Raw genomic sequence first — 57,671 nt, 5'->3', positions numbered from 1 at the left:
AGCTCCTGTGGTGTAGTCCGGCTAAGCATACTGCCCTCTCAAGGCAGTGATCCCGGGTTCAAATCCCGGCGGGAGCATTAGTTATTTTATCTTCAGAATTAATTTTGTAATTGTTTATTAAAAGAAACCACATCTTAGTTGGAGTATTGGGATTAAGAGACATTCCATTAAAGGAAGAATACAGATCAGATAGGGATGACATCATTAAGGAATTTTTCATTCCATGCCTAAGTAATTGCATAGAATATGATAGATGTATAGAGTATGTATCACTAAAGGGACTCACCACATTATCAATGGGTTTTGATAATTTTGCAAAGAATAAAGCAAAATTAAGAATTGTTTCTGGACATAGGTTTAATGTTTCAGACCTTGCCATAATTAAAAAAATTTTTTCTGAACCAGCATCTGGTTTGAATCTTCAAACAGAAGATCCTAAATTTCGTCAAGTAAGAGAAATGGTAAAGAATCATCAGGTAGCAGTAAAAATTGCCATACCAAATTCGGATGACGTAGTTGGCTCATTTAGCGAAAGAATTGGATTATTTATTGACGATAAGGACGACGTAGTGGCATTTAGTGGAACATCAAACAGATCATTTAGTCTTGACAATAGAAATTTTGAATCAGTGGATGTATTTACTTCCTGGAATGATAAAAGCCGAGTAGACACAAAGATTAAAGATTTTGAAAATTTGTGGGAAAACAAAACAAAATATGTTGAAGTCTATGATTTTAGTTACGCAGAAAAAAATAATTTATTAAAATTTTCATCAGATTGGGTAATTGAGAGAGATTAGGAAAAATTCATACTAACTCGTTCTTTGTTTTCAAGGAAGTTTATTTTAGAAATTTTATAGTAGATTACTTCACCTCTTTTTTCCACTACCGCAATGATAGGCTCTTTTCCCATTTGCGTAATCTCTTCTACTTTTTGTTGAAGTTTACCAATCTTTTCTTGCCTCCCTTCGTTTAAACCAAATACCAAATACTTTGCTCCCTTTGCGCCAAAATGTCCCCTATCATAAACTCGAAAATCAAAACCAAATCCAAATCCATCTTTTACAGTATAGCCTCGAGTCTTCAAATCTCGATAAATTAGAAATTTAGTAAGAATGTCCTCATCAAATTTTATACAAATTTGCATCAAGGTATCAAAGTCTACAAGTTTACTTCCTTTGTGAAGTTTTAGTTTATTAGAATACAACAGATAAAGTGCCTCAAAGGGTTTGAGAAAAAATTTTTTCTCAGTTAAATCTCCATACCCTTTTAGCTCTAAATCATGTTGCATTGTAGAGTCAGAAATGAAAGTTTGATCGTCAATTAACATACCCTCTACATTTGGCTCCGAGTCATTATCCATAATGTTTGAAATTAGCATTACAATATATGAATCCCATGAGAATCAAAATTTACGAATAATCGTGGCTAACCGTTAAAATATGGGCATCTAACTCACTTGGTCATAAGTGAGAATATGCACGGTGCAAACTACAGAAAAAGTAATGGACAACCCTACGCTAGAAAAAAGTACATCAAGGGTAAACCTCAGATAAAAATTGCAAAATTTCAAACTGGCAAGATGGGAGATTATGATTTTTGTGTCCAGTTACTAGTAAATGAAAAGATACAGATCAGACATATGGCAATAGAATCAACAAGGCTTGCAGCAAACAAGACCATAGAACAAGTAACAGGTGAAACAGGATATTATTCAAGATTAAGAGTATACCCACACGTATTACTACGAGAAAATAAGATGATTGCAACAGCAGGTGCAGATAGACTTCAAGAAGGAATGAGAAGAGCATTTGGTAAAGCAGTTAGTTTGGCAGCTAGAGTCAAACAAGGTCAAGTAATCTATGAAGCACATGTCAAAAAAGAGCATTTGGAACACACAAAAAAGGCACTCAAGAGTGCATGTGTAAAATTACCAGGCACTCCAACAATCAAAGTCATTCCATTAAAATAATCACATCAGGGAAAAACCAATTTCAGAAATTCTTTCTCTCTTGATTTTAACATCTCAATGAATTCGGAAAATTCCTCTTCTGTAGGATTACGTTTTAAAATTCTCCTACACTGATAATAAAATGAATTGTACAATCTTCCTATGAAAATTCCATATGCAAATGAATCACGATTAGACGATAATTTATCAAGCAAATTTACAATGGATGATATTTCAGATGAATTTGAAAAAACTTCATTAATTTTTTCATTCATCTTATTTTCTAAGATTTTATCCACACAATACTTTACTCATTTAGAATAAAAATAATCGCAATAATCAGTACCCTTTAATAGAGAAACTCGAAAACATCGATTGAGCAGTTGTAGTACAGTTTGGTTAATATTCGAGCTTGCCAAGTTCGTGACCCGGGTTCGAATCCCGGCAACTGCATCTAATTTGAATTAGATGATTCTATACCGCGTTTTATTATCTCTAATGCGTTTGTGGCTTTTTCAGGCCTTGGCAACTGAATCATAAAGACATTGTCTTTACCAATCTCAGAATGTGGTGAAGATATGGCAAGCATTGATGTCTTTGCCAGTAATTCAAAAAACTCCAAAGAAGTATTTGCATTAAGCAGTATCTTTTCGTTGATTCCGCCATCTGAAAATGTAAGTAAGACCTCAACAAAGACATGTCCTAATCCATCTTGTAAAATATTCAAATTAGTATCAACAGATATTGGTTTTCCAGCAACTTTTTGCATGATTTCATCAAATCTTTTTTCTGAAAGTATTATGCATGGTATTTTTGTGCCATTGTAATCAAATGTGGTAATTCCTTCATGTACTTGCTCGAGTAATTTTTTCATTTCATCTTGTGTCATTTCTAATCTTCCTTGAGTTTTGGAACTATCTTGTCACTGGCCTTTATTAAAAATGGCGAAATGAACGCCGTAATAATTGAAATTAAACCAATTAGAGGAAACACAAAGCTGCTAACTGCACCTATGTCAACCCCAGTTTTGACAATTACAATTGAGAATTCTCCTCTTGGTGCAGCAAGTGTGAAAGCAGTTCGTAGTGATTTTCTTCTTTTCTGTCTGAAAATGAAATTCCCTAGTAAATTTCCTCCAAATTTCATAAAAGTTGCTACCAAAATTAGAACCAGAGCCAAAATAATGTAATCTCCGACTTGACTAACATCCATTAATGCACCTACAGAAATGAAGAAAATTGCTACAAACATGTCTTTAATTGGACTGGATATTATCTTTGAGACTTCAGCAGACTTTGACTCTGCTACCAAAACCCCTGCTAAAAAGGCCCCTATTGCAACAGACAGACCGACAACATTTGCAAGTAACGAGTATCCAAAGCAGAGTCCCAATACACTCAAAAGTAGAATTTCTCGATGTTCTGCAGCTGCTACTCTGTCAATAAGTTGAGGAATAATTCTTGTACCAATTGTAAATGTGCCGACTATCAATCCAGTTGCTACTAAGACCACAACCACGATTCCTTCTATTGAAACACTTCCGACTAGTGCAATAGATTGTAATGTAGAAATCAAAATTACGGCCACGACGTCTTCGATAATCAATATACCCAAAACCAGAATTGATGATTCTCTCTTAATTTTGCCCATGTCAGTCAGAATCTTTACAATTACTGCAGTACTGCTAATCGATAGCGCAGCACCCAAAAACAAAGAATCCATAAAATTCATACCAAATGAATTTGCAGTTAAAAATACCACTCCTAGTGTTGAAAACAATCCAATGGTTCCGACCCCTACTGCCACTTTACCAATAGATTTGATCTTTGCATATGGAAATTCTATCCCTATAACAAATAGTAACAAGATTACGCCAATCTCAGCAAAAAGATTCAACGCGGAAATATCTGCAAGTATGCCGATTCCCTCCAAATGACTAGAAGGTTCTACTTCAGGAAGTAGCCAAGCCCACAATGGAGAAAGTGGCCCAATAAGCATTCCTGCAAAGAGATAACCAATGATTAGTGGTTGCCTAATTTTGAAGAATGCTAAAGTAACTACTGCACCTATTATCATGATAATAGCCAAGTCAGTAACAAAGTTCGTGTGACTTAGGTCCGGAGTAATTTGATCAATAATATTTGAAAAGCTTTGACTGATAGAATCCTGAATTTCATCGGCACCAGTTTGTAAAAAATAATCTCTCAATGATGTGATGTATTTTATTGACTTTAAAAAGACTAACAGAAGAGCGAACTATCTTATGAAGAGCTAAATGTTTAACGTCTTTATTCTTGCATTGTAAAAAACATCTGTAGAATGATGATTAGGTGATCTGAATCATGATGAAAGACACCTGGGGTATCTGACTACTCTTTGGTAAGAACACAATCACCATCTTATTAATAGTACGGTACATTACCGTAATTTATGATAAGATGTGAATACTGCCCAAAAAACTTTGTAGAGAGCATGAACGGTCTAGCTGAAAAGACATTTCACGAGTTGTTGCACGAACCAGAAGTAGTAAACAATTAGCTCTCATCTCTTTTCTTTTTATCCTAACTTTTTTATCTATTCTTTAATCTCTGAAGTGAGTGGCTGGAAAGACAACGAAAGCAACAAAAAAGACTACAAAAAAGGAACCCACACAAGCTGCACTATTAAAAAAAGTTGCAACCGTATCAGATACAACAAAGACATTATCAAAAGAAATTAAATCAATGACAAAGATTTTTGCCGATAATCAAAAGGTGCTTATCTCAATGAAAGGAATGATCGATACATTAACAACAGCTATTGAACATATGCAAAAACAATCAAAGCAAATTAACATTTTAGAAGAAGATACTCAAAAGTTATTTTCTGGATTAAGTGAGGTAAGAAATCACTCCAACATAATTTCAAAAATTAATGATCAGACAAACAGATTACAAGAAGAGCTTAAAAAAATTGAAGATGTTCAGAAATCATCTCCAGAGTCTGCTAAACTATCTCAACAGGTTTCAGAGAGCATGGATTCGATTAAGAATAATTCTCAAATGATAATCAAAATTGCGCAAAGAGTGGACGAAGTTCGAGATGATTTAAGAAAAGTTTCAGCAAAGACAGAGAATGCATCTTCAATAAATTCAGAATTAAATAAACTAAAAGAGACATTAAAGACAATTACAGAGCAAACAAGTAAGATTCAGAGCACTGACATTTCAAATCTAAAATCAGAATTGCAAAAAATGTCAGAAAAAATGGATTCTACATCACAGATTAAATCTGAGATCACAAGCATACAAAAACAGATTGAGTCAATAGCTACCCGCGCAGAGAAGATAGATTCTTTGGGAACGGTAATTGATGGCCTAAAAAATCAATTTCAGGCAATATCATCCAAGGCAGAATCACTCCTAAATCTCAGCGGCAAAATTCAGAATTTAGAGGGCGAAATCAACTCCCTGGTAAAGAGATCTGAGGCAACTGCATTTATGGGTGAAAATCTAAAATCTGTTCAGAGTGATTTCTCTGATTTCAAGGATAATGTGTATAACAAAACCAACACGATAGAGCAGAAGATATCTACATTGTCAGATTTGGTCAAGAGATCAGAAGATGCCAGTTCTGAGTTTCACAGAAAGACTGACAAGGTCTTCCAGGAATTACAAGGAATTAAGAATGTAACAAACAAGGCATCTAGTGATTCATCAAAAGAGATGATGGCTTTGCTAAAACTATCAGAGTACCAATCAACAATTAGGATGACTTCTGAATCAAAATATGGAGAGATTAAAGACCTTGAGAGTATGGCATCTCAAACTGCAGAGATAGTGAATTTGTTTGATAAGATTTCCATTGAATCACAAGAAAAGATGCCAGTTCCTCATGAGGTAAGACAGTGGGCAGTTAGCAAGATTCTTGATTGTGCAGACAGATGGGAGATTAGATTTTCAGATGTTTTTAACATACTATCAAACAATCTGGGTAGAGACCTTCTAAAAGAATCAATCAGACTGCAGCAGGTCAGAGATATTTTTGGAATTAGAGGAGTAGACGAGTTAAGAAAAGAGCTTGGAATTACCTAGACATCATTAGCAAGATCGTATGCCTTGAGTTGTTGGTTCTTTCTTTTCAATACGGCAAATATTCCTAAAATTGCTGCAATCCACATTGTACTAAAGATAATATTTTGAACACTAACGTACATGTAAGGAGTTGCATTCATGATATTTTCACGTAATTCAATTGCACTGTGTTTGATGTTTGTCATACCAGTGTGATATGCAGAACTATCTCTAGGAGATGAAGAAATTTTTTCTGCAGTTGCAAACATGCTGTCCAAGGAGGATTGCATTCGTCCAAAGTCAGTTTCTGCAGTTGCAAATATCCAGACGGGGTTTCCTTCTTTTGGAAGTTGATCTTTTATTTCAAGTACATTTACCATGACTGCTTGGGGTTCAGTAGCTCGGCTTATCTCACTAAGATAACCTCTTGAAAGATCCAATGGATATACGTCCTTTCCGTATCCATCAAAAGCCATAAAGGCACCAAACACGATTATTCCAACAATTCCTATCATTGCAAGTTTGTATCCGTAATTTGCCATCTTCTCTGCCTTTGTTACTACACGATTGGAACTTGATTTAATTCTTTTAAATCTTGAGTGAGAGAGGCTCAGATAAGCAATATAGAAGAATCCCAATGTTTGGATTCCTATTATTGGAGCAAAAACAGGATTATTAGAAAAAACCGAGATTAAGATTCCTAATAGGCCGTATATGCCAAAGAAGATTTCAAGCAGAGTGGTTTTGGTAAATGGTAGATTGTATGCTTTATCACGCCAATCATCAGTGTTTTTTATGATACCATATTTTGGAGTTCGTAAGAATTCGTTCTTCTTACCCAATACTGCATCAAATACCGCAACTGTATTATTCACAGACATTCCGGCGCTGTAAAGAAGTAAAGAAGGTAGAACCTTTGCTTTTGATTTCCAAGATTCATGATAGAGTTTCTGAATTACAATAAGATATGCGCCAGGACCCATTGCAAAGTATGCTGCAATTGTTAATGCAGGAAGAAAGCTGACAACATACAGATTCATGTTTGCTGCAAGCAATACAGGCAAGGATAGAAACTGTACAAGCATTAGTGGAAAAACAATATGGCGAGTTAATTGAATAAAGGCTTGGATTTTTGCTTCAATTGCAATCTTTCTTTTTAATGCAATTTCTCCAAGTAATTTTATTGCACATTGAATTGAACCTTTTGCCCATCTAAACTGTTGCCTCTTTGCAGCATTCATCTGGACTGGAAGCTCTGCATCAACGACAATATCAGGTAAGAAGAGGCATTTCCATCCTTTCATTTGAGCTCTATAGCTCAAGTCAAGATCTTCAACAAGTGTGGCAGTATGCCACCCACCAGCATCCTCAATACATTCTCTTCTCCAGATTCCAGCCGTTCCATTAAAATTCATAAAAAGATGAGAGTTACTCTTTGCCTTTTGTTCTATTAAAAAGTGAAAGTCCAAACTAAGTGCTTGAGCTTGAGTGATGGCAGAATAATTTTCATTTACATGTCCCCAACGGCATTGAATTAATCCTATGTTTGAAGTTACAAAGTGAGGTATTGCTTTTTTGAGGAACCATCTTGGAGGAATAAAATCGGCATCAAATATTGCTACTAGTTCAGTATCAGTAGATTTCATCGCGTGTTTTAGAGCACCTGCTTTGTAGCCACTCCTAGTTCCTCGTCTGACGTGTTCTATTTGAAATCCTTCTTTTTTTCGCTCTTCAACTAAATTTCCTAAGAGTTCAACGGTATCGTCATCAGAATCATCAAGGACCATAATTCGCATTTTTTCTTTTGGATAATCCATTGCACATACTGCATTAACTAAACGAGCGGCAACATACTTTTCATTATAGATTGGAAGTTGAACTGTAATTGTGGGCTCATCAGATACCATTACACCAAGCGCATCTTTTCGCTTTGATGAGAGAAATGCAAGATAATAGAAATTGGCTGTGTAAGCAGTAATTAGAATGGCGGCAATGATGAAGAGATCAAAAACTAACTGAGTGAAAGGATTAGCGCCCATCCCTAAATGGGCAATGCCCACATCCGTATTTATATTTGCAAGAAAGAGTATGTGAGAAATTGAAGATTAGCCTTTGTTTTCAAAGATCTTGATTGCTTTTGGAGGGCAAACACCTTCACATGCAAGACAAAAGATACAATCAGGTTCTTTTGACATTAATGGTTTTTTCTCAGATGCGGGATTTCCAGGAAAATCAAACCATTCATAGACTTGAACAGGACATGCATCAATGCATGCTCCATCTGCAATGCAAATATCATAATCAACTGAGACAAATTCTCCCCAAACACCCATGATGCCATTGTCAGTTCCTTTTCTTCCCCAAGTTTTGATCGTATGACCTGTTGCTTCTACCTTGAATGGTGCTGAAGCTGGCATGTGTGATTTGTATTCAACATCAATTGGTCCTGGTTTTGCACCATCTGGAATTTCAACTACTTCCTCTTCTGCAGATGCAGCTTGTGGTTGTCCTTCTGGTGCAGCAACCTTTGGTTTTGGTTTTCCGTTTGGAACGATTTTTGCAAGAGGAGTCATCTCTTCTAGTTTTTCCATCGCAGCTGCAAGTGAAATTTTTTCAGACTTTGACATTGATTCAATCATTTTGTCAGCAAGAATTGTATTTCTAAGAATAGTGTCAATCATCATCTTTGCAAAATGATCTGCCTTCTTTCTGTAATCTTTAACCCATTGTGGGTCTCCGAATTTTTCAATTGGGAATATTTGATAAATAATATCTACGACTTCTCCTGTCACAACTTCGACTGTAACACTTAGCTCGACTTCTTCGTATCCTGCTGCATCTGGATCCTCCATGTTTTGTTCTTTCCATTTGTATGTAGCATAGATTCTGTCAGCATAGGTATCCATCTCAAAGGTCTTTTTCATGCCATCATGAACAGACTTTATTTCGGCAGGATCTTCGAGTTTAATTGGTAATCTATACAAACCTAATTTGTAACCATGTAAAGGATATACACCACGTTTTGCAGTGGGTGACTCCATTGTGTAAACGCGATCCTTAAGCAATAATGACATTTGATTTCTCTAACTACGAATTGTTTAAAAACCTTATCTAGTCCCCGTCATCCGGACATGTTAATTCGCGTAATTCTGTGTATTTTTTTTCCATTGTTTCTGCATGAACCAAAACAGCAGATAGATCAAATGAGTTCTTTGGGAAAAACCATCGGATAACAACCCAATGGCCTATTCCATCCATATCATGGATCATTCCTTTGTCAGCTTCTACGTTTAGTTTTTCATCAATAGAGTGCTCTTTGATGGTAAGGCCTCTTTTTGTTCTGTCCTCTAAGACCAGATCAAGTTCGCTTTCTTTAATGTAATAGAAACTACCTTTTTTTAAAATAGGTAAGTCCAGCCCAGAATTATTTTTCGACTGGGTTTCCAATCATGTTACCCCATTCAGTCCATGAACCATCATAGTTTCTAACTCTAGGATAACCTAGCAGATACTTTAAGACAAACCAAGAATGTGAGGAACGCTCACCAATTCTACAATAACAAATTACGTCTTTATCTGAAGTAACACCTTTTGGTTCATAGTTTTGTTTTAGCTCTGCTACAGATTTGAATGTCCCATCTGCATCATTAACTGCAGTTGCCCATGGTATGTTATTTGCTCTAGGAATATGTCCACCACGCTGTGCATGCTCCATTGGATATTCTGGAGGAGCAGTAATCTCACCTGTAAACTCTTTTGGAGAACGAACATCAACCATTACAGTGTCGTGTCTGTCTAGTGCACGTCGAACATCATATAGGTATGCACGCAAGCCTTCATCAGGGGGACTAGCAGTGTATTTTGTGTTAGTAATTTGTGGTTCTTCAGTGGTGTATTGTTTATTTTCTAATTCCCATTTTTTGCGTCCGCCATTCATAATTTTGATATTCTCATGTCCATAATACTTGAATACCCAAAACACAAAAGCTGCAAACCAATTATTAAAATCACCATAAAGAATGACTTCAGAGTCTGGAGTGATTCCATTTTTTGACATTAATTCTTCAAATTTTTTCTTATCGATAATATCTCTAGTAAGAGGATCATTGATGTCTCTCTTCCACCAAATTAAACTTGCACCTTTAATGTGACCTTTTCTATATCCATTTTCAGGATCATAATCAACTTCTACTAAACGTCTTTTTTCATTTGGAGGATTATTTGATACCCATTCTGTATCAACTAAAACTTCAGGATGTGCGTAACTCATATCAAGTTTAATTGAAAATCTGCTTAATTAATTGTTTTTCCCAATTTACAATCCCAAAACTATCATTTTTAAGTAAATGCAAATGATACACACTTGGTTGAAATTAAACAAAGTTGCAGTTGTTAGTAAATTCGGCTCAAAGGAGTCTGAAGATGCTGCAACCAGGGTATCAAAAAAATTCCTTTCAAAAAAATCAACAGTGTTTACTATTGCGCCAGTAAAACTAGAAGGCACAAAACAAGTGGACACCATAGAGGAGTTAAAAAAAGAGAAACTTGACCTTGTTGTAACATTAGGCGGAGACGGAACTACGTTGAGGGCCTTTAGACAACTACGAAACGAAGTTCCTGTTTTGACCATTAATGTAGGTGGGAATAGGGGCATTCTATCAGAGATTACGATTGATGAATTAGACACTGCAATAAACCAGATGCTTGCAGGAAAGATAATTCTAGAAAAAAGAACCAGAGTAGTTGCTTCCTGTGCTGGAAAGGAATTTCCACCGGCTCTAAATGAGATTTACATCAATAGAACAAACTTGACCAAGACTGCAGAATTTGAGATAAAATTCCAAAACGACACCGTAAAACAGAAGATGGATGGAGTAATAATTGCAACACCCAGTGGTTCAACTGGACATTCGTTTTCACTTGGAGGACCAATTCTACATGAAAGCCTTGATGTACTAATCATCACACCTGTTGCCCCAGTGTACAGACTAGAATCAATTGTAGTTCCAGATGAAAAGGTAGAGATCATTTGTTCTCATGATTGCAATGTTGTAATGGATGCACAAGTTGTAAAATCTGCAGGTTTTGGTGAACCAATAACCATTAAAAAGTATAATAAACACGCAGTCTTTGTTAGACTAAAAAAGCGTGGATTAAGGCAAATGAGTAAACTTGGATTTTAAAATTGTAGACGCCAGCGCGTTTTACGCCGGCATTCCATTTGGCACGCTAGATGCATGTCATACCACTACATTGGTGTATGATGAAATTAAACACATAAAACAAAATCAAGATGCTTTAGGAACTCTGTTAGAGACAGGTAGATTACAGATTAGAGATCCTGAAAAAAATACATTAGACTTTATTCTAAAAAAAGCAAAAGAGACAGGAGATCTTCAGCAGTTATCTAAACAAGACATCTCTGTTCTAGCATTATGTTATGAATTGAAAGGAGAGTTAATCACAGATGATTATGCAATTTCAAATGTTTCTGAAAATCTTGGTGTGAAGGTTTCCCCAATTATGACTTCGGGAATAAAAGATGTGGGAAAATGGATTCATTATTGTTCAGGATGTGAAAAGAGTTTTCAGAAGGGAGTAGAGTGTCCACAGTGTGGTAATCCATTGAAGAGAAAGCTAATCAAGGGCAAGTCGCCTTCCATTCCAGTCAACGAATGAGCCATCATATACTTTGACTTTATCATAACCGGCAATTCTTAATTGATAAAATAGGCTCGATGCCCTATGTCCATGCATGCAATAACAAACGATTTCATTATCATTTGGAATTTGTCTTTCTTGGAATAGTTTTTCGAGAGTTGCTTTATCAGAGAACATCTTACCGTTTGTTCCTATCCCATCAGTAAATGGAATCAATATGGCATTTGGTAAATGTCCACCCATGAATTCTTGAGTGGATCTAGCATCCAACAATACAATCTTTTCCAAATTTTTCAAGATGTTATCGGCATCAATTTGTAAATGATGGTTTACCTTTGAAGAAAATTTTGAAGGAGTTACATTGTATAACTTTCTTGTAAGCTCAATACCAAATTGTGTAAGAGTGTTAATTCCATGATCCAAAATTTTGGTTTTTTCATGACCAAAGTATAGAAATGTCCAAGCTATTCTTGCAACAGAAGGATCCATGTATTCTCCACACAGTACAACTGTTTTTGATTCATCAATTCCTAATGAGCTAAAAATTTCTACAATGTTTTTTTCATCTGCAACAAGGTGTGAACCATTTTGATCAAATCTGATTACCTGCTCGATTGTCAGTGACTGTGAGTTGGGTATATGACCATACGTGAAAGAGACTTTTGGTCGGGTATCAAGAATAATTAGTTCAGAATCATCAATGTGATCTTTTAGCCATTCTGGTGAAACTAGCACATGGTAAAAAAATTTGATAATTATTTAATACTATGTTAAGAGTCGTGTAAGGTTTTTTGATTTGAAGATTTGATATGATTACTTTGAGTTTCTAACATTTTTTTAATCTTCTTTGCTCTTGAATCACCCAATCCTTCAACCTTTGAGAGATCTGCTGTTGTTGCATTAAAGACTCTAAGCGGAGTTCCAAATTTTTCAAGCATTCTTATTGCAAGTTTCTCTCCAACACCAGGTAAGCTGCACAAAGCAGAAAGTTGTTGTCTCTGGGTATCATTTGATTTTTTTATTTTTTTAAGAAATGGTCCCTTTGTTGCATCTTTTCGAGAACACATTGAGATAAGTAATTTCACCGTATGAGTTGCACTAGGAGTAGGGATAATTGGAATTTTAAAATCTAGTGCGACACTAGATACTGCACCATAAAATATCAGTGGATTATCAGTTATTTCATCAATCTCATCAAGATTTCCCTCCATGAGAATCACTGGAAACTGGAAATGCTCTTTTAGTCGGCTGCATTGATCAAATAATCTACCATCAAAGACAGATGATAGTAAATCATGAAGGCTTTTTCTCTCTACAACTGTTTCTGGTGCAACGATATAATCACCAATGGGTAAGGTTTTGATTTCAGTGTTGATTCCCACTTGTTTTAACAGATCAGGAATACCACTTTTGCGTTCTCGCTCATCAACTACAATGCGTAAATTGGATAGATTCACAAAATTGGTTTTGGTTAATTTGTTAATATCTTATTTGGAGTCTTGAGGTTTACTTGAAGGTTGAGGCTTTGTACCGGATTGACCGCCCTTCATCATTTCAGTAATCTTTGCTTCCTGTTCTTTTAGACTTTCTTCAATTCTAGTTCTTTGTTTAGCTAGTACAGTAGTCCTAGTGTTTGCAAGCTCTTTTTTCTCTTCTAGCTCTGCAATCAAATCCTTTTTGACTGATTTTATAAGAATTGAGCCTGCATGTTTGTAAACAGTGTCATCATCACTTACTTTTTTTAATTCTTCTAGGGCCTTGTCTGTTTCAGCAATTTCCATGTCTAATTGTTGTTTTTGTGCCATGATTGATTGCAAATTTTGTTGAGATTGTTGCATCTTCATTAATTGTTCTTGTAACCATGGAGGCATTTGTTGACCTGAAGACATCTTAACATCTACATTCCATGTTTTCTTATATCTTTACCGATTCAATAGTGTTGTAGCTTGCCTGAATCAATCTAAGTGTGGAGTTAAGATTTGCACGCAAATGTGGAAGGTGGTCTGATTCTATAAGAATTGAAATTTCTTTATTTAACTTCATTTCTGTTTTTGTAGGATTTTCAGGATAAAACTTGTTATCGATATCTATTGCATCAAAGATTGCTTTTGTTTTTTCTTTGGCATTAACAGTAATTTTTGCATTAAAGTTTGACATCGTATGCTGTTCCAGCAATTTTAAAACCACATTTCTGGCATTTCCAGATTCCAACGGCTTCTCTGCCAAGCTTTTTTGAACCACAGTCAGGACATGTTCTTTTTTCTTTAAGCATCAAGTGAACTTGGGTGTATTGTTTTCTTGGCTTGATTCCATATCGAGCACCTAACCCTTTCATTGATTTCTTTTTGGCCATTTTATTGACTGCCTTGTTTTGCTTGTTTAAGAGTTTCCCTTATTTTTTTACCGATTGAGACAGATAATTCTCCACATTTTATGAGCTCCTCATGCCTAAATCCATCATGACCTCCCTTTTGGAGTGCACAGATATTTCCATCAGAATCAGTAGTAATTGTGATTCTAGCATCCATGCAATCCCATTCATCAGCGTTTGGGTCAACTACGATATAATCACCAATTTTAGCCATAGTAACTGAAACTGGAATAGTAGTTATCGGTACATCAGATTCAGCCCCTTCTACAAGTTTTGGGGAATCATTTTGCATCTCCCATTTTGGGGTCTTACTAGATAATAATGCAGCAGTTGTTGCATAAGAGCATGCATCAAAGAGATTGCCGGCATAATCGATTACACTGTTATCGGCAAATACGCCAACTACGGATTTATCTTTCTCAATAACTAGTTGAGACAAATCAATCATGTGGCTTTCTCTAATTCCTCTATCTACAACTCTTGCAAGTTCAATTACATCTTCATTTGGTGGACCTGTTTCAACAGATGGGTGTGCCACTGGTAAAACTTCAGCAGTACAAATGAAAATTCCTTTGTCTCCCATATCAGGAAAAGGTCTATCGGGTTGAATCTTTACACCAGAAATAACTTCGGTATCACCTAATCTTACTCTTGCAGAACCGTTTGCTTTTGGAATCGCTCCTATTTCGATATCTAGTGGTCGAACTTCTTCAAGTGAACGTCCATCAATTCTTTTTCCTTGTTCAAGTAATTCCAAAATAGATTTCTTTTTTAGATCATCAATGATAGAAGTATGTCCCATTATTCATTTCCCCCAGCAAAATATTTGTCAGTTAAAGCTTTTTTCTGAATTTCGTAAACTAGTTTGCAACCATCGATTCCAGTTTGAACACATTTTTTGTATTCTTCTGGAGTTAATACACCATCAAGTTGTAAAAGAGTAATTTTTTCTAGATTTGGCATATAGCCTACTGGCATATCTGCTTGACCTGCTTGATCCTCTTCATTATTTACATCTAAAACTATAGTATCAGCAACCTTTCCAGCTGCACACGCTGAAACCATATCTCGCATTGGAATTCCTGCATCTGCTAATGCAACAGATGCTGCATCTAATGCTGCACAGCGTGAACCTCCATCAGCTTGTAATACTTCAATGAATACATCAACTGCAGTTCTTGGGAATTTATCCAACATTACTGCAGGCTCTAGTGCCTCTTTGATGACTTTGGAAATTTCAATTTCTCTTCTAGAAGGTGCAGGGTTTTTTCTCTCAGTGACAGAGAATGGCTGCATGTGATATCTGCATCTTAAAATTCCTGTATCAGTATTTGACATGTGTTTTGGATGTACATCTCTTGGTCCATAAACGCCAGCCAAAATTTTGTTGTCTCCAAATTCAATGTAGGCAGAACCATTGGCATTTTTTAAAACACCGGCCTTTATCATAATTCTTCTTGGCTCGTTAATCTTTCTTCCATCACAACGAATGCCATTTTCATCTAATAGTACTACTTCAGTATCTCTTCCACCCATAATTATTCACCTTTTGATTCTAGCATTGATTTCACTTTATCAGTGAGATTTGCAATATGTGCTTGTTCGTCCACCATTCGAATTGCTTTTTTGGCCTTTAATAACCCATTGGGATCATCACAGGTTACTACAACCCAACCATTTTGTCCAATTGTAATAGTAGCACCAGTAGCCATCTCTATTGTTTGAATCATGGTACCTCTTTTTCCAATTAATCTTGGGACTTTGCTTGCAGAGATTGCAATCAGTTCTCCTGATTCAATTTTTCCAAGTTCTCTGTCTGCAATTGTAATTAATGGATCACGTGTTCTATCAAAATTTGCAATTCTAGCAGCAACAAGATCACCCTTGTCAAGTCTAGAAGTTAATTCATCTGCATGTGCAGAAAAGTCTCTGCCAAAAACATCCTGGGCTGGCAAAAATCCCACATAACAGGAGTTGATATCAAGCTCCCATGATAATGATGTATGAGAAATTACTTTGCCAATTACCAGATCATTGATCTTTGGAAGATACATTCCGGTAAGTGGTATGACTCTAACAGTGTCATCATAGATTTCAGAAATTCCTATTGTTGTTGCTACAATATTTTTTCCCTCTAGTGTGACATTTTGATCTGGTCGATATGGTCCTGAAGTGATTACATCGCCAGGAATAACATATTTTCGCTTTGTATTTTCCATTATAATTGAACCTCTACTGTAGCAGTACCCTTTGTAATTGAGCCTAATCTATCTATCACGTTGGGCCTTGCTGCCGCCGGTATTTCAAGTATTGCTTTGAGTGAACCATTTGCAAGCCAATCTTCTTTTTTCAAACTACCAACTGACTTTAAGACAGAATATGATTGAGCTGCATATTGGGCAGGGACAATAATTTCTAATTTCAAATTTTCAGATTTTAATGGAATGACACTACGTAATTTTTCTACAATATCTTTGATCTGCTCATCAGAATTTTTTTGAGGATCTATAGAGATTCTGGCATCCTTCATTGCTTGTTCAATTCTAAGTGGAGGATGAGGAAGATGCGAGCGAGGATCAACGTATGTTTTTGCAATATGCTCAACAATTTGTTTGCGTTTTTCTTCAATCATCTTTCTGCGCTGATCAGTGGTAAGATTTAGTTCTCCTTTTGTGAGGATTTTTTCTGCTATTATGGCAGTATCTTCAGTTTTGAAAGCTTTGAGCAATTTTTCAGTGGATGGTTTTGTACCTTTTCCAGAATCAGTGTAAATTTCATCAGATACTAATACCGATGAGATATCCTTCTTTTTTCCAAGCTTAAAATCTAGTGCAGGATCCGGCTTTACCAGAATTTCAAACTTTTCGCCCTCAAATGAGTACCTTACAACAGTTACGTCTACCATCGTGTATCTGAATATGCATAGTCGGTATTTATCTATACATAAAACTAGCTAGATTTTTATTTGGACTTTGAAGTTTTTGAGTAAGATTTGCCTTCTTTAGAAGTTATTAGTAAAGATAAAGAAAAGATATCAATCAAGCTTACAGATGTTCCTCTTCAATATGCAAATGCATTAAGACGTATTTGCCTAAATGGAGTTCCAGTTTTTGCCATAGATACAGTTGACATTGTTGAAAACACCTCAGTTCTTGCTGATGAGGGTCTTGCTCACAGACTAGGACTAATTCCATTAAAAACTGACTTGAACGAATTTAAAAACTTGGCAGAGCTTGACCTAAATGATTCTACCAATAGGGTAATGTTGGTTTTAGATTCAGGAGATTCTACTGAGACTAGAACGGTACTCTCTGGCGAAATGTCATCTGAAGATAATTTTGTAAAACCAATCTCAGATAAGATCCCAATCGTAGAGTTGGCTCCTGGTCAAAAGATAAAGGTTGAGGCTTATGCTAGACTTGGAAGAGGAATTGAACATGCAAAGTGGAACTCTTCAAATGTATCAGTTTTAACTGAGACAAACAAGGAAAATGAGAGAATCCTAACAGTAGAGTCTACTGGCGCCTTGGCACCTGAACAAATAGTACTTGCTGGTGTTGAGGAGTTATCTCACAGATTATCAGAGTTCAAAGGCATAGTTGAACAGCTCAAAGCATAGTAAAACAAGCATATCTATTATATTTGGGCAGAAAAACGCATTATCACATGTCAAACATAGTTGTACGTCAAATGGCTAAAGAGCTCAAAAAGGCTTCAGTAGAACACGAGGCCCCAATCTGGAAGAAATTAGCTGAATTGGCACTAAAACCAACTGTTGCAAGAAGAAACATCAATGTCAATAAGATCGATAAATTAACCAAAGACAATGATGTTGTAGTAGTTCCAGGAAAGGTTCTAGGAACTGGAAACATGTCTCATAAAATCACACTTTGCTCATTTTCAATATCAAATGCTGCAGCAACAAAGATTCTAGAATCAGGCGGAAAGATTCTGAATTTTGAAAACATGATAAAGCAATATCCAACTGGAAAAGGAGTGACCATGCTTGGCTGATCAAGTAGTAAAGACAGACAGACCAATTGTGGTTGATGCAACAAATCACATTGCTGGAAGATTAGCATCAAATGTTGCAAAGCTTCTACTGCAGGGAAACAGGGTATCAATTGTAAATTGTGAAAATATCATGATTAGTGGTAGCAGGAGCAACATCATCAAAGAGTATAGAGACTTTCTAAAGATTGCAAGTATTTTACATCCAAAACATGGTCCATTCCATCCAAGACGTCCAGACACCATAATTACAAGAATGATTAGAGGAATGCTTCCAAGAAAAAAAACATCAGGATTAGAGGCTCACAAGAGATTACGTACATACATTGGAACTCCTAAAGAGTTAGGCTCATTTGAGAAGATAAAATTTGAAAAAGCAATGATTACTAGAGCATCGGCAAACTATACAACCATGGCAAATCTCGGAAGAACTATTGGGTGGACTGAATGACCGTACCAAAAACTGAAATTTATTTTGCAACTAGAAAGACATCCAGTGCTCATGTTCATATCACAAAAGGTGTAGGACGAGTTAGAGTCAACAACATTCCAGTTGAAATGATCCCACAAGAGACAGCAAGAGAAGCTATTCTTGCACCACTAGAGATTGCAGGAGATTTGAGAAAAAAGGTTGACATTTCAGTTAGAGTTAGAGGCGGAGGATACATGGGACAAGCAAGTGCAACTGCAACAGGAATTTCAAGAGCATTAACCGGATGGACAAAATCAAAGAAAGAACCAAAAGATCATCCACTTCCAAAATCAACTCGTGAAGATCTTAGAAAACGAATTGCAGATTTTGACAAGTATCTAATTAGTGGAGATGCCAGAATGAAGGAACCAAAGAAATTCGGTGGACCTGGCGCTAGAAGAAGAAAACAGAAATCTTATCGTTAGAAGTGAAAGCAATAATCTTAGCTGGTGGCAAAGGTACAAGGGGAAAACCCTATACAGATTATTTCCCAAAGGCAATGACACCAATTAATGCAAAACCCCTGATTGAATATATTGTGAAATATCTTGATTCACACAAATTCATCAGCGAGATAATCATAGTTTCAGATTATAACGGATTAGGCGGACAGATTCAAAATTATTTGGGAGAGCTAAAGACTCACTCAAAATTATCGTTTGTTCAGGACTCCCAATCAGGAACTGGGGGAGACTTGCTGCATGTGTCATCAAAGATAAAGGAATCAGAATTCATTTTGTGGTTTGTAGACAATCTTTGTGCAATAAATCTCAAAGATATGTGGGAGCGGTTTAAGAGAAAAAAGAGTCTTGCCTGCATCGCTACAAGAAGCAGTAGAAAAGAAGAGACAGGATTTGCCAAAGTAGAAGATGGGATTATTCAGGAATTTGTGGAAAAGCCGATGATGAATCTTCAGATGCCAGAGTGTCTTGGAGTCTATATTATCTCAAAATCAATTCTAAGGAAGATCAAGGAAAAATCAAAGAAAAAGGATGTTAATCTTTCATTTGATATTTTACAAGAATTATCTAGAGAGGGAAAGGTTAGCTCTTTTGATATTGGAAAAAGTTTGTGGGTAGATGTTGAATCACCAGTATTTGTTGAAAGAAATCAAAAGATGATTAACAATATCATAAAACAGATGAAAGTCTAGAGTTCTTCTCATATTCAGATATTTTATCCTCGTATTGAAGGGTCAATGCAATATCATCTAATCCTTCTAAGAGTATCTTTTTCTTGTAGGAATCAATATCAAATGATATCTTTTGAGAATTTGTAGTAATTAGTTGATTTTGAAGATCAACTTGAATCGGTGATGTCTCATTCATTAATTTTTCAACAATTTTTTGCTCCAATTGAATTGGTAAAATACCATTTTTGAAACAGTTGCTATAAAAGATATCAGCAAATGAAGGGGCAATAATTACAGAAAAACCAAAATCCTGCAAAGCCCATACTGCGTGTTCCCTGCTTGAACCACAGCCAAAGTTATCCCCAGTAACCAAAATTTTTGAGCCTTGGTATTTTTTCTCATTTAACACAAATGTATCAATTGGTTTTTCATCCTGTGAGAACCTCCAGTTGTAAAAGACATATTTTCCAAAACCAGATTTTTGAACCAACTTGAGAAATTGTTTTGGAATAATTTGATCAGTATCGACATTTACTTTGTCAAGAGGAGTTACAATGCTTGAAATCTTTTCAAATGGTTTCATTTCAGAGCTAGCTCCCTAACATCTACAAAGTGACCAGAAATTGCTGCAGCTGCTGCCATAACAGGACTCACAAGATGAGTTCTTCCCCCAACACCTTGCCTACCTTCAAAGTTTCGATTTGAAGTACTAGCGCATCTTTCACCCGGTGATAAGATATCAGGATTCATTCCAAGACACATGCTACATCCTGACTCTCGCCATTCAAAATTTGCATCAATGAATATCTTATCTAATCCCATCTTTTCTGCTTGGATTTTGACCATTTGGGAACCGGGGACAACCATTGCCCTTACATTTGGGGATACCTTTTGCCCCTTTACTACTTTTGATGCCTCAATCAGATCCTCGAGTCTGGCATTTGTACATGAACCGATAAAGACCCTATCAATTTTGATATCAGTTATTGGAGTTCCAGCTTCCAAATCCATGTATTCAAGTGCTTTTTGTGCACCCTTTTCTTGATTGGAATCTCCTTTTGCAAACTCTTCTGGATATGGAACGTTCTCAGTTACATCACATGTCATTCCCGGATTTGTTCCCCAGCTTACTTGAGGTGCAATATCATCAATGTTTAGTGTGAAACTTTTTGCAAATTTTGCATTAGTATCAGTCTTTAGGTTTTCTCTCCAATCATCAACTAGATCTTCATAATTTTTTGGAGTATATTTTCTTCCCCTCAAATAATCAAATGTCTTCTCATCTGGTGCAATTAATCCCGCACGGGCACCTGCCTCAATTGACATATTACAAACAGTCATTCTTTGCTCCATTGACAAGTCTTTGATTCCTTCTCCCCTATACTCTATCACAGTTCCAGTGCCACCACCAGTTCCAATATTTTTAATGATTGAAAGAATGATGTCTTTTGCAGTTACAGCAAATGGATTTTTTCTTTTTCCCCTTACTGTGATCTCAAATGGTTTTGGCTTTTCTAGCCATAGAGTTTGGGAGGCAAATACATGCTCCACTTCGCTGGTACCTATTCCAAAAGCTAGTGCGCCAAATGCACCTTGTGTGGATGTATGACTATCGCCACAAACAATCGTAGTACCAGGTAGTGTGATTCCCAACTGAGGTCCAATTACATGTACAATCCCTTGTTCTGGACTGTTAATATCAAAAAGATGAATTCCAAAGTCTTTGCAGTTTTTTTCCAAAGTTTTAATCTGAATTGATGATGTCTGATCAACTATTGGAAGAGAGCGGTTGTTTGTTGGAACATTATGATCCATCGTAGCTATGGTAAGATCAGGTCTTCGAACCTTTCGATTATTCATTCGTAAACCATCAAAGGCTTGAGGTGATGTCACCTCATGAATCATGTGTCTGTCTATGTAGATTAGAGTGGGACCAGAATCTTTTTCCACAACAATGTGAGAATCCCAGATTTTTTCAAATAATGTCTGTGCCATGATATTCAGATTATGGAGTATACTTGAAGAGGCCACCTGCCTCAATTATCTTCCCAATTAGTTCTGAGAAAGGTTTCATTTGATACACTTTGTTTTTTGTGATATTTTTAATCTCGTTCTTTGCAGTGTTAATTTCAAGCTCATCCCCGTCTGAGATATCCTTGTAGGTTTCCTCAGAAATTTCAATTGGGAGTAAAAATGCGCCATCAACTGCATTCCTATAAAAAATTCTGGCAAAGGTTGGAGCCAATACTGCCTTTATTCCAGAGTGAGATAATGCTATGGGGGCGTGTTCTCTGCTAGAGCCGCAACCAAAATTCTTTCCGGCAACAATGAAATCACCTTCCTTAACCTTTGAGTGAAAATCAGGATCTATTCCCTCCATTGCGTGTGTTGCAAGCTCTGCATAATCATGAATCTTAAGATAAGTACCTGGAATTATTACATCGGTGTCTATGTTGTCTCGTTCATATTTTATTGCGTTGCCTTTCATTTCAAATCCCTCGGATCAGTAATCTTTCCAGTAACTGCAGATGCTGCTGCAACCATAGGAGATGATAGATACGTTTGAGAATCCACATGCCCCATTCTTCCAGGAAAGTTTCGATTTGTAGTGCTAATGCAGATTTCATCTTTTGCTAATACTCCCATATGTGCTCCACAGCATGCTCCGCATGTTGGTGGTCCAACAGTTGCGCCGGCATCAAGAAATATTTTGATTAATCCTTTTTCCATTGCACGCTTGTAAATCGATATTGCAGCTGGTAAAATTTCTGTTCTAATTTTTACTGTTCTTCCTTTGAGTATTTTTGCTGCAGCTTCCAAATCCTCCATCTTTGCACCAGTACATGAACCGATGTATGCTTTGTCAAGATCAACTGAAGGTGCTTCCCTTACAACACAGATGTTTTCTGGTGAGAAAGGTTTTGCTACGATTGGCTCCATCTCAGAACCCTCATACTCGTATGTTTCTGCATACTCTGCGTCATCATCACCCATTACAGGTGAGTAATTTGTTGCACCACGTTGTGCTAGATAATCATAGACTTTTTGATCTGGTTCGATAATTCCGTTTTTAGCACCACCCTCTGTTGTCATATTTGTTAGAGTTAATCGCTCTTCAACTGACATCTCTGAGATTCCGGTACCACCAAACTGCATGGTACGATATGCTCCACCATCTGTTCCTATATCGCCAATTATTTTGAGAATTAGATCTTTTGCCATCACATGATCAGGTAGCTTTCCGTTTAGCTTAAAGTAAACAGTCTCTGGAACCTTAAACCATATTTTTCCATGTAACAGGACATAAGCTACATCAGTGTGTCCCAGTCCGCATGCAAATGCACCTAATGCTCCAGTGGTGTTTGTATGAGAGTCACCTCCAACATATACCTCGCCTGGTAAAACCATTGCTTCTTCATGGGATAAAGTGTGGCAAATTCCATACTGACCCATACCGTATTTGAAATGGCGTTCAATTCCATAATTTTTTGTAAAGTTTGATAATTTGACAATATTTTCTGCAGAGACCTTTTCAGCAGAAGGAACAAAATGATCTTCCGCAACCCAGACATTTTTTGGATTCCATAGCTTGTCTACATTAATCCCTTGTTTCTTTAATTTATCAAATACCTTGATCACCCCAGGACCAGATACGTCATGTACCATTACTTTATCCACATTAGCAAAGACTACATCGTCTGGTGCCAATCTTTCCTTTCCAGATGCCCTAGCTAGAATTTTTTCTGTAATATTCACGTTCAAAAAAGCTTAATCTACAGATTAAAAGCTTTTCAGAATCTATTAGAGCGTAACATATGAAATCGCTCATATGTGACGCATCTACGCAAAATCATCCCAAAATTTTTGGAGGCATTGGCTTTTTTCTTGGAAAGGAGTACGTCTAAACTTTACATTGTTTTTTCCACATTGGTACTGCTGATCCCAGAAAAGTTCCCCCAGCCATAATAGGTGATTTTACCAAGATATCATATTGGCTTGGGCAAGAGACATGCAGGTGTACAAAGATGTCGTATCCTCTCTTCTTGAAAAGTCAATTCTCGATATTGATATCAAGTCCCTATCAAAGATAGAGCGGGCATTAAAGGATAGTAACCTCTCATTTGATGACTCACTTGATAACCCAGATGCAGTAAATGCAATACTAAAGCAGGTCTTGGGTGAGAAATACCAAAGACTGGTTCAAGCAGTAAACAGTGAGCTAAGCCTTGTGCCAAAAATGGAGTTATTTGATAGATTCATCACTATTTTAAACAAGTAATTGGGGCGTGCAAAAGGCACCCACCCAAAATGAAAACTTTGGCTATTTGCCCAAGTATGCTAGTATACTAGTATGAGGGTATTATCTAGCTGTGTTTTCAGATTAGACATATGGTACTCTAGTCGTTAGCACCATGATTAAAATTACATCTCCAAAAGAAAAATATCGATAACCTTTGTTTCCAATTCCAGAAAATTATCCAGAAGGCATAGGCAAGATAGCAATAGCATTGGTTGGTGGTTTACTTTTAGTGGGTGTACTAATTGGATTCTTTACAAAATAACTGTCTAACATAAGCACGTATCAGATTCAAATCATAGAATAACTTATGAACAAGGATTATCTCAGAAAATCTGAGGAATCTTTACGAAGTATCTTGTTTTTTTAATTGTATCTGGAATTCTCTTCTCTTCATTTTCTTTATCTCAAAATGCCTTTGGTGGAGGATGGTGGCCATGCTGTATCGACGTGGCATTTGAAAAGACAGAGTACAGCCCCGGTGAAACAATCAAAATTCCAATAAATGCAACAGAGGACTTGGAAAACTATTCCCAGCCAATTACCGTAAAAATATCTGATGTGACAGACGGGCCCGATTATGCCAAAGTTCTCTTTGAGGAGCAAAAGACATTACAAGATGGCAAGACACTCTTTGAATACACCCTTCCAAAAAATCCTGACAGGTACAGGTATCTTGTCTTAATTGATACTCCCTCTCAAGATATCTCAAAGTTTATCTTTACAAAAAAAGATGCAAGCAAGATTGTGATTTCTGATATCAAAGTGCTAAACACAACGCTAAAGCAGGGAGAGCCAGTACAATTTGAAGCAAAGGTAGTCGACGGTGTTGGAAGGCCTGCTCACTATCTAAGAATTATGGCAACAAGTTACATACCTCATCAGCTCTGCGATACTCAAACCGCAGGTGATGCGGGAGCTTCCCTTGATGTATCTCCGTTATACTCCTTGCAGCCAGACTATTGGTCTGCAGGAATAGTCAAAGGAAACATGCCAATCCAAAATACTGCACGGCCCGGTACATATGATGTTTCATTGCATGCTGGCGGAGAATTTGAAGGATATCAGAATGAGCAAAAATCATTTCAAATAACAATAGAGCAATCCCCCATGCCAAAGAAGACTCCATACTCTGTTCTAACACCCTTTAAAGTCAAATTCAAGCCTGAATTATTTATGACAGAGCAGCCAATTGACTTTGCAGGTCACACTGCATACAATGGATGCGGCAATATCATTCCAAATGTTCCAATCAAAGCTGAAATCAAAAGATATGATCTTAAACACGGCCAATGGATGGAGACACTAGACACAAAAGAAACAGTATCAAATGAGAACGGAGAGTATAGTTTTCATTTTGAGCCAATCGGTCTAAGAGCTGGATACTATACAATACACGTTACGCCAAGCTATAATGGTTTGGAACAAACGGTAGGTACGGAAGCACCTTACAACATCAAAAATTTTACAATAACTGAACAAGGAAAAGAGTTTACCGTTACAGTTGATGGGGCTTACTTTATCCCACAAAATGTAACTTTTGATAAGCAAAAAAAGACTCTGTCAATAGAGCTTGATACTTCTGAACCATATAGGCGAGTAGACTTTGGCATACCCAATGAGCTACTAGATGGAGACTTTACTGTTCTTGTAAACGGAGTGGAGCGAGACGGCAACATACGAAAGACAGAAGGATACACTCATTTTTCTCCATGGCCTGGTGAGGATGATCATACAAAAATTGAAGTGATTGGCACCAGTGCAATACCTGAATTTGAGGGAATCGCACTGTTGCTTTTGGGTGCTGCAATTATACCAATAGTGATTCTTGCCAGAAAATCCGGACCTTTAGGGACAAGAGCTTAGAATAACTTATGAAGCTCCCACTTGGAGCTTTAATGGATGAAGTATTTTGTAATGGTTTTGTTATTGATTGGATTTATTCTTCCCATATTTGCCCAAGATAATGCTCCGCCACCTGCCGAATGCAAAAGTGGTCCAAAACCAGACGGTGAGGGATGGGTCTTTGTCGATTGCAAATGGAAACAATATGCAGATGTTCCAGTGGAAAATTGCATGAAAGGAAAAGCCCCTGCAAACAACTATGCATGGAATGCCCAAGATTGCGTGTGGGAATGGAGTCCACTAAGAAACGAAAATGCAAGTGGCCCCATAGAAGAGATTCCAACTGATTCAGAGCAGCGTGAACCACTTGCCAAAGGAGAGACATTGGGGGACTCGCTTGGATGGTGGACGCTTGCAGGCTCTATAGTAATTGTCGGATTGTTTGTAATTATTCTAGCTAGGAGGAAGAAATGAAGTTACAGTACATAGCAATCATTGCAGGATTAGCATTCTTGTTGCCGATTCATGATGCCTATGCAGACTCTGCAAAGGAAATTTGCGAGAAAAAATTTGGAAATTGGGTTGCATCGACTCTGGAATGTGAGGAACCAAGCTATGAGAATGAAGAGGAATTCCAGAATTACTGCAAGCAGTTCAATGGCGTATACCTAGAATGTAGTAGCTGCAGAGGAATGTCAGATGGCAATGCAGACAGGGTGTGCACTTCACAGTGCTATCAGGTCTGTGACTTTTCCCAAGGAAAAACACACAAAATGGCAGTCTCTGCAGGGTATGCCCAAGATGCACCAGAAGAGGGACAACTAATCATCAGGGCATATGATGAGCTGACAAACCAGACTGCAACTGATGTCATTTTACGCTTACAGATTAGCAAAGACGGAGACCTCTTGGCAAGAAACATTTACGATGTGCCAGACGGAACACTAGAGATTATCATACAGCCAATATTTGGATGTCCAGAGGATGAGCTATGGAAATGTACCACGTACTATGGTACAACTGCATCAATTGCTGCTGGAATTATTCTGCCAGAATATGACACTCCAAAAATAAAAGGCCCAGTCTTTCTTTCAGGAAAGCATGAGCTGATAGTTACCATAGAGGAGGCAAGAATTGATGCAAGTCTGGTGGAGCAAGTCAGCTTTACAATTCCAATACTGGCAGAGTCTTCTCATCCGTGCTTTAATGCAGAAATACAGAGCATAGTTCCATGCAACCCAGACCAGACAGATCTCTTCTACAAGTACAAGGGGGAAACATGGATGGAGCAAAAAAAGCAAGAGATGATAGATTCGCTAAACCAAAACAGGTTCCATGAGTGGGTTGATGAGACAAAAGATCATTCGCACTTTGATGTCTATTTGTATTATTCACAAAAAGAAGACATTACAAAATTGCATGGATCTCTTCCCCCATTAAAGCAGATAAAAAACGGCGCTGCACTCTCTGAGATACAGTGCCGTGATGGATATCATGCAGTGCCAAGACTAGACAGAATGATGATAGCATGCGTCTATCCTGATACTGTGATTGAGCTAATCAACAGGGGATGGGCAGCATTGCGCCTTGGTGGACCTGCAACTGATAATCTTCCAAGGGATTTGTGTGGAATATACGATGGCAAGTGGATATCAGAATCAAAAGAGTGTATCAATCTTGAGGATCCACTGCAGTGCTCCCTGATGGGTGGTGCATACAATGAGTGTGCATCTGCATGCAGAAACGATCCTGCATATCCAGATGTTGCATGCGATGATGTATGCGTTGAGGTCTGTCACATTACTCAATCTACGCTTGAAGATATCATGAATAATCCCGTAGTTGATGCATTCTATGCCCAATATGGTGAAATGAATTCTTCTGTAAGCGGCGATCGTGTGTCATATCATGCAGGAGACGATGATGGGTTTTCTGCAAGGTTGAGTCTTTACTTTGATAAAAGATACAATCTGCAACACATCGAGTTTCACTGCTATGAGGACAAACAGCATCGATACGAGATAGCTCAAGAGGACATCCTGAATCATTTGCAGAATTACCATTGTGAGACTTTTGGAAAGAAATGAAACTACAGTACAAATTAGCAATCATTGGAACCGCAATTTTGTTTGCATGGTTTGTCATTCCGTTTCCATGGTCATTACTTGCAAATATGACTGAAAATAGCTGCGCATCAGTTCATGTCAGTAAACTATCAGAGTATGATATCAGCAGAATGCAGGAGGTACCAATTCTTATCAGCTCAGAGCAGCTTACACAATCCAGAATAATTCACGACTTGGTGGTGCAGGCAGAAAAAACTACTCCTCCAAAAAATGACAGGGGATATGCTGAGCTTTCACTGGACGAGGTAGTATCCATTCACAAACTATTCAGAGACGAGATTGCAAATCAAAAGGGAAACCCAGACGACTATGTAGAGCCTACCCCACCAGTCTATCAAAAGAAAATGGAGCAGCAAAACATGACTGACTATATTTATTCTGTAAAAATAATGCCAAAGTTATCCTATGAGGACAACACATATGTCATAAACGGAATCTTTTCGTTTCCACCAGAGACAATACAGTACGTAAATGTGCAGCTTGACAACTATGAATATTCCAATACCATGTTAATTGAGATGGATGATGATGCACTAAGTCATTATCCAAAGATTCGTGATGCATTAAACCAGATAGGAACCAGAGATGACAGCGTTAACATATCAAAAGGAGCAGATGAGAATGCTTGGAATGATGCAAGAAAATGGTATGACGAACAAATTATTCAGAATGGGACTCGCAGTTCCTATTTTGAGTACAATGATAACACCTACACCGTAGGATTTGCCATTTGTTGATAAATATGAAGACTAGATACAAAATTCTAGCAGTAATTGCATCGTTTGTTGCATTCTACTTTTCACTAATCCCCGGCTATGAGATGTGCAGGGATGCAGGTTCAGACTGTTCTGTTTTCCAATTTCTGATTAATCTCACGCGTCCAGTTATTTGGTCTGGATATCTTGGCATTGAGGGAATTTCAGAATGGAGTGGAACCGCACAGGGAATCACCCAGGAACCAGATATTTCCATGCTTTTGCAAGACAATGTTTCATTTTTGCTTAGCATGATAGTGCTGCCAGCTGGAATTATTTCTGCAATTGTGGCATGGGATAAAAGATGAAGACTAGTATAATAGCAATCATTCTTGGAGGAATCATTGCAGGGGCAGTAATTTTTGCACTGATAATGCCAACACAGAACCACCACTATACACTTGAAATCAAGGGAATGAAGGACCAGTACTACATCGGTGAAGAATATTTTTTCTTTTACACCATTTCGGGATTTGGGGACATTTGCGGCTCTTGGGTTGCGACATTTCCTGATCAAAACGGCACTACAATGTACAGGGGCGAAGCAGTGGACTGTACTGAAAAGGTAGCAGACAAAATCTCATATGATTCAAGAAAGGATGGCAGGGGGCTGGGTTCGCTTGTTCCAACGATTCCGGGAACATACAATGTCACAGTTACAGTTGAGGAGATCAAGGAACCTGTAGTTCATTTCTTTGAGGTGATTCTAAGGGAGGAGCAAGTGCAAAGCATTGAAAAGGATTCTGTAAAGATTACAGAGAGTCTTGACATTGTTCCAGAAAAGACAGATACATTGCAAAAAGAATCTGGATTTGCACTCAAGGTCACAGGTACACAGCAGGTAAGAGGCGGCACAACACATGAGATTAACGTACTAGTGACAAGGGATGGCAGTCCTGTGAATAACGCACAGATAAGAATTACAATTGAGGATTATGGAGAGGACATATTACGAGAATTCAAGGGAAGAACAGACCCCAATGGAAGGTTTGTCTTCTCATGGGAGGTCCCAAGATTTGATGACATAAAGACTCTTCTCGCATACATTGATGCAACTGATGATGTCTCAGCAAAGACAATTCTCTTCAAGTTCTCAGTGTATTGCTTACCCGGGGAATCAGGATGTAAGATTGATGGAAATTAACGGTAAGAAAATCCAGTAAAAGGATTTGCAGAAAAATCATTTCCATTTTTGGCAGACGAAAAATAAATCCAATGGATGATTTTTCATCTCATGTCATCACACATATGCAAAAACTGTGGAAAGGAGATCATCGCATGTACTGGAAAGGAAGAATGCGTAAGTGATTTTTGCTCATGGGAGTGTGATGAAACGTTCAGATTCTCAAAGAAATCTAGCTAGAATTGTGATAGTCAATCATTGCCTGGCAGTGCTCTGTCATGAACGTATCCAGTCCTTCTAGCTTTTCCTGCCACTGTGATACGGTCTTTGCAACACATGACTCTACGGGGGATTCGTCTCCAAGTGAATCAGCTGCATTATTCATCACATCTAGTGTGAATTCCTTGTTTGTCTTTATGTGATCTTTAGTTGCAAGAATTCCAGTATGTCCCGAAACCAGAACATCAAAGTCATAATCTTGCAGCTTGTCATGCATTGAAACATACAGGTCAATGTCTGGTGTTACGCCAAATGCACGATACGGCGCAGCAGCTGGTCGCAGCAGATCAACTATCATTGCAACGTTTTGCTCAGGCAGAATAATCAGAATGTCACCATCAGAATGAAAATTTCCCAAGTGATGCAGCTCAATTGTCTTGTCTCCAATGTTTAGAGTTTCTAGCTCACCTGAAAACGTAACAGTTGGTACTGGTCTGTTTGGATCATTTGCTACCTTGAGTACATCGGCGGTTCCTTTGTGTGAGATGTAGGTTATGTCTGGAGGAAATATCTGCCCTGCAGCACCGGTATGATCCTGATGATGATGCGAGTAAATCATGTGAGTGATGGGTTCTGTAGTAACTTCAGATACAGCATCAAGGTATTTTTCACCAATTGGCTGCGGGGCATCAACTACTATTACTCCCTCGCCAGTTACTACAAACATTGTCTGGTAACCACTAGATACCAACCAGTAGACGCCATCAGCAATCTCATCAACAAAGTATCCCTTCTCAGGATCAACTCCAGGGGCTTGCCACGTGTATCGTAGGGCATCAAATGTTACACCTTTTTTGTCAAGATGCTCATTGATTGTTTTCCACATGTTATTCACTGATGCATCAAGCTTTGGCACCTCGGCCTCAACTTGGGAATAAAGCTCTTCTGATATCATTTCTTTTTTTGCATCAAGGTCATCATATAGCTCAAAGACTTTTTGCTGAGATTCATAGATGCTCTTTCGCATGGATTCTGCAAACATCACACCTACATACGTTCCATTCTCAAAGCTGGACTCGTAGTTTTTGATTACATTGCTAATTGCGTTGAACTTTACAGAAAATGACTTTTCAGCCTGCGCCAGAATGTCTTCTGGTGATTGCTCTGGAGAGGGATTTGCAATCTGGTTTTTAATCATGTTAATTTGTGAATCAATGCTTGATAATCCCATCTTGCCTAGAGTGGAAAACCGCATTGCAATCTGCATGTCAGTCTTTAATTCATCATCAAGTGAGGAATACTGTTGGTATAGTGCGGCTAGTAGTGCCCTGCCATCCTGTAAAATTTTTAGAGCCTGATCCAGTGGAAGATTACCATTGTATCGTCCATTGTAGAGTTCTTTGCTAACCTTTGATATCTTGTTTTGAGCTTCCTGATACTTTGTGTCAAGCTCAAACTCTGTTAGTGTTGCATCAAGGCACTCACCTGTGTGTTTTACTGCAATGTGCTTTGCATTAATCATGCACATATTACCATATGTTAGGCCATCAACACCACAAACCGGAGCATATTCCAGTGTGCATGCACGGTTTGGCATCATCTCTTGGAATCCTCTCTCCTTTAGAGAATCAACAGAGGAATCTCTGACACAAGATGGTGAGCCATTTGAAGACTTGAATAAAAGAGTCAGACCTTCTGCGCATATTACATCACTAGCTGCAATTCCGGCATGCCCCTGCTGTAGGGGCCTAAGATATGGCTGAATCTCTCCATCCATGATGCAGACCTTTCCAGGATAGGCACCAGGACCACACCTGTCATTTAAAACGCAAATCTCACCTAATGAAGTAAAACCTGGTGCGCATACTCCATTGTATGGTATGTGTCTGTTTGGTTTTTTATCCTCAATTATTTCTAAAAGGGAATATTTCTTTGAGGATGCATCAGCGGGTGGATTTTTGATATCTGTAATCAATATGCGAAGCTCATATTGATTTCCAGGCTCAAAAGTGAATCCTTCAATTTTATCATAGAACATCTTCCACTCTGAATCATCCGAATATCTAACCTGCATGCATTTTTGCTTTGCAACACCGACACAGTCTACCTGCTCGGGGGCTACATGAATGGTGATTATTTCCTCTGCATAAGATAAAGAAAGAAAAGATATGCTAAAAATTCCAATTATGGCAAATGCCAGAGGGTAAAGCATTCTAGCTTGTTGGTTTTTGATACTTTTACAGTTTTCTGAATAAAAAAAGGAGTTCATGATTGCAGGCTTATGGTCCGGCAATCAAGAATGCACCAATTCCCATTCCGATGACGACGCCAATTCCCATACATATGAGATCAAAGGCTACGACCTTCTTGAACGGGGCATGCACCATTTTGTTCCAGGTGCTTTCTTTTGTGTTTGTTTCCATGGAGTACCTATCAATGAGTGATACATAGGAATGCGTAAGCTGAGAAGCTTACTTTTCCAGATTCTATAATGTGTTATCCTACAGATTTTGAGATTCAGTGCAGTAAAGGTGCCAAAGTTACTGTTTCAGTAACATTTTGTGCTTAGAATGGAGAAATCAATAATTGCAGAAGGATAAAAAGTACATCTGTTTTTTAATATTCATGACTCTAACCGTACTCACAGTAAAGACCGAAAGGAGAGATTCTGTCTTTGATCTGTATCAAGTAGTTATAGAATCTATAAAGAAAAAGGATTTGACGCTTCAAGATGGTGATGTACTAGTAATTTCAAGTAAATTTGTTTCAAATGCCCAAGGCAGAATCATTGATATCAACAAGGTAAAACCTTCAAAACATGGAGTTGAGGTTTCAGAAAAATTTCAGATCCAACCAAAAGTTTCAGAGATAATTCTTAGAGAATCTGACTATATCTTTGGTGGAATTGCAGGATTTGTAATAACCTCTGCAGATAACATCATGGCACCAAATGCTGGAATAGATAAATCAAATGCAAAGAAAGGTAAAATAATTCTCTATCCAAACAGCCCCTACAAAATTGCAGAAGAGTTACGGCGCAAGATATTTTTGAATTTGTTGATTCATGTTGGAGTGATACTAGTAGATAGTAGATTAATGCCAGCCCGTGTCGGGACAACCGGAGTTGCCATTGCATGTGCAGGAATTGAGCCAGTAACGGACATGAGGGCTCAAAAAGATCTGGATGGAAATCCTCTAAAGGTTACATTTCAAGCAGTGGTTGACAATCTAGCATCAATTGCAAATCATCAGATGGGAGAGGGCGGAGAGTCAAGGCCTATTGCCATTGTTAGAAATTCTAATGCAAAGCTTACGGATAGACGCATAGACCCAAACGAAGTTGCCATTTCACATGACCAATGCGTGTATGTCAGAGGTCTTCGAAACTCTAATTGACTGGAAATTTGGGATTCAAAGTCAAACTGTTTTAAATATGGGATTTTTTACGGAAAATTAATGGAATATCTTACAAAATATCCCAAAACTGTATCATTTCTAGATGGAATAAAAGAGAGCATACAGGTAGACAAAGAGGGAGTAGAACAGCTCCACATTGTAGTAAAAAAGAGCTTTAATGATTTGATGAAAATTTTTACTGCAGAAGGATTTACCAAAGTAAAATTTGAACACAAACAACCATCACAGATAGGAAATGGTTTGAATCTAAAGCTCAAAAAGCCATGGGAAATGCATGTAAGATTTGTAGAGCTAAAGAAAGGATTGATTGCAATTCATGCAGAAGTAGAAGTTTCCAGAGATTACCTGCAACATTTGTTTTCTCAGAGAACGCCAGTAATTTACGAAGTTGAAGAGATGCTAAAGCGTCATAATGTTGATTATAAAATTTGGAATGCAAGAATCAGAAAGTATGTCTCAACTGTTTTTGAGAACTATAAAGTAAAACTAGCAACTCCAAGCATTCCAGTATTTGCATGGAAGCCAATGTTGTTTATGATTGGCACAGTAGGAATATTCTATCTTTGGAAGTACCTAAATACAATTTAGAATATTAGGTATAAAATTTCCATCTTTCATATACCAATTTTGTCAAGATTTTTAATTGAGATGCATGCTCATATCATAATGTCACTTGATCATCAATGCTACTATTGTGAGCAGATTTTTGAATCAAAAGAAGCATTATATGATCATCTAGAAGTTCATGCAGAAACTGAGAGTGAACAAATAGAAAAAAAGAAAAAAACAAAGTAGAACCTTTAATTAGAAATTTTTAGCTTTAGAAATTATGTCTGATGAATTTTTATATGCACATTTACGATATTATGGAATATCACCTTGGGAGGTAGAAGTAGTATTCGGATATCTTAATTCAAGATTTAATGTAACACAAGAAGAGATAGAACAGGACGATGAAAATTTTGTCAGCATGTTTGAGATAAACATTCCATTGGCTTTTTCTGAGGAGTTTTTTAATTGGTTTGATTTTAGAAGATGGGAGAAAGTAAAAGCATTATTCAAAGAGATGAAGCGACGGAGAGGAAGTGGAAATGCATTAAAAATTATCATAAACTTTGCAGGAAGGCCAGATATTCAGTTTATTTTGGATGCAAACGATAGAGAATGGTACAACAATGCAGTAGAAAAGATTGATTTTGTAATTGAGTTACTTCCATATCACTTAGATCCCGAAAAATTACCTCAAAATGTAAATAAAATTTCATATTCATTTGATGAAGCAGCAAAGCGTTGGAGACTAAATCAAGCAATTGTTAAAGACAAAAAATTTGTTTTCCAGAATAATGGCTGGAAGATGGTTACTTGATGTCTTTTTCTAAAGGCTTTAGCATGGAATGAAGTTCTTTGTACTTTGTTTCTAAAAATTCCAAAGACTCTACAAGCTTTTTTGATTTTCCGTACTTGAATCTGATCAATTCACGATGATGCCAAAAGTTTTTGCCATCCTCAATTGCTATAGTTGTAAAATAGTCAGTTCCTTTCAGTGAATCAGGTAATTTCATATCATGAGGAAATAGGTAATCAACAATAAACCATTCATCTCCATCAGGATAATCAGAACCGGTTTCCACATCAAAGAAGATGTGTAGTATTTCAAATTGCATCAGACCGTCATCAGGTATTTCAGGATGCTTGATGTTAGATTTTTTAAAATCAAGATTAACCAGTTGGGGTTCAAAAAAACCCTTGATTATTGATTTTCGAAATATCTTATTTGCATCAGTAATGTTCAATGATAACTCTGTCTTTTGGGAAACTTGCTAATAATTCATTGGGTAAATGAGACCCTATACCTCTAGGGAATCAAGCAGGTTGGTAACATCAGTAGTTGGCTTGCCATTGCGTGAGATAATCTGATCTGATGGCGGATTTTCAACATAATTTGGAATCTTATCTTCGATTCTACCACTATATGGGGTGATTAACTCGTTTTTGTAAAAAATCCCTATAGGAATTTTATTTCCCCATTCAAGGGATTTTATCAAAGCCTGACTAAGCTTTTCATTTAATTCTGCTTCTGAGGAATAATGAACGACTGGTTCGTATCCAGTATCTTCAAGCTTGTAAATTCTAGAGTGTCGCTCCTGTGCTTCTTTGATGTCTGCTCCAGAATACCAATCCCTTGTATTGATATCATTGTACGTCGGACAGGGTTGAAGAACATCTAAAAATGCTAATCCTTTGTGTTTCACTGCTGCAATGATTAGGTCCTTGAGATGCCTTACATCGTATGAATATCCTCTTGCAACAAAGGTAAAACCACTAGCAACTGCCAGCCCAATTGGATTAACATTGTAATTTGTATTAGGTGTTGGTAATGATTTTGTCTTCTCACCTAGTTTTAGAGTAGGAGATGCTTGTCCTTTTGTTAATCCATAGACACCATTATCAAATATTATGTATGTCATGTCGATGTTTCTTCGTCCAGCTGCAACAAAATGTCCTGCACCAATACCTAGTCCGTCACCGTCACCACCTGCAGCAAGAACAGTCATTCCAGGATTTGCAAGCTTTGCGCCTTGTGCAAATGTAAGTACACGACCATGCAAAGTATGAATCCCGTAAACATTGACAAAGTGCGATGTCTTTCCTGAGCAACCGATTCCAGAAAATAGTGCTGCTTTGTGTCGTGGTATTCCCATCTCGGCAAGTGCCATTTGAATTGCATTTACAATTCCAAAGTCACCACAGCCTGGACACCAGTCATTGTGGACATCTGTCTTGTAATCAGCGAGTTTAAGCGCCATGCATTAAGATCTCCCTTTTTTCTGCAGTTCCATTGATGATTTTTTTAAGTGAATCATATACTTCTGTGCTAGTCATTGCTCTGCCAGTATACTTTAGGATGTAATTATCAGGATCTCTGTGCAAATGTTGAGCAAACAATTTTCCTAGTTGTGCAGTATGGTTTGCCTCAACATCAATAATCTTTTTTGCCTTTTCTAATAGAAAATCAACATAATCAGTTGGGAAAGGATTTAGCAATTTAATCTGGACAAATCCTACATTGATGTTTTCTTGTTTTAGCATGTCAATTGCATCAAGAATAGGTCCTTTAGCTGAGCCCCAGCTTATCACAGTATGCTCATGAACACCAAAGGATACTGCTTGTTCCTCATCAGGTATCTCTTTGAGAATTTTTTCATACTTGTTTAGACGCTTATCCATCATTTTTCTTCTCATAATTGGATCTTCTGTGATGTGGCCATACTCATCGCTCTCATCACCTGTGTTCCAAAAGACACCACCCTCAAGACCAAGTTTTGATCTTGGAGATATTCCATCTGGTGTTAGCTCAAACCTTTTGTAATCATCAGTCTTTATTTCGTTTAGTAACTTTCCGCGATTTATCTCAATTTTTTCTGAATCAAATCGAGGACATGTAATAACAGAACTTGCCAAAAACTTGTCCATCAGATGAATTACAGGAAGCTGGTAAATGTCTGCATAGTTGAAGCATCTTGCAGTATCATAAAAGCTCTCTTCAATATCACCAGATGCATAAACAATTTTGGGAAATTCTCCATGTCCTGCATTAATCGTAAACAAGAGATCATCTTGGCCATGTCTTGTAGGAAGACCTGTGGATGGTCCACTTCTCTGATACGAAGTCACTACTATTGGTACCTCGTTAATTCCAGACCATCCCATCATTTCTGCCATCAGTGAGAATCCAGGACCCGATGTACATGTTGCAGAACGAGTACCAGTCACTGCACCACCTAACGTCATTCCAATTGCACAAATTTCATCTTCACTTTGCACAACAAGAGTAGAGCCTGGTCTGTCACCAGATACTTCAAGCAATTCATTTGATTCTAAATATACACTCTCATCAGATGCCGGTGTAATCGGATAGTATGGTTGGAATCTGCATCCACACACCATCTTTCCAATTGCTGTTCCTTGATAACCTTGAACAAGCATTGTATGTGGTTGTTTAGGGACTTTTGGTAAGGAATAATCAAATCCAGTAAATGTAGTACCTTGATTGTATGCATAGTTTGCAGCCTGAACATTTATCTCTGCAACCTTTGGTTTTTTTGCAAAGATTGATTCAATTGATTCAATAAGATATTGAGTCTCCATCTTGAGGAGCCCCAACGACAAAGACACGCCAATTACATTGTACATTCTAATCAAACCCTTTAGTTTTGGATTCTGTGTTTCTTCAGCAAGTTTTGATAAAATGCTCTTAAAGGAAATCGGATACAGATTTACACCTCGTTCTTTTGCTGTTTCCAAAATTCCTGGAATTGTAAATGGTTTGTTTTTTGATTTTAGGGACTCGTGTAACCTGTTCTTAAATGGGGAATCCAGAGTATGTACATCATCAGTTGTTAATGCATCAAGATCTGAATCATATATGATCGCGCCACCCTTCATTACTTCGTCGGCATGACGAAAAATTGTCTCTGCATCATAAGAGACCATCAAGGTCACATCATTGACATTTGAATGAATTTTTTTGTTGGCAATTCTGACAGTGAAATAGCTGTGCTCACCTTTGATGTTTGAATAAAATTCTCTTTTTCCAAAGACTTGGTATCCTAATTGTGCACAAACTCGTGAGAAAACATTTGCTGCAGATTCTACACCACTACCTTGCGGTCCACCAATTAACCAAGAAATATCAGTAGTCACGAAAAGATTTTCTTTTTATTAGATATTAATAATATGGTTAAAAAAATGAACTAACCGCCTGTTGCTGCATCAAACAATGCACATTCACATTTGTCACGTTCTCCACAAAAAGGGCAAACGCACTGACATTTTTCAATTGAATTGCCGCATTCTACACAGATTGCAAACTCTTCTTTGTCAGAAACCACTAATTTCCATATAGCGGAATCTTATAAATGGTTTAAGGTGAGGTATGTGCATGAGTAAGAACCGTGTGTTTTTAACCAGAAGGCTGCATGAATTTGCCTTAAAGGAATTACGTAAAAGATATTCAATCAAGGTGCATTCAGGTAAAATTCCCATACCAAGGGAAAAACTGATAAAAAAAATTGCCAATGTTGATGGACTGATATGTTTTCCATATGACAAGATTGACAAAGAAGTAATTGATGCTGCAAAAAATTTGCGTGCAATCAGTACGTACAGTGTAGGTTATGATCATATTGATATCAATTATGCCAAAAAAAGAGGAATACGAATAGGATACACTCCAGATGTATTAACTGATGCAACTGCAGACTTGGCAATTGCATTGATGGTAGATCTACTGCGCAGAGTCACAGAAGGAGACAGAATAATTCGCAGAGGAGATTGGAAAGTAATCTATGGGGCATATGACTATGTGGGAGTAGACATTTCAAAAAAGACACTTGGGATTGTTGGTCTTGGGAGAATTGGACGTGTTGTTTCACAAAGAGCTAAAGCATTTGGAATGAATGTCTTGTATTACAATAGAAATAGACTATCAAAATCAGTAGAACAAAAACTAGGAGTAAAATATTCAACGTTAAATTCATTGTTTAGTAAATCAGATGTAGTCTCATTACACGTACCGCATAATCCTCAAACAAATGAGATGGTGAATCTACCGTTATTGAAAAAAATGAAAAAAGAATCCTACATTATTAATACAGCAAGAGGAAAGATAATCAAAGAATCAGATCTTATCTTTGCATTAAAGAAAAAAATTATTGCAGGTGCTGCATTAGATGTATTTACAAATGAGCCAATTGATTCCAAAAATCCATTGTTAAAACTTGAAAACGTTGTACTAGCACCACATATTGGAAGCTCAACTGTAGAGACAAGAGCAAAGATGGCTGAAATTACTGTTGAGAATCTAAATCGTGGAATTGCAGGAAAAAAGCCTATCTACTCTGTAAAGTAAATCATTTCTGTGCCATATTTTTGAGAAAGGGCATCATAGAGTTTTTTTCTGTCTTGCTTTAGATTCATCTTTTCATCATACATCTTTGTAAAAAATACGCCAAGAATTCGTTCACCTTTCTCATCATAGAATCGAACGCTAAAGCTAGTTCTTTCTGGTTTTTCCTCTCTGACAAACTGTGCTGATCTTACCAGTGTATCATTTAGATGCATATGACAAGGCCCATCATTCTCGCCAATTGTAATCCATTGATCTTTCTGTCTAATTCCAAGTGAATTACTTCGAATTTCTGCAGTTGCACCATTGCTTTTTACAACAAAGAGAATATCATCGATTGATAGTAAATCGGACAGAATTTCCTTTAGCATGGAATTAGTTAATGCAGAAATATTTCAGTATTTGTTAGATTAATCGTCTTTGTCCTTCTTGTCTTTCTTCTTGTCGTCATCATCGTCCTTCTTGTCTTTCTTCTTGTCGTCATCATCGTCCTTCTTGTCGTCCTTGTCGTCATCTGATTCTTCTTCTGATTCATCATCAGTTTCAGATTCATCAACATCATGTTTCATGGCTTTTTGGGCATGCTTCCAGGCTTTTTCATAGTGATGAATTCCCTTATCGAATTTTTCGTCCGCTATATCTTCATCTCCTTTTGCTAATTCTTCTAATGCTTTCTCAATTTCTTTATCTGATTTCTTGTCTCCGGCAAATGCCTGTGCATCATCAATTGCATTTAGTGCAAATCCTCTATCAATCTCTACAATAGTATCGATGATATCTTGAATCATTGAAAGGAACTCGGGTGATTCAGAGTCTTTCTTATCATCTGTAACTTTCATCAAACTCTTTACTGCCTTTTCTTCCTCGTGAATAGCCTTGTGTCCATGTTTTGAGGTTAATGTATTCTCGTCAATCCAATTTTTATCATCTAGACTCTTTTCGATTCTTTCAATTGCCTTTTCTAATTCCTTTTTAGTATTCTTTGATTCTGCGTCATTAATTTTATCTTCTAATTCATCAATGAGATTTGATTTTTGGTCTTGCACTGAGACTTCTGTGACAACATCATCTGCTGGGTTAAGCGGATCTGTTCCATTAGTAATTTCATCACCGTCATTTACTCCACCACTATCTGTGTCAGGGTTCAGCGGGTCTGTACTGTGTGTGTTAATTTCTTCATTGTCAGTAAGGCCATCATTATCAGTATCAGTGTTTAATGGATCTGTTGCATGTATGTTTATTTCATCACCATCGGATAACCCATCTCCGTCAGTGTCTGGAGATAAAGGATTTGTATTGTGAGTATTTACCTCATCACCGTCATTTAGTCCATCTCCATCGCTGTCTGGGTTAGTTGGGTCGGTTCCAGCTGCTATTTCTTCTTCATCAGTTAGACCATCGCCATCAGTATCAATTGACTGAACCGTAATTGTAACAGTTGCAGTATCTTCTAGTCCTCCATCATCCTGAATAGCATAGGTGAACGTTTCAGTTCCAAAGAATCCGGATGATGGTGAATACGCTAATGAAGCTCCCGAATTACTAACAATTCCACCATTGTCAGTTGGTCCAACTGTAGTAATCGTTAGTCCTGGAATGTTTTCATCATCATCATTTGCTATTACATCCAGGAGGTTTGCAATGCTATCTTGATCTACTGTAAAGTAATCATCATTTGCAGTAGGTGCTAGGTTTGCAAGTGTCACGGTTACTAGGAATGAATCATTATCAACATTGCCAGTGCTGTCTGTTGCAGAACAATCTACAGTTGTCACTCCTACTGTGAAGGTATCACCTGATGCAGGAGAACAAACTGGAGTAACTGCTCCATCAAAGAGATCAGTTGCAGTTGGAGTAAATGTAACTGGAACTCCTGCAGGATCAGTTGTTTCAACTACAATATCTGCTGGAACTATAAGGAATGGTGCTGTAGTGTCTTGAACAATTACATTAAAGCTGGTAGTTGCTTGGTTTCCAGCATTGTCTTCAGCCGTACATGTTACCAATGTGGTTGTTGGTGTTGGTGGCAAATATGGGAATAAAGTAACTTCAGATGTTGCATCACATGTTACAGGAATTGTTCCATCTTGTGGATCAGTTGCAGTTGGGGCCTCAAAGGTTGTAGTTGCACCACCTGGTCCAGATACTTCCTCGGTTCTATCAGATATCAAAGTTGTAATGATTGGTTCTTCATTATCAATTACAGTTACAGTGAAAGACGCTGATGCAGTATTTCCTGAATTATCCGTTGCATCAAATGAGTTAGTTGTTGTTCCTAGTGGGAACGGCGCACCTGATGGGAGACCCGCAGTTTGTGTTATTGTTGGAGATATACCAGAATTATCAGTAGCCGTTACACTGTATGTTACTACCGCACTTGATTGGCCTGGATCAACATTGACAGTGATGTCAGAGGGTACAATAATGACTGGAGGTTCGTCATCAACAACTGTAACGGTGGTTGTTGCTTGAGAGGTATTTCCGCTTGAATCAGTTGCTGTGAATGTTACTGTTGTAGAACCAATAGGATATTGATTATCCACAGGTCTGTTATCTACAATTGTTGGGACATCACCTGAATTATCAGTAGCTGTTGCATCAGGAAGTAAGAAGGTTGCAAATGCTCCTCCAGCATCGGTGTTTAACGTGACACTAGCAGGAGCAGTAATGATTGGGGGCTCATTATCAATTACAGTTACAGTGAAGGAGTCAGCGGAGCCAACATTTCCTGCAGCATCAGTAGCTTGGAAAGTATTAGTTGTAAGCCCTATTGGGAAAGGACCTGGAGATGCAAGACCATTTAATTGTGTAATTGTTGCAGGTTCATTACTAGTCACTGTGTAAGCAAATGTTGCAGTTGCTAGACCGGCATCTGTGTTAACTGTCACATCTGCAGGAAGTGTCAAGACAGGTGGCGTATTATCTATAGTTACTTGTGAACCGTCAGTTGTCAGAGAGACATCTGGTGAGGTATTGCCTGCAAGGTCTACAATGTCGGAGATAACAAACGGAACTACACCGTCAACATCAGTTCCAGATACTGCCTTACTTGCAGTAAAAGAGACTCCATCACCTGCAGTTGCAGCCGGTGATCCAGAGATTGTAACTGTAGGTGTTAGAATTTGTTCATTTGATGTAAAGCTGAGAGTTATAGTGTCACCAGTTTTTGCAAGTGAAGTGTCAAATGCATTGTCAGATTCTATGTGAATTGGGTCTATTATGGCCGCAGTTGTATCATCAGTAATACCATCAACTGTGATGGAGACTGTTGCAGTGTTAGTCAATATAGGTAATCCGTTATCTTCTACTGTGTAAGTGAAAGTATCAATTACCTGATCTCCATTATTTAGTGACTGTATTGCAGGAGCTAAAGTTGGATCATATGAAAATGAACCATCTGGATTAACATTAATGATAGCGCCTTCAGCAGATACGCCATCAAAGGAGATAACTGTCAGTGGTCCTTCAACATCAGAGTCATTTGTTAGCACTCCCGGTGCTGCAACGTTAAGAATTGTATCCTCATCGGTTGCATTAGAGTCATCAACTGCTGTTGGTGGGAAGTTTACGGAAAGTAATTCAGAGCTTACATCATTACCAGCATCAGGATCAAATGAGTCAGATGCAGTGATAGTTGCAGTGTTGGTTATAGAACCGGCAGAGTTTACAGTCGCAGTGATTTCTAGCTGTTGTCCTTCACCAAATGTCAAGTCAATGCCAGACCATACTCCTGTGATTTCATTGTAAGTGCCTTCAGTTGGTACTGCGGAAACAAATGTCAATTCGGGTGGAAGAAGATCAGTTACTATTATTCCAGTAGCGTCATTTGGTCCAATGAGATTTTGTAATTGTAGAGTAAATGTTACAGTGTCACCAATTAGTGGTGTAGAGTTATCAACGGATTTTATTATTTCAAGATCTGCCGTCTTTACTGTAGATGTAAAGGTCACTATGGCTTCATCGTCTTCATTTACAATTGGCGGAGTTCCATTGTTTGGAGTAGAATCAGAATCATTTTCATCGGAAGCTGTTACCTGAGCATAGTTTGTAATAGAGCCGGCAGAGTTTACAGTCGCAGTGATTACAAGATTTTGGCCTTCAGAGTTTGATAAATCAAGACCACTCCATACTCCAGTGATTTCATCGTAAGTGCCTTCAGTTGGTACAGCAGAGACAAATGTCAATTCGGGTGGAAGAAGATCAGTCACTACTACTCCAGTAGTAGCATCCGGTCCATTGTTGATAATTTGTAGTGTAAATACGATATTCTCATCAACAAATGGTGTCAGATTATCTACGGATTTGAATAGTTCAAGGTCTGCAGTTTGCACTGTTGCAGTCACTGTTGCAGAATCAGAGTCATTTGCAGTATCAGGATCAAATGAGTCAGATGCAGTGATAGTTGCAGTGTTGGTTATAGAACCGGCAGAGTTTACAGTCGCAGTGATTTCTAGCTGTTGTCCTTCACCAAATGTCAAGTCAATGCCAGACCATACTCCTGTGATTTCATTGTAAGTGCCTTCAGTTGGTACTGCGGAAACAAATGTCAATTCGGGTGGAAGAAGATCAGTTACTATTATTCCAGTAGCGTCATTTGGTCCAATGAGATTTTGTAATTGTAGAGTAAATGTTACAGTGTCACCAACAAATGCAGTTGGAGTATCAACTGTTTTGATTATTTCAAGATCAGATGTTGGTATATCATCATTTTGTATTGTTCCGACTCCTTGTGTATCTGCAAATGCAAGATTTTGTGCTGGATTATCAAGATTTAGCAAATTAACAAAGAAGGATTCATCTGGTTCAACGTCTGTATCACCGTTTACTGTAACTGGAATTGTTGCAGTCGTCTCACCAGGATTTATTGTGATTGTTCCAGAGTTAGAGGCATAGTCATTGTTTGCTACTGTTGCTGAATCATCAGCAGTTTCAAATAGAATGTCTATTGGAATTATAGAGGTATCGTTTATTGTAACTGTAAAGATAAAGTCAGAAGATCCCGAATCGCCTTCTAACTGAGATACATCGGTAATTGTTGCAGCGCAGGGATTATTCTGAACAGTTCCTGAACCGGTAATTTCCAGAAGAGAGTTTAGGACAATAGCACCGCAGTGATTAACAAATAACGCATTATTTGTAAATGAACCACCAGAGACAGCATCAATATCAACTAGGTTGAAATTATTAAATGGATCAGTAGATGCTCCTGAATATGTTACAGAGCTAGTAGAATCAATATCGATTATCCCTGTATTATCAAATCGATCATCACCAGAGGAGCCAGAACCAGAATCAATCAACAGAGTACCGCCTTGTCTAACTAGAATACTTCCATCGTTTTGGAAGCTACCAGTATTACCGGTTAGCTGCAGGGTGCCAGCATTTCTAATTGTGTGATCAGCCGGGTGTACCAATGGTTGCGTATCTCCACTGAGAATTATCGATGAGGAGAAACCAGTTGGAATAGTTATTCTGCTGGTTCCAACAGATGGAGTAGTAGTTAGCGTTGCATCATTATCAAAGTCAATTGTTGCGCTTCGTAAATCAATTTGACCGTCGTTGTGTAAGTTATTGGCTATGTTTAGCTGAACGCCTTGAACGGTAAGAACTGCATTTTCATTTATTGTAACATCTTGAAATGTTATTGCACCGATTACTGTCAGGGTAGGTGAAGTGCCAGACATTAATGGGGTACTGTTTTGAAACGTACCACCACTTAGGGTGACATCACCGTCTATGATTTCAAAGGTTCCATTGTCTAAGAATAATTCGTTTCCACCATTACTCCAAGTTATGGTACTGCCTACATCTTGTGTCCTGAGTAATCCATTGTTGGTAAATGTGGGAGAACCAGGAGTTCCATCACCTGGATTGATTATTAGAGTACCGCCTTGTCTAACTAGAATACTTCCATCGTTTTGGAAGCTGCCAGTGCCAGACATTAGCTGCAGGGTGCCAGCATTTCTAATTGTGTGATCAGCCGGGTGTACCAATGGTTGCGTATCTCCACTGAGAATTATCGATGAGGAGAAACCAGTTGGAATAGTTATTCTGCTGGTTCCAACAGATGGAGTAGTAGTTAGCGTTGCATCATTATCAAAGTCAATTGTTGCGCTTCGTAAATCAATTTGACCGTCGTTGTGTAAGTTATTGGCTATGTTTAGCTGAACGCCTTGAACGGTTACTGTGCCAGCATTTTGTAATGTACCTATAGTTGTTCCACCAGTAATTAGAACATTAAATGGACTAGGAATAATTGCAGTATCACCAGAGCCAGGAACAGAACCGACATCCCAAACTGTAGGATCATTCCAATCTCCGGTCTTTATAGCAGTAAATGTTGGAATGCTAACTGCAAACGAAAATGTTGTAGAGTCAACAGGAGTTGTTGTAAAAGCATATCCTGGTGCATATCCAGGATCAAGATCTGCAGATACTAACCACTCATAGTTACCGTCTGGAAGAATGTTAAGTGGTTCAACAGATACTAAACTTAATGAAACAAGTTGAATTGGAACGCCAGGATTTGTAACATCCTCCAGGTTTGGAGTGTACTCTATTGTTCTAGTCTCAGTAGGATTATCCCAGATTAAATCAGGTTTTCCCTCGGTAACTGTTGATGCGTCAGCAGGCGCAGTTAGATTTGGAATGCATAGATTCTCAGTTACAGGAGTAGATGCAGTAATGGTGCCAGAAGAGATTATTTCAGCACCACAGTTGTTGTTAAATGTAGAACCAATTGTTGTGGTTCCAAGGTTCTCAAAAATTCCATTATTATGAATTGTACCTCCAGAGGTAGTAAAAGTGGCTCCGTTAGAAATTCTTAATGTTACTCCAGATGGAACAGTAATTTCATCAATAATTCCACCTTTAAATTTCGGACCAGGTAATGTGTACGATGTATTAATTACACATGCTTGTTGTGTAGGTAACCATTGGATTGAACCTGAATCAAGTTGAAGACAGGTAGAAGAATCTATGATGGTAACTGAATCACCATATGCTACTTGAGAAGATGAAAATCCAAATAAGACAACACTAAAGATTAATGTAAAAAGTAATCCCTTACCAGATATCAATATGAAAGGTAAAATTATACACTATTTAAAATTCGATCCCAAAATTGGAAGTTGAAGATCTAAGAAATTTCTTAGTTTTTGCTTAGATTTTGCTTAGATTTGAAAAACAATAAGAAGGTAGAGTTGCCATAAAGGCAAAACCACCTAACCTTATTAGATAGGACCAGACAAGTTGCCAAAAATACAACTTCCCTGCCACTATATCATAGAATAATTGTAAAGTAAAAGATAGCGAAGAATTGTTTGTGTATTTTTTACACATGAAATTTTCAAAATTACAGCTGAATCAAATCATCAGCATTGCCCTTGATACAGTCAGTACCAACTGGTTTTAGCTCTGAAAAATTAATTGTTCCTTTCGGAATCTTTCCTTCATTTTGTAATATCTGAATTTTTCCAGACACTGCGCCTTTGTGCCTGTTGCATGTGACTCCGACCATGTATTCCCCATCTTCAACCAATACAGATATGACAAACTCTGGGGGATTTAGACAGTTTCGTCCCTCTTCCTTTATGGAGCACTTGTCAGGAAACATGATACCATTTCTGATTTTATATGATATTAAGCTTGGTTGATAATGTCCTCAAATCTCCAAAAGGAGCTCTTTTGTTTTGTAGAGCTCTTCAATAGTCCTTTTTCCTGTAATTGCTTTACAACAAGGGCTGAATATGCAGGAGCGCCAGTAGCACCTGGGGAATTATAATTTACAATATGAAAAGAATTCTTTCCATAAAGTTCCAAGATATCCTTTTCAAATTCTCCTTTCTCAGAAATAATTGGTGTTCGAATACCTGCAGTGCCATGTTCTGTAAAGTATTCTGGTTTTACTTTTGGAATAAACTCCTGAACTCGATGCACCATAGCAGTCTTTGAGATAGAGCTCAAAAACTCCTTTGATATAAGAGTCAAAAAGTCAGGATTTAACAATAATTTTTTGACATTTCCCGAGATGATCTCTTTTACTTTGTCAATTGTCTCTCCGATATCACCTGTATACCCAAGGTATGTCTCAGGTGTTGCAACAGGAACTGCGTTTGGTCCAATCTCAGTTGTTCCATTTGAGCGCTTTATCCAGTGCGGATCCAAGAAAGGAAATTCAGAAAATCTAGCTACAGTGTAGATATTTGTCTGAACAAGATTAGAATAGTTTGAATCAGCAATCCAGTATTCTCCTCGAAAATGCAGATCATCATATTCTGTTGCTAGGCCAAACTTTTTTGCAATATCAAGTGAATTTCCCCCAGCACAGTTAATTGTCAATGTAGCATCAAGAGTTGTTGCATCTGAAAATGTAAGAATGGAATCATTTCCGACTGTTACTGACTCGAGTTTTTTACCAAAAAGAAACTGTGTTCCATTTTTTTCTGATTCCTTTTTGAGCTCCTTTGTAAACAAGCCATAATCAGTGGAAACATCCCTTGAGCAGTATAATCCAGAATAGGCCCTGAGGTTTGGTTCTTTTTTCTCTAGTTCTTTATCATCTAAAAGTTGAGTCTGCTCTTCAGGTATTCCGTTTTTTGCAGACCATTTGAGATATTTCTCAAGAGTGTGGTGTTGGGATTCATTTAACGCAACTTCAATTGTTCCGACTTCATGCCATGGGAGATCTTTTTTCTTTGCCATGGTAGCCCACAAATCATGAGATATCAGTGATGTTAGTGCAGATTTTTTTCGCTTTACAGGATCAAGATAAAACGGAGAATGGACAACGCCGGTATTTCTGCTGCTAGTATGTCTTGCAACATTTTTCTCCTTTTCAATAACGCAAACTCTGATGTCATAAAGTAATGAAATCCAGTAGGATATTGCAGTGCCAAGTATGCCTCCTCCGATAATAGCAACATCAAATTTTTCCAATGGTATGAGAGTAACTTACAAGCAATTAATTGATTTTGAAAATGGCGCCGGGAGGGAGATTTGAACTCCCGTTCCCTTGCGAGAACGCGCTTTATGGTTATCAATTTCCAGGCGCGCGCCCTACCAGGCTAGGCGACCCCGGCACTGTCATTGAGACAGATTATTTCATTATATAATAGGTTGGCAAGGATTTGATTTGCACTATTTGTGGATATGAACAGTTATTGATTTTGAAATTTTGTTTTGTTCGGAATCTCTGCCTTCTGATATAATTTTGTACAAGCCCTCAAGTGCTGCATCTCCATCGTTTTTTATCTGATCCCAAGTGATGGTCACCTCGTCTTTGGGTTCTAATGTAGATACCACTTGTGCAGCAGTTGGAGAGTACAGTTCAATGGTATCTAGTTGTGTGATTTTTAATCCATATGATGCATCAGAAAATGTAATTGGCACAGTGCCAGAATTTACAATCCTAATCTTAATGTCTTCGCCTTTTTTAAAATCAGTCTTTTCTGTTACTATTGACAATGAAGGACCATCAACAAAGACTAGTTGATTTTCATTTTTTAATTCTGCAAAGAATAAGCCAAATACTACTGCAGCAAAGACTCCTACACTTGTTGCAATGACTAGTCCTTTTGGAAGCAAGTAAAAAATTCTATTCTGATTCAGTTTTTATTTGTTGGTTAGGCTTTGAGTGCCATCTCTTTGGATACGTACCTGGAGCCATAATGATTCGTTTTGTCTGAAACGCATATCCCTTTGTTCCATCTTTGATTTCGTGTGCACTGTATAATGATTCAGCCAAGGCAACTGCTTCTCCTTTGAGTGTATACACCCCAACAAAGTCACCCTTTTTTAGATCAGGGGATACCTGCAAGATTCCAGGAATTGCAAGTTGTGCTCCATGACACAGTGCATCAACTGCGGAATCACGAATAACTACTGATTTAATTTCACTTAGTGCATCCTCAATTGGCCTGATCATCTTGATTAGCTTTGAATCATCCTTTTTTTCTTCCCATAATGCAAATGCGTTAGCAAGCTCATGTAGTGTAATCAATCCTGATTCTTCTGTAAACTGATCAACTCTAGTTCTTCGAAGCTCAATCATTGATGCGCCTGGACCTAAAATTTCTCCAATGTCGTAAAATAATTTTCGAATATAAGTTCCAGCCTCGCACAGTACACGTACTAGAATTAATCTCTCTTTTTGCTCAAGCAAGTCTAGCTCATAGATGTGCCTTGTTCTTGTTCTTCTCAATACAGATGAACGTTGTGGAGGTTTTTGAAAAATTTCTCCCCTAAACATTGATAGAATATCATTTAGCTTGTCCTTTGATGGTAACGAGTGGAGTCGTCCCAATGCATGATACTCCTTTGGTCCAAACAACAAAACACCCAGTGCTTTTGTTGCCTCACCTAATCCAAGTGGCAATACTCCGGACACCATAGGGTCTAGTGTTCCACTATGCCCAATCTTTGGAATCTTTAGAATTCTTTTAGTCCATGCGACTGTTTCGTGACTAGTGGGACCTGGTGGTTTGTCTAAGAGTATCAGTCCATAATTGAGTAACTGCTCTATTGAACGCTTGTCATAGTATGTACCGTATTCATTATCAGTTAGGTCTTGATCAATCTCTAGTAAATTTTCTAGTTGTTTTAGTGTCATAGTAACTCACGTACAGTTGATTTTGCAATCTCTATTACTTGTTGCGCATTTAGATTATCAGTGTTAATCACAGTATCAAATACCGAGGTATCAGAACCAAAGTCAAAATCATATAGTTTTTTGTAGAGAATTTTGTTTTTATCGTATCTTTTCCGAGTCACTTCAAAAGCCTCCTTTCTTTCCATGTTGTCTCTGTTTTGCATTCTTTTTGCACTGTTCTCATGAGAACCTGCAAGCCAGATTTTGATTCCATCATCAACAAGCCAAGGCAGAGTATAGCTTGTTATCACCTTACCGCCTTCATAGAATAGTTTCTTTAAGCGCTCATCTACTTTTTTATCAAAATCATAGTTTTGTTCCCTTTGTGATAGGAACTTCATTCCTTCTGGCCTGTCCCACCAATCATCACCATCTGCAACAAATCCTTGCTCCTTTGCAATCTCCTTTAGAACATCACCACCGCTAAGATATTTCAGATCAAACTCTTGTGAAAGGGCTAAAGCAACTGTAGTTTTACCAACTGCTGGAGGACCAGAGATGATAACAGATTTGGTCAATCGAGACCCATCGATGTTTTAGTAACTTTCATGATTATGCCACTAAACGCAATAGATGACAAAAAGTACCAAGCCCAAAAGTAAATCGCGTTTTCTTTAGGACATACATGTTCAGAGTCAACTGCTTGAGCTGCAGTGCATGTTAGTTGGAAAAAGTCACCTGGAATCACATTGAGTGGAATTGGCGATAGTGCAACAGTGTAGGAGAATAATGGAGGCAATACAAAGTAAAATATCAAAATTAATGGGACAAATGTAATCATCATTGGTCGCATGTTCATCTGCATCATCTCCATGTTCATCTTGTTCATGTATGCAGATTTTTTGTTAAGCTCTGCTTGTTTTGCAGTATCTTTTGCCCTAAATGCAGCCATTCGTTCTTTTTGCCAAGCACGTGTCTCTTTCATGATTCGTTTTAGTTTTACTTGGTCTACCAATTTTTTGCGTACTCCAGCATTAAAGAGATTAAGCAATAATGCAAATCCCAAAATTCCAAACATTGATGGGATTATTCCTTTTACAATTGGATCTGCGCTGCCTAATGGGCCCTGATGAATTCCAAAGAGATCACCTTGTAGAAAGATTGATTCAAGAAATAGCAGTATGTTAAATTCCATTTTTACAGACCTATTGCATTAATTACGGTTTCAGCAGCTTCTTCAATCTTTCCCTCACGGTTTAACACGGTCATCATCGGTGAGCCAGATAAAACACTACATGCAGATACCATGGATTCCTGCACAGAAAGTTCCTTTTTAATTGCATCAATTGAAATTATATCCCGATTTCTGGTATCATCCTTCATTCTTCTGTTGTAAATTTCCTCAGGTCTTGCTGATACTGTGATAAAATTTGATGGCTTGATAATCTTCATCACATAATCAGGCAGTCCGGGATAAAATCCAGCTGGAGTGACAATAAACGCATGAGTATCAATAATGACCAAATCTTCATGCATTGCTGCAATCTTTTCGCCAGCAATTCTTTGGAGTTTTTGTTGTTCTTCAGTAGTTAGTTTTCTCAAATCATCTCTGTCTTTGCATCCATTCTTCTTGGCTTCTTCTAGCATAACAGTTCCAAAGCTAACAACTTTGACGCTCTTGTTTTTTCCATTAAGAATTTCTACTATCTTTGATACCAAAGTAGTCTTGCCGACACCAGGAATGCCAACCATTACGACTTTTTTACTTTCTACCAAGCAACGCACCAAGCCGTGGCATTACAACTTCGACCTGTTCCTTTACAAGTTGATTATAGTAGTTGATCAGAATATCTACCATCAGTAAGATTCCAATTCCAGAACCAAATACGCCAAGAACATCAGAGATTCCAGCCAATGCTCCAAGTATCATTGAACCAATAATTGTTACAGAAGGAATGTATCGATTAAGTAGTGCCTCAACGGGTTTATTTGATCTTCTAAATCCAGGTACCTGTACATCTGCATCTAGCAAGTTTTGAGCAGCACTCTTTGGAGACAGACCACCAAGCTCTACCCATAATCTTCCAAATACTACAACAATTCCAATCATAAACAAGACATAGCCTACGGCTCTCATAGGATCAAGTGCTGCAACATCTAGTCCTCTTGGTGGTGTAACATAGTATAGTATTCCTCCGATTGGAGTAGACGGACTGGTAGGATCAAATTGCGCTAAAATATTCATAAAGAAATTATTATTCCGCGGATTAAAGTTGGCCCAAAACATCTGACCAATAAAGACCGCGTTTGCTGTAAGTGCAGATGCTAAAATTACAGGAATGTTTGATACGTACATTAGTTTGATTGGGTACACTGCTGAGAATCCCCTGTACTTTGTAGACACGATTGGAATCTCTACCTTCATGCCCTGTGTGTATACAAGGATTAACAGCACCGCTGCCGTCAAGAGTATTCCAAATATGCTAGGAAGCTGATTTGACCGGAAAAATACGTTTGACAAGTCACCAAACATTATTGATTGTCCAATGTATGGAAGAATTCCTACCGTTCCTCCATCACCAGCAGGCAATGGGCTAAAGAGGCTCCATAGAATTTGTTGAGCAACACCTGCCATAATGAATAGACTAATTCCACTACCAAGACCCCATCCCTTTTGAATCAGCTCATCAAGAAACATGATGATTACTGACGCAGCCATCAGTTGTCCTACTATAATATACAGTACACTAGGATCAGAAATTCCTGGGCCATATACGGCCATTCCATATACCGCAGACTCTACGACGATTACAATGTATGTTACAATCTTTGTTGCAGTCTGAAATACACCACGTTCTTCAGGCTTTTTGAAATCAAATTTGAGAATTTCAGAACCCCTCAAGAGCTGCATCAATAGTCCGGCTGTGACTATCGGCCCTATTCCAAGCTCAACTAATGTTCCCTGTTGGGATGCAAAAATAACTCTTGCAAATGCAAGAAAATCAAATTCTGGAGTCGTTGCTCCAAACAATGGGGTTTGTCCCATTATCATGTAAATTAAAAGTGCAAGACCACACCAAAGGAGTCTTGTTGGTAAAGGTAGTTTCTTTTTTGGTTTTGGTACTTGGGGCAGATACGGTTCTGCAACCATTACCATTTTTCGTATAAACGCAGTAGCTGAACCCTCAGCCATTATCTGCTAACACCTCGCCTCCTGCTTGTTTGACTTTCTCTTCAGCAGATGCAGTAAAACGATTTATCTTGACAGTGTAAGCAGATGTAATCTTACCTCCGCCTAGTAGCTTGTCAAATCCATTTCCTTGTAGATCTATTACTTTTTTCTCCCCTTCTTGTTTTCCATATCTTGTAAATAGATCATCGAGATCACGGACGCTAGCCCATTTTCTTGTTATAGTTGGGTGAGGTGGAACAGTAGAATCATGACCAAAGTGATCTGGGTCTGTCTTGAGCATTCCGCTGTAATGATGTTTGAGTTGTCCTGAGACACCTAGTCCTCCTTTGTGTCCACTTGCACGGTGTTGTCCGACTTGACCCCAACCGTGGTTTCTAGAGCCTCTAAATTTTCTAGTCTTTCGTAAGCGAGTAGCCATGTTACATCATATTCCTCACAATTGTAGCAAGTTCGTTGTTTTGTCCCAAAACTCCTTTTTGGCCAGACATGCGCTTTGTACTTTTCTTAAATCCATGTCTTGGTGGTGCCAAGGCAAACCAAGGTTTTAGGGGTTTTAGTTTAGTTAATGATGTCTTGCCTTCAGCCAAAGATGTTGCAAGCTCATCAATTGATTTGAAGCCAATCTCTCCCAAGTCCTCAGATGTTATCTTTTTGTAGCCGGACTTTCTAGCTTTTTTGTCTAGCAACTCCTTAGCTAAGCCTGTATCAACTTCTTGCCAAGAAACATAATGCTTTACTTTGTTTAACATACCCAAGGTATTTTCTTTAGCTGGAATGATAGTAGCGCGGTATCTCTTTTCTAATTTGAGTAGTTTGAGTGTGTGCTCTGCCCAATATGGAACATCGACTTGACCTTTGATTCTAACAACAAGATATGCTTTTGCCATTTCTCATCATCCGTGACTGAATGTTTGTCTTAGACATTCAAGTAGTGCTTTAGAAGTGGAGTTCATTGTTGTAGTGGAACCATATGCTGTGGTCCATGCATCTTTGAGTCCTGCCAATTCTAATAGTCGTTTAATTTTACCACCTGCAACAAGACCTAGTCCACGTGGTGCAGGTAAAATTTCAATTGTAACACTTCCACCTTTTCCTCTTACTTTGAATGGAACAGAATGTTTTTGATCACATCTGCATTCCCAACTACCACATCCCAATTTGATTGGACTGACATTAAGATATGCTTGGTTGTTTGCTTTTTCAATTGCAATTCTCATCTGTTTTGATTTTCCTTGACCAACACCTAGCCAACCGTTTCCGTTTCCTGCTGCAACAATTGCTTTGAATCTTGTTGATTGGCCGTTTGATGTCATCTTTTGAATAATTCCAACATCTACGACTTCGGTTTTCAAATCTGGAAGTAATTTTTTGATAATACCAGCTTCTTGAATTCTATCACCGCTTTCAATTATTTCTTCTAGTGAAGTGATTTGTCCTGATGCAACTTTTTGTCCAAGTATGGTCTTTGGTACCCAAACCTCTTCTTCTTCTCGTGGACGTCTTCTACGTTCACCGCGGTCTGAATCTTTTTTCTCTTGAATTTGACTCATCTTATTTTACCTCAGAATCTATTTGTGATTTGAATTGATTAACGTCATTTTTTACAGTAAGGTGTTGTCCTGTGATTCTCTCCTCTGGTGGAAATGATTCAGGATCAGCTGGGATTTCCAAACCAGCATCAACTACTCCTTTGAGTACTGCTGCCATTCTTTGAGTATAACGTCTAGTACCGGTGTAAAGTATTGCAGACTTGGAACCTTTTCCTACTGCTTTTTTTCCTGCAAGATATCCAGTTAGATATGCTGCTGGAATGTTTTTGCGTGAGCCTTTCCAGCCTTTTTTTAATAGATAATGTGAATGTGCTGATGCAATGACCTTATCACCAGTCATCTCTGGCGTGTGAATTTGGACTTGGGTATTCTCATTAGTAATCTGAACAGTGATGAAAGGACGCTTTCCCATCAACATGGTTTTACGCTTTCGGTAGTTAGTCTTCTCTTCCCGTAGTCTTCTCAATATTTGCGAATAGGCCATCTATAAGGCAAAAACTTGAATCTGCTCTTATAAACGTAAAGTGATACGGCTTCGTAGGTTTTTATCGTGTGCGATGTTTTTTCACGGATCAAGGCAAGATTGTAACTCTATCTTTGGATTTTATTTTTTTGACCAAAAATTCGCACTTGATCATACACTCCAAACGCAATCAAAACGTAGCTAAAATAAAATAAAATCTCAATTGGGTGTCCCGTATAGTATGTGTCATCCATCTGCGAATACATGAAGATTGTATCAGCAATAAACAGAGACAAAATCCCAAAGCATACCATTGTCCACATGAAATTGACCCTACCAGAGAAGAACAGAGAGATGCCCAAGATCGCAGGAACTATCAGAATCGAATCCAAGATTGGATACAGAATTGCATAAAATGTATCAAGAGAGTTTAGGTAAATTGAAGAGTCAATTGTTTGGTATAACCCAAAGAACAGGATTACTGCTGAAATAGAGATTGCAATTGACAAAGAACGTTTTGTGATTCCTTTTCGGACTGGCGAGATGTATGCCAACATAAACACAAAAAGAAATGGGTATCCAAGTGAATAGAACACATCAGCTAGAGATGGAAAAGGATCAACCTGTAATACAAGCTCGTAAAAAATCCACACTACTTCAGCAACTAGCCATAATAATGATGCAATAAGTAAAGAGATCCATGCTATTCCATGCATTCCATCATGGCCTAATTTTATCAGAGTAAATGCACTAACTGTGACTAGAAGTAATACTACTGGAACATAAACAATGTTTCCAACAAGTATGGCAGTGTACATGTCAAGAAAATTTGCAATCGTGTTTATCGATACAAGTAGTGCAAGTAATGCAGCTAGTAACCACTGAGATTGAAAAGTTTCAAGATTAGTTTTTTGCAATCGGCTTGTAATACGATTCTACATTATTAAAATGTGAGATATGTTTAAAGCAGTTACATAATAATTTGATATATGGAAAACCACACCGTAAAAAGAGCCCTCGTAGCAGTCATTATTGAAAGAACGTTAAATGAATTTGGAAAAGCAGAGTATAAAGAAGTTGAAAACAGATTGGAGTCAGAATATGGGATTTATTTTACGGATTGTTTAGAGAATCCAGAATATTTCAAAAGAATAATTCAGGACATTTACGGAAATGCACACAAACAAATTCTTGAAAAAATAAATGATTACCTGGGTGATCTCAGAGAACAAAAAGATTATTCTGATTTTATTAAAATTTTAGAACATACAAACTAATTATTTTATCAAAGAAATTAAAAGTGCTTTTTGAGAATGCAGACGATTTTCTGCTTCTTGCCAAACAACTGATTGAGGACCATCAATTACTGATTCGGTAACTTCTACGCCTCGCTTTGCTGGCAGGCAATGCATAAAGATTGCATCCTTCTTTGCTTTTTTCATCAAGGAAGAATTGACCTGATATTTTGGTAGGAATTTTTTAACGCGTTTTTTATCTAAATTATGAATTGAAGTAAAGGTATCAGTCATTACTACATCTGCATTAATCACAGCATCATCAGGATTAGTTGTTAATTCAACTTGAGTTTTACTTTTTGATTTTTTTACCACTGCAGAATCAGGTTGGAACTCTTTTGGTGTTGCAACAGAGATGTTAATTCCACTTAGCGCACATCCATAAAGGAGTGAATTGCATACGTTATTGCCATCTCCAATCCAAGCAATCTTTAATCCAGAAAGTTTCTTTTTCTTTTCTTTGATTGTCATAAGATCAGCCAATATCTGACATGGATGAAATGAGTTTGATAATCCATTAATCACTGGAACTGTGGCATTTTTTGCAAGATCTTCCAGTAGGTCATCCTCAAAGACTCGAGCCATTATAGCATCAACATATGCAGAGAGGGTTTTTGCAGTATCCTGTACAGATTCACCCCGAGAAATTTGCATGTCATTTGGTGACAGATTCAACGTATTTCCACCCAACTGAAACATTCCTACCTCAAAGCTTACTCGTGTACGAGTGGAAGGTTTTTGGAATATCATTGCAAGTGTTTTGTTTTGTAGTGGTTTTGCTTTGTTGTTTTTTTGTTTTTTTAATTTTATTGCAAGATCAATAATTTGTGAAAGCTCTTTGCTTGATAATTCATCCAGTGTGAGAAAATCTTTTGTTTTTAATTTCATTTCTTAAATCTACCAAATAGAGAACGTTTCTTTTTAGATTTATCTGCATCGTCTTGTTTCTTTGGTTCCTCACCAGGTTTTGGTCTTCCATCTTCAATCCATTTACGAATCTTTGAGGAAAGCTCTTTTGCTTGAGCATCACTCTCAGGGGGAGGTTCATCATACATGTCTGCATACTTGTTGATATCCTTAGTATCAATTCCTTCGAAGGGATCATCACTCTCTAATTCTGGTTTTGGTTCTGGTTTTGGTTCTGGTTTTGGTTCTGGTTTTGGTTCTGGTTTTGGTTCTGGTTTTGGTTCTGGTTTTGGTTCTGGTTTTGGTTCTGGTTTTGGTTCTGGTTTTGGTTCTGGT

Annotated in this window: 63 protein-coding genes, 3 tRNA genes and 1 pseudogene; 24 read left to right on the top strand and 43 right to left on the bottom strand. The window is 37.8% G+C overall.

Going from position 1 to position 57,671, the window contains the following annotated elements:
- Position 1 precedes the first annotated feature (1 nt).
- A tRNA-Glu gene (locus DWQ18_01905) sits at positions 2 to 77 on the top strand.
- A gap of 69 nt (positions 78 to 146) precedes the next feature.
- Complete coding sequence (locus tag DWQ18_01900) at positions 147 to 800, top strand: DNA repair helicase (GenBank protein RDJ34307.1); 654 nt, start codon at positions 147 to 149, stop codon at positions 798 to 800.
- Here DWQ18_01900 and endA read toward each other — a convergent pair.
- On the bottom strand, positions 797 to 1,363 hold the full coding sequence (gene endA, locus DWQ18_01895; protein ID RDJ34306.1) for a tRNA-intron lyase: 567 nt from the start codon (positions 1,361 to 1,363) through the stop codon (positions 797 to 799). The genes DWQ18_01900 and endA overlap by 4 nt on opposite strands.
- Positions 1,364 to 1,477: 114 nt before the next feature.
- Here endA and DWQ18_01890 point away from each other — a divergent pair, with 114 nt between their 5' ends.
- A complete protein-coding gene (locus DWQ18_01890) occupies positions 1,478 to 1,972 on the top strand; it encodes a 50S ribosomal protein L16 (GenBank protein RDJ33704.1) in 495 nt (164 codons plus the stop codon).
- Positions 1,973 to 1,977: 5 nt separating this feature from the next.
- On the opposite strand, the gene DWQ18_01885 is transcribed toward DWQ18_01890, so the two are convergent.
- Positions 1,978 to 2,250, bottom strand: a complete 273-nt coding sequence (locus DWQ18_01885; GenBank protein ID RDJ33703.1) for a hypothetical protein — start codon at positions 2,248 to 2,250, stop codon at positions 1,978 to 1,980.
- Between the two features lie 80 nt (positions 2,251 to 2,330).
- On the opposite strand from DWQ18_01885, the gene DWQ18_01880 reads away from it, so the two are divergent.
- Positions 2,331 to 2,404 (top strand) — tRNA-Gly (locus DWQ18_01880).
- Between the two features lies 1 nt (position 2,405).
- Here the strand turns inward: DWQ18_01880 and DWQ18_01875 are convergent.
- Positions 2,406 to 2,840, bottom strand: a complete 435-nt coding sequence (locus DWQ18_01875) for a hypothetical protein (protein RDJ33702.1) — start codon at positions 2,838 to 2,840, stop codon at positions 2,406 to 2,408.
- Positions 2,841 to 2,842: 2 nt separating this feature from the next.
- Positions 2,843 to 4,159, bottom strand: a complete 1,317-nt coding sequence (locus DWQ18_01870; protein ID RDJ33701.1) for a cation:proton antiporter — start codon at positions 4,157 to 4,159, stop codon at positions 2,843 to 2,845.
- A 389-nt stretch (positions 4,160 to 4,548) separates the two neighbouring features.
- Here DWQ18_01870 and DWQ18_01865 point away from each other — a divergent pair, with 389 nt between their 5' ends.
- Positions 4,549 to 6,024: a chemotaxis protein gene (locus tag DWQ18_01865; GenBank protein RDJ33700.1), complete on the top strand. Its 1,476-nt coding sequence runs from the start codon at positions 4,549 to 4,551 to the stop codon at positions 6,022 to 6,024.
- Here the strand turns inward: DWQ18_01865 and DWQ18_01860 are convergent.
- The 4 genes from DWQ18_01860 to DWQ18_01845 form a co-directional block, all read right to left on the bottom strand.
- A complete protein-coding gene (locus tag DWQ18_01860; GenBank protein RDJ33699.1) occupies positions 6,021 to 8,042 on the bottom strand; it encodes a glycosyltransferase in 2,022 nt (673 codons plus the stop codon). The genes DWQ18_01865 and DWQ18_01860 overlap by 4 nt on opposite strands.
- A gap of 66 nt (positions 8,043 to 8,108) precedes the next feature.
- Positions 8,109 to 9,077, bottom strand: a complete 969-nt coding sequence (locus tag DWQ18_01855; GenBank protein ID RDJ33698.1) for a 4Fe-4S dicluster domain-containing protein — start codon at positions 9,075 to 9,077, stop codon at positions 8,109 to 8,111.
- A 37-nt stretch (positions 9,078 to 9,114) separates the two neighbouring features.
- Positions 9,115 to 9,420 (bottom strand): hypothetical protein, encoded by a 306-nt coding sequence (locus DWQ18_01850; protein RDJ34305.1) that lies wholly within the window; start codon positions 9,418 to 9,420, stop codon positions 9,115 to 9,117.
- 7 nt (positions 9,421 to 9,427) lie between these two features.
- Positions 9,428 to 10,273: a sulfurtransferase gene (locus tag DWQ18_01845; protein ID RDJ33697.1), complete on the bottom strand. Its 846-nt coding sequence runs from the start codon at positions 10,271 to 10,273 to the stop codon at positions 9,428 to 9,430.
- Between the two features lie 97 nt (positions 10,274 to 10,370).
- Between DWQ18_01845 and DWQ18_01840 the strand changes: the two genes are divergently transcribed.
- The gene (locus DWQ18_01840; protein RDJ34304.1) at positions 10,371 to 11,186 is read left to right on the top strand and encodes an NAD(+)/NADH kinase; all 816 of its coding nucleotides are present in this window, start codon (positions 10,371 to 10,373) and stop codon (positions 11,184 to 11,186) included.
- A complete protein-coding gene (locus tag DWQ18_01835; protein RDJ33696.1) occupies positions 11,176 to 11,682 on the top strand; it encodes a nucleotide-binding protein in 507 nt (168 codons plus the stop codon). Before DWQ18_01840 ends, DWQ18_01835 begins: the two co-directional genes overlap by 11 nt.
- Here DWQ18_01835 and DWQ18_01830 read toward each other — a convergent pair.
- The 9 genes from DWQ18_01830 to DWQ18_01790 are packed head-to-tail and all read right to left on the bottom strand — an operon-like array spanning position 11,641 to position 16,940.
- On the bottom strand, positions 11,641 to 12,399 hold the full coding sequence (locus tag DWQ18_01830) for a sulfurtransferase (protein RDJ33695.1): 759 nt from the start codon (positions 12,397 to 12,399) through the stop codon (positions 11,641 to 11,643). The genes DWQ18_01835 and DWQ18_01830 overlap by 42 nt on opposite strands.
- Before the next feature lie 35 nt (positions 12,400 to 12,434).
- Positions 12,435 to 13,148, bottom strand: a complete 714-nt coding sequence (locus tag DWQ18_01825; GenBank protein RDJ33694.1) for a heavy metal resistance protein CzcA — start codon at positions 13,146 to 13,148, stop codon at positions 12,435 to 12,437.
- Between the two features lie 3 nt (positions 13,149 to 13,151).
- Positions 13,152 to 13,553, bottom strand: a complete 402-nt coding sequence (locus DWQ18_01820) for a prefoldin subunit beta (protein ID RDJ33693.1) — start codon at positions 13,551 to 13,553, stop codon at positions 13,152 to 13,154.
- A 25-nt stretch (positions 13,554 to 13,578) separates the two neighbouring features.
- Positions 13,579 to 13,821 carry a hypothetical protein gene (locus DWQ18_01815; protein ID RDJ33692.1) on the bottom strand — a complete coding sequence of 81 codons (243 nt, stop codon included), beginning with the start codon at positions 13,819 to 13,821 and terminating at the stop codon, positions 13,579 to 13,581.
- Complete coding sequence (locus DWQ18_01810) at positions 13,808 to 14,017, bottom strand: 50S ribosomal protein L37 (protein RDJ33691.1); 210 nt, start codon at positions 14,015 to 14,017, stop codon at positions 13,808 to 13,810. The genes DWQ18_01815 and DWQ18_01810 overlap by 14 nt, the downstream gene beginning before the upstream one ends.
- 1 nt (position 14,018) lies before the next feature.
- Positions 14,019 to 14,837 carry an exosome complex protein Rrp42 gene (locus DWQ18_01805; GenBank protein ID RDJ33690.1) on the bottom strand — a complete coding sequence of 273 codons (819 nt, stop codon included), beginning with the start codon at positions 14,835 to 14,837 and terminating at the stop codon, positions 14,019 to 14,021.
- Positions 14,837 to 15,571: an exosome complex exonuclease Rrp41 gene (locus DWQ18_01800; GenBank protein ID RDJ33689.1), complete on the bottom strand. Its 735-nt coding sequence runs from the start codon at positions 15,569 to 15,571 to the stop codon at positions 14,837 to 14,839. Before DWQ18_01800 ends, DWQ18_01805 begins: the two co-directional genes overlap by 1 nt.
- A gap of 2 nt (positions 15,572 to 15,573) precedes the next feature.
- Positions 15,574 to 16,254: an RNA-binding protein gene (locus tag DWQ18_01795; GenBank protein ID RDJ33688.1), complete on the bottom strand. Its 681-nt coding sequence runs from the start codon at positions 16,252 to 16,254 to the stop codon at positions 15,574 to 15,576.
- Positions 16,254 to 16,940, bottom strand: coding sequence for a ribosome assembly factor SBDS (locus tag DWQ18_01790; GenBank protein ID RDJ33687.1), 687 nt, complete (start codon positions 16,938 to 16,940; stop codon positions 16,254 to 16,256). The genes DWQ18_01795 and DWQ18_01790 overlap by 1 nt, the downstream gene beginning before the upstream one ends.
- An 87-nt stretch (positions 16,941 to 17,027) precedes the next feature.
- Between DWQ18_01790 and DWQ18_01785 the strand changes: the two genes are divergently transcribed.
- The 5 genes from DWQ18_01785 to DWQ18_01765 are packed head-to-tail and all read left to right on the top strand — an operon-like array spanning position 17,028 to position 19,671.
- Complete coding sequence (locus tag DWQ18_01785) at positions 17,028 to 17,654, top strand: DNA-directed RNA polymerase subunit D (GenBank protein ID RDJ33686.1); 627 nt, start codon at positions 17,028 to 17,030, stop codon at positions 17,652 to 17,654.
- Between the two features lie 47 nt (positions 17,655 to 17,701).
- Entirely contained in the window at positions 17,702 to 18,049 is a 348-nt protein-coding gene (locus DWQ18_01780) for a 50S ribosomal protein L18e (protein RDJ33685.1), read from the top strand.
- Entirely contained in the window at positions 18,042 to 18,497 is a 456-nt protein-coding gene (locus DWQ18_01775; GenBank protein ID RDJ33684.1) for a 50S ribosomal protein L13, read from the top strand. The genes DWQ18_01780 and DWQ18_01775 overlap by 8 nt, the downstream gene beginning before the upstream one ends.
- On the top strand, positions 18,494 to 18,943 hold the full coding sequence (gene rpsI / locus DWQ18_01770) for a 30S ribosomal protein S9 (protein ID RDJ33683.1): 450 nt from the start codon (positions 18,494 to 18,496) through the stop codon (positions 18,941 to 18,943). Before DWQ18_01775 ends, rpsI begins: the two co-directional genes overlap by 4 nt.
- Before the next feature lie 2 nt (positions 18,944 to 18,945).
- On the top strand, positions 18,946 to 19,671 hold the full coding sequence (locus DWQ18_01765) for a nucleotidyltransferase family protein (protein RDJ33682.1): 726 nt from the start codon (positions 18,946 to 18,948) through the stop codon (positions 19,669 to 19,671).
- Here the strand turns inward: DWQ18_01765 and leuD (DWQ18_01760) are convergent.
- Genes leuD (DWQ18_01760) through DWQ18_01745 form a run of 4 tightly spaced genes read right to left on the bottom strand, consistent with a single transcriptional unit; the run spans position 19,649 to position 23,406 of the window.
- Positions 19,649 to 20,233 carry a 3-isopropylmalate dehydratase small subunit gene (gene leuD / locus DWQ18_01760; protein RDJ33681.1) on the bottom strand — a complete coding sequence of 195 codons (585 nt, stop codon included), beginning with the start codon at positions 20,231 to 20,233 and terminating at the stop codon, positions 19,649 to 19,651. The genes DWQ18_01765 and leuD (DWQ18_01760) overlap by 23 nt on opposite strands.
- A complete protein-coding gene (gene leuC / locus DWQ18_01755) occupies positions 20,230 to 21,645 on the bottom strand; it encodes a 3-isopropylmalate dehydratase large subunit (GenBank protein ID RDJ33680.1) in 1,416 nt (471 codons plus the stop codon). The genes leuD (DWQ18_01760) and leuC overlap by 4 nt, the downstream gene beginning before the upstream one ends.
- A 10-nt stretch (positions 21,646 to 21,655) precedes the next feature.
- Positions 21,656 to 22,138 carry a 3-isopropylmalate dehydratase small subunit gene (gene leuD / locus DWQ18_01750; GenBank protein ID RDJ33679.1) on the bottom strand — a complete coding sequence of 161 codons (483 nt, stop codon included), beginning with the start codon at positions 22,136 to 22,138 and terminating at the stop codon, positions 21,656 to 21,658.
- A complete protein-coding gene (locus DWQ18_01745) occupies positions 22,135 to 23,406 on the bottom strand; it encodes a 3-isopropylmalate dehydratase large subunit (GenBank protein RDJ33678.1) in 1,272 nt (423 codons plus the stop codon). The genes leuD (DWQ18_01750) and DWQ18_01745 overlap by 4 nt, the downstream gene beginning before the upstream one ends.
- A gap of 235 nt (positions 23,407 to 23,641) precedes the next feature.
- On the opposite strand from DWQ18_01745, the gene DWQ18_01740 reads away from it, so the two are divergent.
- The 7 genes from DWQ18_01740 (at position 23,642) to DWQ18_01710 (ending at position 29,817) form a co-directional block, all read left to right on the top strand.
- Complete coding sequence (locus DWQ18_01740; GenBank protein ID RDJ33677.1) at positions 23,642 to 23,929, top strand: hypothetical protein; 288 nt, start codon at positions 23,642 to 23,644, stop codon at positions 23,927 to 23,929.
- 468 nt (positions 23,930 to 24,397) lie between these two features.
- On the top strand, positions 24,398 to 25,813 hold the full coding sequence (locus DWQ18_01735) for a hypothetical protein (protein ID RDJ33676.1): 1,416 nt from the start codon (positions 24,398 to 24,400) through the stop codon (positions 25,811 to 25,813).
- A 36-nt stretch (positions 25,814 to 25,849) separates the two neighbouring features.
- Positions 25,850 to 26,266 carry a hypothetical protein gene (locus DWQ18_01730; protein ID RDJ33675.1) on the top strand — a complete coding sequence of 139 codons (417 nt, stop codon included), beginning with the start codon at positions 25,850 to 25,852 and terminating at the stop codon, positions 26,264 to 26,266.
- Positions 26,263 to 27,879 carry a hypothetical protein gene (locus DWQ18_01725; protein RDJ33674.1) on the top strand — a complete coding sequence of 539 codons (1,617 nt, stop codon included), beginning with the start codon at positions 26,263 to 26,265 and terminating at the stop codon, positions 27,877 to 27,879. The genes DWQ18_01730 and DWQ18_01725 overlap by 4 nt, the downstream gene beginning before the upstream one ends.
- Complete coding sequence (locus DWQ18_01720; protein RDJ33673.1) at positions 27,876 to 28,655, top strand: hypothetical protein; 780 nt, start codon at positions 27,876 to 27,878, stop codon at positions 28,653 to 28,655. Before DWQ18_01725 ends, DWQ18_01720 begins: the two co-directional genes overlap by 4 nt.
- Positions 28,656 to 28,660: 5 nt before the next feature.
- Positions 28,661 to 28,981: a hypothetical protein gene (locus tag DWQ18_01715; protein RDJ33672.1), complete on the top strand. Its 321-nt coding sequence runs from the start codon at positions 28,661 to 28,663 to the stop codon at positions 28,979 to 28,981.
- Entirely contained in the window at positions 28,978 to 29,817 is an 840-nt protein-coding gene (locus DWQ18_01710) for a hypothetical protein (protein ID RDJ33671.1), read from the top strand. Before DWQ18_01715 ends, DWQ18_01710 begins: the two co-directional genes overlap by 4 nt.
- Positions 29,818 to 31,492: 1,675 nt before the next feature.
- Here the strand turns inward: DWQ18_01710 and DWQ18_01705 are convergent.
- Positions 31,493 to 32,284 (bottom strand): annotated as a pseudogene (locus DWQ18_01705) (DUF4377 domain-containing protein).
- 356 nt (positions 32,285 to 32,640) lie between these two features.
- On the opposite strand from DWQ18_01705, the gene DWQ18_01700 reads away from it, so the two are divergent.
- From DWQ18_01700 to DWQ18_01690, 3 genes are all read left to right on the top strand, one after another.
- Positions 32,641 to 33,411, top strand: coding sequence for a cytidine deaminase (locus DWQ18_01700; protein ID RDJ33670.1), 771 nt, complete (start codon positions 32,641 to 32,643; stop codon positions 33,409 to 33,411).
- Positions 33,412 to 33,471: 60 nt separating this feature from the next.
- Complete coding sequence (locus DWQ18_01695; GenBank protein ID RDJ33669.1) at positions 33,472 to 34,020, top strand: hypothetical protein; 549 nt, start codon at positions 33,472 to 33,474, stop codon at positions 34,018 to 34,020.
- A gap of 241 nt (positions 34,021 to 34,261) precedes the next feature.
- Positions 34,262 to 34,798 carry a hypothetical protein gene (locus DWQ18_01690; GenBank protein ID RDJ33668.1) on the top strand — a complete coding sequence of 179 codons (537 nt, stop codon included), beginning with the start codon at positions 34,262 to 34,264 and terminating at the stop codon, positions 34,796 to 34,798.
- Here the strand turns inward: DWQ18_01690 and DWQ18_01685 are convergent.
- From DWQ18_01685 to DWQ18_01675, 3 genes are read right to left on the bottom strand one after another with little or no spacing between them, the layout of a single operon-like run.
- Positions 34,791 to 35,225 (bottom strand): hypothetical protein, encoded by a 435-nt coding sequence (locus DWQ18_01685; protein ID RDJ33667.1) that lies wholly within the window; start codon positions 35,223 to 35,225, stop codon positions 34,791 to 34,793. The genes DWQ18_01690 and DWQ18_01685 overlap by 8 nt on opposite strands.
- Before the next feature lie 54 nt (positions 35,226 to 35,279).
- The gene (locus tag DWQ18_01680; GenBank protein RDJ33666.1) at positions 35,280 to 36,239 is read right to left on the bottom strand and encodes a 2-oxoacid:ferredoxin oxidoreductase subunit beta; all 960 of its coding nucleotides are present in this window, start codon (positions 36,237 to 36,239) and stop codon (positions 35,280 to 35,282) included.
- On the bottom strand, positions 36,229 to 38,136 hold the full coding sequence (locus tag DWQ18_01675; GenBank protein RDJ33665.1) for a 2-oxoacid:acceptor oxidoreductase subunit alpha: 1,908 nt from the start codon (positions 38,134 to 38,136) through the stop codon (positions 36,229 to 36,231). The genes DWQ18_01680 and DWQ18_01675 overlap by 11 nt, the downstream gene beginning before the upstream one ends.
- 238 nt (positions 38,137 to 38,374) lie before the next feature.
- On the opposite strand from DWQ18_01675, the gene DWQ18_01670 reads away from it, so the two are divergent.
- Positions 38,375 to 39,343 carry a D-glycerate dehydrogenase gene (locus DWQ18_01670; protein ID RDJ33664.1) on the top strand — a complete coding sequence of 323 codons (969 nt, stop codon included), beginning with the start codon at positions 38,375 to 38,377 and terminating at the stop codon, positions 39,341 to 39,343.
- Here the strand turns inward: DWQ18_01670 and DWQ18_01665 are convergent.
- The 16 genes from DWQ18_01665 to DWQ18_01590 all read right to left on the bottom strand — a co-directional run bounded on the left by DWQ18_01665 (position 39,328) and on the right by DWQ18_01590 (position 56,051).
- Positions 39,328 to 39,711: a hypothetical protein gene (locus DWQ18_01665; protein ID RDJ33663.1), complete on the bottom strand. Its 384-nt coding sequence runs from the start codon at positions 39,709 to 39,711 to the stop codon at positions 39,328 to 39,330. The genes DWQ18_01670 and DWQ18_01665 overlap by 16 nt on opposite strands.
- 39 nt (positions 39,712 to 39,750) lie before the next feature.
- Positions 39,751 to 46,419, bottom strand: a complete 6,669-nt coding sequence (locus DWQ18_01660; protein RDJ33662.1) for an HYR domain-containing protein — start codon at positions 46,417 to 46,419, stop codon at positions 39,751 to 39,753.
- A gap of 275 nt (positions 46,420 to 46,694) precedes the next feature.
- Positions 46,695 to 46,955, bottom strand: coding sequence for a hypothetical protein (locus DWQ18_01655; protein RDJ33661.1), 261 nt, complete (start codon positions 46,953 to 46,955; stop codon positions 46,695 to 46,697).
- Between the two features lie 26 nt (positions 46,956 to 46,981).
- Positions 46,982 to 48,277 (bottom strand): FAD-dependent oxidoreductase, encoded by a 1,296-nt coding sequence (locus tag DWQ18_01650; protein RDJ33660.1) that lies wholly within the window; start codon positions 48,275 to 48,277, stop codon positions 46,982 to 46,984.
- 42 nt (positions 48,278 to 48,319) lie between these two features.
- Positions 48,320 to 48,420, bottom strand: a tRNA-Ser gene (locus tag DWQ18_01645).
- A 58-nt stretch (positions 48,421 to 48,478) separates the two neighbouring features.
- On the bottom strand, positions 48,479 to 48,925 hold the full coding sequence (locus tag DWQ18_01640) for a hypothetical protein (protein ID RDJ33659.1): 447 nt from the start codon (positions 48,923 to 48,925) through the stop codon (positions 48,479 to 48,481).
- Positions 48,926 to 48,935: 10 nt separating this feature from the next.
- Complete coding sequence (locus tag DWQ18_01635; protein ID RDJ33658.1) at positions 48,936 to 49,949, bottom strand: RNA-guided pseudouridylation complex pseudouridine synthase subunit Cbf5; 1,014 nt, start codon at positions 49,947 to 49,949, stop codon at positions 48,936 to 48,938.
- Positions 49,946 to 50,506 (bottom strand): cytidylate kinase, encoded by a 561-nt coding sequence (locus DWQ18_01630; GenBank protein ID RDJ33657.1) that lies wholly within the window; start codon positions 50,504 to 50,506, stop codon positions 49,946 to 49,948. The genes DWQ18_01635 and DWQ18_01630 overlap by 4 nt, the downstream gene beginning before the upstream one ends.
- Entirely contained in the window at positions 50,503 to 51,123 is a 621-nt protein-coding gene (locus DWQ18_01625) for a DUF106 domain-containing protein (GenBank protein ID RDJ33656.1), read from the bottom strand. Before DWQ18_01625 ends, DWQ18_01630 begins: the two co-directional genes overlap by 4 nt.
- A gap of 2 nt (positions 51,124 to 51,125) precedes the next feature.
- The gene (locus DWQ18_01620) at positions 51,126 to 51,704 is read right to left on the bottom strand and encodes an adenylate kinase (protein RDJ33655.1); all 579 of its coding nucleotides are present in this window, start codon (positions 51,702 to 51,704) and stop codon (positions 51,126 to 51,128) included.
- Positions 51,691 to 53,121 carry a preprotein translocase subunit SecY gene (gene secY, locus DWQ18_01615; GenBank protein RDJ33654.1) on the bottom strand — a complete coding sequence of 477 codons (1,431 nt, stop codon included), beginning with the start codon at positions 53,119 to 53,121 and terminating at the stop codon, positions 51,691 to 51,693. Before secY ends, DWQ18_01620 begins: the two co-directional genes overlap by 14 nt.
- Positions 53,114 to 53,539 (bottom strand): 50S ribosomal protein L15, encoded by a 426-nt coding sequence (locus DWQ18_01610; GenBank protein ID RDJ33653.1) that lies wholly within the window; start codon positions 53,537 to 53,539, stop codon positions 53,114 to 53,116. Before DWQ18_01610 ends, secY begins: the two co-directional genes overlap by 8 nt.
- Before the next feature lies 1 nt (position 53,540).
- Positions 53,541 to 54,008 (bottom strand): 50S ribosomal protein L30, encoded by a 468-nt coding sequence (locus DWQ18_01605; protein RDJ33652.1) that lies wholly within the window; start codon positions 54,006 to 54,008, stop codon positions 53,541 to 53,543.
- A gap of 6 nt (positions 54,009 to 54,014) precedes the next feature.
- On the bottom strand, positions 54,015 to 54,671 hold the full coding sequence (locus tag DWQ18_01600) for a 30S ribosomal protein S5 (protein RDJ33651.1): 657 nt from the start codon (positions 54,669 to 54,671) through the stop codon (positions 54,015 to 54,017).
- A 1-nt stretch (position 54,672) separates the two neighbouring features.
- Positions 54,673 to 55,155: a 50S ribosomal protein L18 gene (locus DWQ18_01595; GenBank protein RDJ33650.1), complete on the bottom strand. Its 483-nt coding sequence runs from the start codon at positions 55,153 to 55,155 to the stop codon at positions 54,673 to 54,675.
- Positions 55,156 to 55,262: 107 nt separating this feature from the next.
- Positions 55,263 to 56,051: a hypothetical protein gene (locus DWQ18_01590; GenBank protein ID RDJ33649.1), complete on the bottom strand. Its 789-nt coding sequence runs from the start codon at positions 56,049 to 56,051 to the stop codon at positions 55,263 to 55,265.
- 72 nt (positions 56,052 to 56,123) lie between these two features.
- On the opposite strand from DWQ18_01590, the gene DWQ18_01585 reads away from it, so the two are divergent.
- Positions 56,124 to 56,411, top strand: a complete 288-nt coding sequence (locus DWQ18_01585; GenBank protein RDJ33648.1) for a hypothetical protein — start codon at positions 56,124 to 56,126, stop codon at positions 56,409 to 56,411.
- Here DWQ18_01585 and argF read toward each other — a convergent pair whose 3' ends face one another.
- Both argF and DWQ18_01575 read right to left on the bottom strand, forming a co-directional pair.
- Positions 56,412 to 57,317 carry an ornithine carbamoyltransferase gene (argF, locus tag DWQ18_01580; protein ID RDJ33647.1) on the bottom strand — a complete coding sequence of 302 codons (906 nt, stop codon included), beginning with the start codon at positions 57,315 to 57,317 and terminating at the stop codon, positions 56,412 to 56,414.
- Positions 57,314 to 57,671 (bottom strand): signal recognition particle-docking protein FtsY (locus DWQ18_01575; GenBank protein RDJ33646.1); only part of this gene is annotated, 358 nt, incomplete at its 5' end. The genes argF and DWQ18_01575, both read right to left, overlap by 4 nt.

Source organism: Thermoproteota archaeon, from assembly GCA_003352285.1.
In the GTDB taxonomy this organism is placed as follows: domain Archaea; phylum Thermoproteota; class Nitrososphaeria; order Nitrososphaerales; family Nitrosopumilaceae; genus PXYB01.
Note: the sequence above shows the minus strand (reverse complement) of the source record. Positions and strands in the feature narration are given on the sequence as shown.

Bases quoted from the DNA above. Each gene is read 5' to 3' on its own strand.
- endA (RDJ34306.1), bottom strand. From the start codon at position 1,363: ATGGATAATGACTCGGAGCCAAATGTAGAGGGTATGTTAATTGACGAT.
- DWQ18_01890 (RDJ33704.1), top strand. From the start codon at position 1,478: ATGCACGGTGCAAACTACAGAAAAAGTAATGGACAACCCTACGCTAGA.
- DWQ18_01875 (RDJ33702.1), bottom strand. From the start codon at position 2,840: ATGACACAAGATGAAATGAAAAAATTACTCGAGCAAGTACATGAAGGA.
- DWQ18_01860 (RDJ33699.1), bottom strand. From the start codon at position 8,042: ATGGGCGCTAATCCTTTCACTCAGTTAGTTTTTGATCTCTTCATCATT.
- DWQ18_01855 (RDJ33698.1), bottom strand. From the start codon at position 9,077: ATGTCATTATTGCTTAAGGATCGCGTTTACACAATGGAGTCACCCACT.
- DWQ18_01845 (RDJ33697.1), bottom strand. From the start codon at position 10,273: ATGAGTTACGCACATCCTGAAGTTTTAGTTGATACAGAATGGGTATCA.
- DWQ18_01820 (RDJ33693.1), bottom strand. From the start codon at position 13,553: ATGTCTTCAGGTCAACAAATGCCTCCATGGTTACAAGAACAATTAATG.
- DWQ18_01815 (RDJ33692.1), bottom strand. From the start codon at position 13,821: ATGTCAAACTTTAATGCAAAAATTACTGTTAATGCCAAAGAAAAAACA.
- DWQ18_01810 (RDJ33691.1), bottom strand. From the start codon at position 14,017: ATGGCCAAAAAGAAATCAATGAAAGGGTTAGGTGCTCGATATGGAATC.
- DWQ18_01805 (RDJ33690.1), bottom strand. From the start codon at position 14,837: ATGGGACATACTTCTATCATTGATGATCTAAAAAAGAAATCTATTTTG.
- DWQ18_01800 (RDJ33689.1), bottom strand. From the start codon at position 15,571: ATGGGTGGAAGAGATACTGAAGTAGTACTATTAGATGAAAATGGCATT.
- DWQ18_01795 (RDJ33688.1), bottom strand. From the start codon at position 16,254: ATGGAAAATACAAAGCGAAAATATGTTATTCCTGGCGATGTAATCACT.
- DWQ18_01790 (RDJ33687.1), bottom strand. From the start codon at position 16,940: ATGGTAGACGTAACTGTTGTAAGGTACTCATTTGAGGGCGAAAAGTTT.
- DWQ18_01780 (RDJ33685.1), top strand. From the start codon at position 17,702: ATGTCAAACATAGTTGTACGTCAAATGGCTAAAGAGCTCAAAAAGGCT.
- rpsI (RDJ33683.1), top strand. From the start codon at position 18,494: ATGACCGTACCAAAAACTGAAATTTATTTTGCAACTAGAAAGACATCC.
- leuD (RDJ33681.1), bottom strand. From the start codon at position 20,233: ATGAAACCATTTGAAAAGATTTCAAGCATTGTAACTCCTCTTGACAAA.
- leuC (RDJ33680.1), bottom strand. From the start codon at position 21,645: ATGGCACAGACATTATTTGAAAAAATCTGGGATTCTCACATTGTTGTG.
- leuD (RDJ33679.1), bottom strand. From the start codon at position 22,138: ATGAAAGGCAACGCAATAAAATATGAACGAGACAACATAGACACCGAT.
- DWQ18_01730 (RDJ33675.1), top strand. From the start codon at position 25,850: ATGAAGTATTTTGTAATGGTTTTGTTATTGATTGGATTTATTCTTCCC.
- DWQ18_01725 (RDJ33674.1), top strand. From the start codon at position 26,263: ATGAAGTTACAGTACATAGCAATCATTGCAGGATTAGCATTCTTGTTG.
- DWQ18_01720 (RDJ33673.1), top strand. From the start codon at position 27,876: ATGAAACTACAGTACAAATTAGCAATCATTGGAACCGCAATTTTGTTT.
- DWQ18_01715 (RDJ33672.1), top strand. From the start codon at position 28,661: ATGAAGACTAGATACAAAATTCTAGCAGTAATTGCATCGTTTGTTGCA.
- DWQ18_01710 (RDJ33671.1), top strand. From the start codon at position 28,978: ATGAAGACTAGTATAATAGCAATCATTCTTGGAGGAATCATTGCAGGG.
- DWQ18_01700 (RDJ33670.1), top strand. From the start codon at position 32,641: ATGACTCTAACCGTACTCACAGTAAAGACCGAAAGGAGAGATTCTGTC.
- DWQ18_01695 (RDJ33669.1), top strand. From the start codon at position 33,472: ATGGAATATCTTACAAAATATCCCAAAACTGTATCATTTCTAGATGGA.
- DWQ18_01690 (RDJ33668.1), top strand. From the start codon at position 34,262: ATGTCTGATGAATTTTTATATGCACATTTACGATATTATGGAATATCA.
- DWQ18_01680 (RDJ33666.1), bottom strand. From the start codon at position 36,239: ATGGCGCTTAAACTCGCTGATTACAAGACAGATGTCCACAATGACTGG.
- DWQ18_01670 (RDJ33664.1), top strand. From the start codon at position 38,375: ATGAGTAAGAACCGTGTGTTTTTAACCAGAAGGCTGCATGAATTTGCC.
- DWQ18_01665 (RDJ33663.1), bottom strand. From the start codon at position 39,711: ATGCTAAAGGAAATTCTGTCCGATTTACTATCAATCGATGATATTCTC.
- DWQ18_01655 (RDJ33661.1), bottom strand. From the start codon at position 46,955: ATGTTTCCTGACAAGTGCTCCATAAAGGAAGAGGGACGAAACTGTCTA.
- DWQ18_01635 (RDJ33658.1), bottom strand. From the start codon at position 49,949: ATGACACTAAAACAACTAGAAAATTTACTAGAGATTGATCAAGACCTA.
- DWQ18_01625 (RDJ33656.1), bottom strand. From the start codon at position 51,123: ATGGAATTTAACATACTGCTATTTCTTGAATCAATCTTTCTACAAGGT.
- secY (RDJ33654.1), bottom strand. From the start codon at position 53,121: ATGGCTGAGGGTTCAGCTACTGCGTTTATACGAAAAATGGTAATGGTT.
- DWQ18_01610 (RDJ33653.1), bottom strand. From the start codon at position 53,539: ATGGCTACTCGCTTACGAAAGACTAGAAAATTTAGAGGCTCTAGAAAC.
- DWQ18_01605 (RDJ33652.1), bottom strand. From the start codon at position 54,008: ATGGCAAAAGCATATCTTGTTGTTAGAATCAAAGGTCAAGTCGATGTT.
- DWQ18_01600 (RDJ33651.1), bottom strand. From the start codon at position 54,671: ATGAGTCAAATTCAAGAGAAAAAAGATTCAGACCGCGGTGAACGTAGA.
- DWQ18_01595 (RDJ33650.1), bottom strand. From the start codon at position 55,155: ATGGCCTATTCGCAAATATTGAGAAGACTACGGGAAGAGAAGACTAAC.
- DWQ18_01585 (RDJ33648.1), top strand. From the start codon at position 56,124: ATGGAAAACCACACCGTAAAAAGAGCCCTCGTAGCAGTCATTATTGAA.
- argF (RDJ33647.1), bottom strand. From the start codon at position 57,317: ATGAAATTAAAAACAAAAGATTTTCTCACACTGGATGAATTATCAAGC.